49 protein-coding genes, 4 tRNA genes and 1 pseudogene are annotated in these 56863 nt (G+C 65.0%); 29 read left to right on the forward strand and 25 right to left on the reverse strand.

Annotated elements, in window-relative coordinates; all coding sequences use genetic code 11:
- Positions 1-410: 410 nt before the first annotated feature.
- The 3 genes from rng to rlmH all read right to left on the reverse strand — a co-directional run bounded on the left by rng (position 411) and on the right by rlmH (position 3135).
- Entirely contained in the window at positions 411-1865 is a 1455-nt protein-coding gene (gene rng, locus THSYN_RS05625; RefSeq protein WP_100918267.1) for a ribonuclease G, read from the reverse strand.
- Positions 1862-2476: a Maf family protein gene (locus THSYN_RS05630; RefSeq protein ID WP_100918268.1), complete on the reverse strand. Its 615-nt coding sequence runs from the start codon at positions 2474-2476 to the stop codon at positions 1862-1864. The genes rng and THSYN_RS05630 overlap by 4 nt, the downstream gene beginning before the upstream one ends.
- 188 nt (positions 2477-2664) lie before the next feature.
- The gene (gene rlmH, locus THSYN_RS05635) at positions 2665-3135 is read right to left on the reverse strand and encodes a 23S rRNA (pseudouridine(1915)-N(3))-methyltransferase RlmH (protein ID WP_100918269.1); all 471 of its coding nucleotides are present in this window, start codon (positions 3133-3135) and stop codon (positions 2665-2667) included.
- Positions 3136-3604: 469 nt separating this feature from the next.
- Here rlmH and hemC point away from each other — a divergent pair, with 469 nt between their 5' ends.
- Together hemC and THSYN_RS05645 are read left to right on the forward strand one after the other, a co-directional pair.
- Entirely contained in the window at positions 3605-4531 is a 927-nt protein-coding gene (gene hemC / locus THSYN_RS05640; protein WP_100918270.1) for a hydroxymethylbilane synthase, read from the forward strand.
- On the forward strand, positions 4528-5316 hold the full coding sequence (locus THSYN_RS05645) for a uroporphyrinogen-III synthase (protein ID WP_100918271.1): 789 nt from the start codon (positions 4528-4530) through the stop codon (positions 5314-5316). Before hemC ends, THSYN_RS05645 begins: the two co-directional genes overlap by 4 nt.
- A gap of 280 nt (positions 5317-5596) precedes the next feature.
- On the opposite strand, the gene THSYN_RS05650 is transcribed toward THSYN_RS05645, so the two are convergent.
- The 3 genes from THSYN_RS05650 to THSYN_RS05660 form a co-directional block, all read right to left on the reverse strand.
- Positions 5597-6133, reverse strand: a complete 537-nt coding sequence (locus THSYN_RS05650; protein WP_100918272.1) for a hypothetical protein — start codon at positions 6131-6133, stop codon at positions 5597-5599.
- 349 nt (positions 6134-6482) lie between these two features.
- Complete coding sequence (locus THSYN_RS05655; protein WP_100918273.1) at positions 6483-7961, reverse strand: OmpP1/FadL family transporter; 1479 nt, start codon at positions 7959-7961, stop codon at positions 6483-6485.
- Between the two features lie 336 nt (positions 7962-8297).
- Entirely contained in the window at positions 8298-9635 is a 1338-nt protein-coding gene (locus tag THSYN_RS05660; RefSeq protein ID WP_100918274.1) for a UDP-glucose dehydrogenase family protein, read from the reverse strand.
- A gap of 515 nt (positions 9636-10150) precedes the next feature.
- Between THSYN_RS05660 and THSYN_RS05665 the strand changes: the two genes are divergently transcribed.
- From THSYN_RS05665 to rpoC, 13 genes are all read left to right on the forward strand, one after another.
- A tRNA-Tyr gene (locus THSYN_RS05665) sits at positions 10151-10235 on the forward strand.
- A gap of 137 nt (positions 10236-10372) precedes the next feature.
- A tRNA-Gly gene (locus THSYN_RS05670) sits at positions 10373-10446 on the forward strand.
- 13 nt (positions 10447-10459) lie between these two features.
- Positions 10460-10535 (forward strand) — tRNA-Thr (locus THSYN_RS05675).
- A 110-nt stretch (positions 10536-10645) separates the two neighbouring features.
- Positions 10646-11836 carry an elongation factor Tu gene (gene tuf / locus THSYN_RS05680; RefSeq protein WP_100918275.1) on the forward strand — a complete coding sequence of 397 codons (1191 nt, stop codon included), beginning with the start codon at positions 10646-10648 and terminating at the stop codon, positions 11834-11836.
- A gap of 80 nt (positions 11837-11916) precedes the next feature.
- Positions 11917-11992: transfer RNA gene (locus THSYN_RS05685), tRNA-Trp, on the forward strand.
- Between the two features lie 45 nt (positions 11993-12037).
- On the forward strand, positions 12038-12415 hold the full coding sequence (gene secE / locus THSYN_RS05690) for a preprotein translocase subunit SecE (RefSeq protein WP_100918276.1): 378 nt from the start codon (positions 12038-12040) through the stop codon (positions 12413-12415).
- Between the two features lie 2 nt (positions 12416-12417).
- Entirely contained in the window at positions 12418-12951 is a 534-nt protein-coding gene (gene nusG / locus THSYN_RS05695; protein ID WP_100918277.1) for a transcription termination/antitermination protein NusG, read from the forward strand.
- Between the two features lie 264 nt (positions 12952-13215).
- Complete coding sequence (rplK, locus tag THSYN_RS05700; RefSeq protein WP_100918278.1) at positions 13216-13650, forward strand: 50S ribosomal protein L11; 435 nt, start codon at positions 13216-13218, stop codon at positions 13648-13650.
- A 2-nt stretch (positions 13651-13652) separates the two neighbouring features.
- Entirely contained in the window at positions 13653-14345 is a 693-nt protein-coding gene (gene rplA / locus THSYN_RS05705; protein WP_100918279.1) for a 50S ribosomal protein L1, read from the forward strand.
- A gap of 265 nt (positions 14346-14610) precedes the next feature.
- Complete coding sequence (rplJ, locus tag THSYN_RS05710; protein ID WP_100918280.1) at positions 14611-15138, forward strand: 50S ribosomal protein L10; 528 nt, start codon at positions 14611-14613, stop codon at positions 15136-15138.
- A 46-nt stretch (positions 15139-15184) separates the two neighbouring features.
- The gene (gene rplL, locus THSYN_RS05715; protein ID WP_100918281.1) at positions 15185-15562 is read left to right on the forward strand and encodes a 50S ribosomal protein L7/L12; all 378 of its coding nucleotides are present in this window, start codon (positions 15185-15187) and stop codon (positions 15560-15562) included.
- Between the two features lie 243 nt (positions 15563-15805).
- Positions 15806-19978, forward strand: coding sequence for a DNA-directed RNA polymerase subunit beta (gene rpoB / locus THSYN_RS05720; protein ID WP_100918282.1), 4173 nt, complete (start codon positions 15806-15808; stop codon positions 19976-19978).
- Between the two features lie 85 nt (positions 19979-20063).
- Positions 20064-24275 carry a DNA-directed RNA polymerase subunit beta' gene (gene rpoC, locus THSYN_RS05725; RefSeq protein ID WP_100918283.1) on the forward strand — a complete coding sequence of 1404 codons (4212 nt, stop codon included), beginning with the start codon at positions 20064-20066 and terminating at the stop codon, positions 24273-24275.
- Positions 24276-24933: 658 nt separating this feature from the next.
- Here rpoC and THSYN_RS05730 read toward each other — a convergent pair.
- The 3 genes from THSYN_RS05730 to THSYN_RS05740 all read right to left on the reverse strand — a co-directional run bounded on the left by THSYN_RS05730 (position 24934) and on the right by THSYN_RS05740 (position 25858).
- Positions 24934-25164 (reverse strand): hypothetical protein, encoded by a 231-nt coding sequence (locus THSYN_RS05730; RefSeq protein ID WP_100918284.1) that lies wholly within the window; start codon positions 25162-25164, stop codon positions 24934-24936.
- Between the two features lie 12 nt (positions 25165-25176).
- A complete protein-coding gene (locus tag THSYN_RS05735; RefSeq protein ID WP_172965237.1) occupies positions 25177-25404 on the reverse strand; it encodes a DUF433 domain-containing protein in 228 nt (75 codons plus the stop codon).
- A 121-nt stretch (positions 25405-25525) separates the two neighbouring features.
- Complete coding sequence (locus THSYN_RS05740) at positions 25526-25858, reverse strand: helix-turn-helix domain-containing protein (protein ID WP_100918285.1); 333 nt, start codon at positions 25856-25858, stop codon at positions 25526-25528.
- 291 nt (positions 25859-26149) lie between these two features.
- Between THSYN_RS05740 and THSYN_RS05745 the strand changes: the two genes are divergently transcribed.
- From THSYN_RS05745 to THSYN_RS05760, 5 genes are all read left to right on the forward strand, one after another.
- Entirely contained in the window at positions 26150-26389 is a 240-nt protein-coding gene (locus tag THSYN_RS05745) for a hypothetical protein (protein WP_100918286.1), read from the forward strand.
- Positions 26390-26981: 592 nt separating this feature from the next.
- The gene (locus tag THSYN_RS33475) at positions 26982-27386 is read left to right on the forward strand and encodes a hypothetical protein (protein ID WP_157817478.1); all 405 of its coding nucleotides are present in this window, start codon (positions 26982-26984) and stop codon (positions 27384-27386) included.
- Positions 27387-27535: 149 nt separating this feature from the next.
- A complete protein-coding gene (locus THSYN_RS05750; protein ID WP_157817479.1) occupies positions 27536-27868 on the forward strand; it encodes a hypothetical protein in 333 nt (110 codons plus the stop codon).
- 154 nt (positions 27869-28022) lie between these two features.
- Positions 28023-29462, forward strand: coding sequence for a lysozyme inhibitor LprI family protein (locus THSYN_RS05755; RefSeq protein WP_157817480.1), 1440 nt, complete (start codon positions 28023-28025; stop codon positions 29460-29462).
- 327 nt (positions 29463-29789) lie between these two features.
- Complete coding sequence (locus THSYN_RS05760; protein WP_100918289.1) at positions 29790-30161, forward strand: hypothetical protein; 372 nt, start codon at positions 29790-29792, stop codon at positions 30159-30161.
- Between the two features lie 367 nt (positions 30162-30528).
- On the opposite strand, the gene THSYN_RS05765 is transcribed toward THSYN_RS05760, so the two are convergent.
- Positions 30529-31407 carry an RpnC/YadD family protein gene (locus tag THSYN_RS05765; RefSeq protein ID WP_100918290.1) on the reverse strand — a complete coding sequence of 293 codons (879 nt, stop codon included), beginning with the start codon at positions 31405-31407 and terminating at the stop codon, positions 30529-30531.
- A 126-nt stretch (positions 31408-31533) separates the two neighbouring features.
- Here THSYN_RS05765 and THSYN_RS05770 point away from each other — a divergent pair.
- Positions 31534-33036, forward strand: a pseudogene (locus THSYN_RS05770) (DNA-directed RNA polymerase subunit beta'); the annotation flags it as partial.
- Positions 33037-33319: 283 nt separating this feature from the next.
- Positions 33320-33490, forward strand: coding sequence for a hypothetical protein (locus THSYN_RS33480; protein ID WP_157817481.1), 171 nt, complete (start codon positions 33320-33322; stop codon positions 33488-33490).
- Positions 33491-33680: 190 nt separating this feature from the next.
- Here THSYN_RS33480 and THSYN_RS05775 read toward each other — a convergent pair whose 3' ends face one another.
- Positions 33681-33884, reverse strand: a complete 204-nt coding sequence (locus THSYN_RS05775; RefSeq protein ID WP_172965238.1) for a DUF433 domain-containing protein — start codon at positions 33882-33884, stop codon at positions 33681-33683.
- 385 nt (positions 33885-34269) lie between these two features.
- On the opposite strand from THSYN_RS05775, the gene THSYN_RS05780 reads away from it, so the two are divergent.
- A complete protein-coding gene (locus tag THSYN_RS05780; protein WP_100918292.1) occupies positions 34270-34737 on the forward strand; it encodes a hypothetical protein in 468 nt (155 codons plus the stop codon).
- On the opposite strand, the gene THSYN_RS05785 is transcribed toward THSYN_RS05780, so the two are convergent.
- From THSYN_RS05785 to THSYN_RS05820, 8 genes are all read right to left on the reverse strand, one after another.
- Positions 34727-35098, reverse strand: coding sequence for a hypothetical protein (locus THSYN_RS05785; protein ID WP_172965201.1), 372 nt, complete (start codon positions 35096-35098; stop codon positions 34727-34729). The two genes, THSYN_RS05780 and THSYN_RS05785, sit on opposite strands and share 11 nt — an antisense overlap.
- A 36-nt stretch (positions 35099-35134) precedes the next feature.
- Entirely contained in the window at positions 35135-35920 is a 786-nt protein-coding gene (locus tag THSYN_RS05790; RefSeq protein ID WP_157817482.1) for an O-methyltransferase, read from the reverse strand.
- A 524-nt stretch (positions 35921-36444) separates the two neighbouring features.
- Positions 36445-37200 carry a phosphate signaling complex PhoU family protein gene (locus THSYN_RS05795; RefSeq protein WP_100918295.1) on the reverse strand — a complete coding sequence of 252 codons (756 nt, stop codon included), beginning with the start codon at positions 37198-37200 and terminating at the stop codon, positions 36445-36447.
- Positions 37200-38063, reverse strand: coding sequence for a phosphate ABC transporter ATP-binding protein PstB (pstB, locus tag THSYN_RS05800; protein ID WP_100918296.1), 864 nt, complete (start codon positions 38061-38063; stop codon positions 37200-37202). Before pstB ends, THSYN_RS05795 begins: the two co-directional genes overlap by 1 nt.
- Positions 38064-38293: 230 nt before the next feature.
- On the reverse strand, positions 38294-39607 hold the full coding sequence (gene pstA, locus THSYN_RS05805) for a phosphate ABC transporter permease PstA (protein WP_100918297.1): 1314 nt from the start codon (positions 39605-39607) through the stop codon (positions 38294-38296).
- Positions 39608-39772: 165 nt separating this feature from the next.
- A complete protein-coding gene (pstC, locus tag THSYN_RS05810) occupies positions 39773-41164 on the reverse strand; it encodes a phosphate ABC transporter permease subunit PstC (RefSeq protein WP_100918298.1) in 1392 nt (463 codons plus the stop codon).
- Between the two features lie 176 nt (positions 41165-41340).
- Positions 41341-42381 (reverse strand): substrate-binding domain-containing protein, encoded by a 1041-nt coding sequence (locus tag THSYN_RS05815; protein WP_100918299.1) that lies wholly within the window; start codon positions 42379-42381, stop codon positions 41341-41343.
- A gap of 933 nt (positions 42382-43314) precedes the next feature.
- Positions 43315-43743: a hypothetical protein gene (locus tag THSYN_RS05820; protein WP_100918300.1), complete on the reverse strand. Its 429-nt coding sequence runs from the start codon at positions 43741-43743 to the stop codon at positions 43315-43317.
- A gap of 291 nt (positions 43744-44034) precedes the next feature.
- Between THSYN_RS05820 and THSYN_RS05825 the strand changes: the two genes are divergently transcribed.
- Entirely contained in the window at positions 44035-44892 is an 858-nt protein-coding gene (locus THSYN_RS05825) for a metallophosphoesterase (protein WP_157817483.1), read from the forward strand.
- Between the two features lie 27 nt (positions 44893-44919).
- Here the strand turns inward: THSYN_RS05825 and dcd are convergent, their stop codons facing one another.
- Positions 44920-45486 (reverse strand): dCTP deaminase, encoded by a 567-nt coding sequence (gene dcd, locus THSYN_RS05830; RefSeq protein WP_100918302.1) that lies wholly within the window; start codon positions 45484-45486, stop codon positions 44920-44922.
- Positions 45487-46010: 524 nt separating this feature from the next.
- Here dcd and THSYN_RS05840 point away from each other — a divergent pair.
- Entirely contained in the window at positions 46011-46283 is a 273-nt protein-coding gene (locus THSYN_RS05840) for a hypothetical protein (protein ID WP_100918304.1), read from the forward strand.
- A 508-nt stretch (positions 46284-46791) separates the two neighbouring features.
- Complete coding sequence (locus THSYN_RS05845; protein WP_100918305.1) at positions 46792-47205, forward strand: hypothetical protein; 414 nt, start codon at positions 46792-46794, stop codon at positions 47203-47205.
- A gap of 99 nt (positions 47206-47304) precedes the next feature.
- Here the strand turns inward: THSYN_RS05845 and THSYN_RS05850 are convergent, their stop codons facing one another.
- Together THSYN_RS05850 and apbC are read right to left on the reverse strand one after the other, a co-directional pair.
- Positions 47305-48096, reverse strand: coding sequence for a Uma2 family endonuclease (locus tag THSYN_RS05850; RefSeq protein WP_100918306.1), 792 nt, complete (start codon positions 48094-48096; stop codon positions 47305-47307).
- 253 nt (positions 48097-48349) lie between these two features.
- Positions 48350-49441 (reverse strand): iron-sulfur cluster carrier protein ApbC, encoded by a 1092-nt coding sequence (apbC, locus tag THSYN_RS05860; protein ID WP_100918307.1) that lies wholly within the window; start codon positions 49439-49441, stop codon positions 48350-48352.
- A 222-nt stretch (positions 49442-49663) separates the two neighbouring features.
- Here apbC and metG point away from each other — a divergent pair, with 222 nt between their 5' ends.
- Together metG and THSYN_RS05870 are read left to right on the forward strand one after the other, a co-directional pair.
- On the forward strand, positions 49664-51754 hold the full coding sequence (gene metG / locus THSYN_RS05865) for a methionine--tRNA ligase (RefSeq protein ID WP_100918308.1): 2091 nt from the start codon (positions 49664-49666) through the stop codon (positions 51752-51754).
- 431 nt (positions 51755-52185) lie between these two features.
- Positions 52186-54279 (forward strand): TIR domain-containing protein, encoded by a 2094-nt coding sequence (locus THSYN_RS05870; RefSeq protein WP_100918309.1) that lies wholly within the window; start codon positions 52186-52188, stop codon positions 54277-54279.
- Here the strand turns inward: THSYN_RS05870 and THSYN_RS05875 are convergent.
- From THSYN_RS05875 to THSYN_RS05885, 3 genes are all read right to left on the reverse strand, one after another.
- A complete protein-coding gene (locus THSYN_RS05875; RefSeq protein WP_100918310.1) occupies positions 54174-55403 on the reverse strand; it encodes a formylglycine-generating enzyme family protein in 1230 nt (409 codons plus the stop codon). The two genes, THSYN_RS05870 and THSYN_RS05875, sit on opposite strands and share 106 nt — an antisense overlap.
- Positions 55404-55493: 90 nt before the next feature.
- On the reverse strand, positions 55494-55925 hold the full coding sequence (locus tag THSYN_RS05880; RefSeq protein WP_100918311.1) for a type II toxin-antitoxin system HicB family antitoxin: 432 nt from the start codon (positions 55923-55925) through the stop codon (positions 55494-55496).
- A 12-nt stretch (positions 55926-55937) separates the two neighbouring features.
- A complete protein-coding gene (locus THSYN_RS05885; protein ID WP_100918312.1) occupies positions 55938-56150 on the reverse strand; it encodes a type II toxin-antitoxin system HicA family toxin in 213 nt (70 codons plus the stop codon).
- Between the two features lie 259 nt (positions 56151-56409).
- Between THSYN_RS05885 and THSYN_RS05890 the strand changes: the two genes are divergently transcribed.
- The gene (locus THSYN_RS05890) at positions 56410-56838 is read left to right on the forward strand and encodes a hypothetical protein (protein ID WP_100918313.1); all 429 of its coding nucleotides are present in this window, start codon (positions 56410-56412) and stop codon (positions 56836-56838) included.
- Positions 56839-56863 lie beyond the last annotated feature (25 nt).

Below are 56863 nucleotides of genomic sequence, written 5' to 3' on the forward strand. Positions count from 1 at the left end.
GGGCATTCGCCCCGTCCGCAACGTTTTCTCCAGACCTAGGGGTTCGTATCAAGGCTCGGCATCGAATCAAAGGATGGGGACGGGGCGAATGTCCCGTCCCGCCCCGAACGTTAACCCCTTCTGGCTCCCACGCTCCTGCGTGGGAGCAAGTGCGGGCGCTCCGCGTCCAGGGCCAAGACCGGACGCGGAGCGCCCGCACTGCATTCCCACGCTGGAGCGTGGGAACGAGAATGAGTGCATCGCTTCTCCGATGTCGTTGTCGTTGTCGTTGTCGAGGTTGTCGTGGCGCCCGGATTCTCTCGCACCCAACAGGGCATCGCTTCTCCGATTACGATTACGACAACGACAACGACAACGACAACGACAACGACAACGACAACGATTGGGTTGACTTGATCTTGGTTCGTTGATTAGATGAGCACGATGTCGTACTGCTCCTGGGTATAGAGCGACTCCGCCTGCAGCCGGATCGGCCGCCCGATGGACTCCTCCAACTCCGCCAGGTGGGCGGACTCCTCGTCCAGCAGCCGGTCCACCACCGCCTGGGAGGCCAGCACCAGCAGGGTCTCGACGTCGAACTGGCGCGACTCGCGCATGATCTCCCGGAAGATCTCCGAACAGGTCGTCTGCGCGGTCTTCACCGACCCGCGCCCGCCGCAGCAGGGACAGGGCTCGCACAGGACGTGCTCCAGGGATTCGCGCGTGCGCTTGCGGGTCATCTCCACCAGCCCGAGCGAGGAGACCTCCGTAATGTGGGTCTTGGCGTGGTCGCGCGCCAGGGCCTTCTCCAGCGCCCGCATGACCTGCCGCTTGTGCTCCTCCTCGGTCATGTCGATGAAGTCGATGATGATGATGCCGCCCAAGTTGCGCAGGCGCAGTTGTCGGCAGATCGCCTGGGCCGCCTCCAGGTTGGTCTTGAAGATGGTCTCTTCCAGGTTGCGGTGTCCGACGAAGGCCCCGGTGTTGACATCAATGGTGGTCATGGCCTCGGTCTGGTCGATCACCAGGTGCCCGCCGGACTTGAGGCTCACCTTGCGCTGCAGGGCCTTCCTGATCTCCTCCTCTACCCCGTAGAGGTCGAACAGCGGGCGCTCCCCCTGGTAGAACTCGATGCGGTCCTTGATGTCGGGGATGTACTTGGCGGCGAAGGGGACGGCCTTGTCGACCATGGCGCGGGAGTCGATGCGTACCCGCTCCACCTCCGGGGTCACCAGGTCGCGCAGGGCGCGCAGGGCCAGCGGCAGGTCGTCGTGGATCAGGCCGATCGCGGTGGCCTGCAGGCAGCGCTCCCGGACCCCGCGCCACAGCTTGGCGAGGAAGTCCATGTCCTTGAACAGCGACTCCTCCCCCACCCCCTCCGCGGCGGTGCGGGCGATGAAGCCGCCGTGACCCGGGTGGGTCGCCACATAGCGCTCCAGGATGTCGCGCAGGCGGCGGCGCTCGTCTTCCTCGTCGATCTTCTGGGACACCCCGGTGCTTGCGAGTGCCGGCATACACACGAGATAACGCGAGGCGACCGAGACGTTAGTGGTCAGGCGCGCGCCCTTGGTCCCCAGGGGGTCCTTCACCACCTGCACCACCAGCTCGTCACCCTCGCGGACCAGCTCGTGGATGTGGTCGCCGCGCGGCTCGCCGTCGGCGCTGATGATGTCGGAGGCGTGCAGGAAGGCGGCCCGCTCCAGCCCGATATCCACGAAGGCGGCCTGCATCCCGGGCAGGACCCGCACCACCCGGCCCTTGTAGATATTGCCCACCAGACCGCAGCGCTCGGCGCGCTCGATGATGAGCTCGTGGACCACCCCGCCCTCCACCACGGCGACCCGGGTCTCCGGCGGGGTGACATTGATCAGGATCTCTTCACTCACCGGGACACCTCGCGCGTGGGCGGGATCAGCTCGATGCCGGCCTGCCCCAGGAGCCGGGCGGTCTCGAACAGCGGCAGCCCCATGACCCCGGAATAACTGCCGGTGAGACCGGCGATGAAGAGTGCGCCCAGGCCCTGGATGCCATAACCGCCGGCCTTGTCGCGGGGCTCGCCGGTGGCCCAATAGCGCAGGCATTCGTCCTGGGTGAGGGTGCGGAAGGTCACGCGGCTCTCGCTGAGATCGGTGCGCTCCCCGTCCGCCGCGATCAGGGCCACGGCGGTCAGCACCCGGTGGCAGCGCCCGGACAAGAGCCCCAGCATCGCGAGCGAGTCATCGAGGTCCGTCGGCTTGCCGAGGATGCGCTCACCCACCACAACCGCGGTATCCGCCCCCAGGACCGGCCGGGGGTCGTCACCCGGGAGCCGCGCCCGCGCCCGCCGGGTCTTCTCCAGGGCGAGGCGCAATACATAGTCCTCGGGGTGCTCCCCCGGGTGGCGGGTCTCGTCGCAGTCCGCCGCCGCGACCGCGAAGCGCACCCCGATCTGGGACAGCAGCTCGCGGCGCCGCGGTGAGCGCGAGGCGAGATAGATCTGGGGCTCGGCATCGGTCATCTTTAACTCGTTAAGGGAATGCTTGTCGCGTCGTTGTCGTTGTCGTTGTCGTAATCGAGGTTATCGTAGCGCCCAGGATTCTCTCGCACGCCGAATTGCATCGTTTCTCCGATTACGATCACGACAACGACAACGACAACGACAACGACAACGACAACGATTGTGTTTCACTTGTTCTTGACTCGTTACTAAGCCCGGTGATAAGGATGTCCCTTGAGCAGCGTCCAGGCCCGATAAATCTGCTCCGCCAGGATCACCCGCACCAGCGGGTGCGGAAAGGTCAGCCGCGACAGTGACCAACACTGATCGGCACGCGCCAGCGCGGCTGGCGCCAACCCGTCCGGCCCCCCCACCAGCAGGGCCAGGTCCCGCCCGGCGCCCAGCCAGGCCTGAAGCTGCAGGGCCAGGTCCTGCGTGCTCCACCCCTGCCCGCGTCCGTCCAGGGCCACCACCCCCGCCCCCTTGGGGATCAGCTTGCAGAGACGCAGCGCCTCGTCCTCCCGCGCCAGGTCCGGACCGCCCGTCTTGCCCCGGCGCAACGGCTCCACCTCGATCAAGTGCAGCGCGCACTCCGGCGGCAGCCGCCGGGCATAGTCCTGATACCCGGCCTCGACCCAGGCCGGCATCCGGCGCCCGACACAGAGCAGATGGATACGCACCGGCGCCGACCCGTGCCGGGCTCAGTCCAGGCCCGGCCCCAAGACCAGGTCCGCGGGTATGCGCAGCAGCCGACAGCGCCGCGGGTCGGCACTCGGCAACAACATCGGTTGATCGGCCATCTCGTCACCCTCCGAGCGCTGGATTCATGGGCCCGCCCCCCGCGGCGGCCGACATGGCCGTAGCTGGCACGGATCATAGCCGCAGAACGCGGTCCCGGCGAATCGGCCTCCGCCGCGACGACCCGCGGGCCAGGATGCGGCGTGCGCCCGCCGCTGGTCTTGTCTTCCCTCCCGGCGGTGTCGGTGTCCCGCGGGTGCTGCGCGGTCTGCACCCCTAGACCAGCCCCCTGCCCCGCCCACCTCGCACACGTCTCGATCCTGCTCCCGGATTGTGATCTTTGCCGGGAGCGGCCTTTTCGGGCTTCCTGGTAAGATAGCGGGCTAGCCCTAAGAATTGAGTATCGAAACCATGTCCGAGACCTTGCGTATCGCCACCCGCAAATCACCGCTCGCCATGTGGCAGGCCGAGCATGTGACCGCCGTCCTGGTGGCCGCCCACCCGGGGTTGCGGGTGGAGATCATCGGGATGACCACCAAGGGGGACCGCATCCTCGACGCGCCGCTCGCCAAGGTCGGCGGCAAGGGGCTGTTCGTGAAGGAACTGGAGCAGGGGATGTTGGCCGGGGAGGCGGACCTCGCGGTGCATTCCCTGAAGGACGTGCCGGTGGAGTTCCCGGAGGGCCTGCACCTGCCGGTGATCCTGGAGCGCGAAGACCCGCGCGACGCCTTCGTCTCCAACCGCTTCGAGACCCTGGACCAGTTGCCCCAGGGCGCCTGCGTGGGCACCTCGAGCCTGCGCCGCCAGTGTCAGCTCGCCGAGCGTCGCCCGGACCTGCGCATCGAGCCGCTGCGCGGCAACGTCAACACCCGCCTGGCCAAGCTCGACGCGGGCGACTACGACGCCATCATCCTGGCCGCGGCCGGGCTGATCCGGCTGGGCTTCGAGGCGCGCATCAGGAGCTTCATCACCGCCGAACAAAGCCTGCCGGCGATCGGCCAGGGGGCCATCGGCATCGAGTGCCGCGCCGTCGACCCGCGCGTTCATGACCTGATCGCCATGCTCCATCACGAGCCCACGGCCCTGCGGGTGCGCGCCGAGCGGGCCATGAACGCCCGCCTGCACGGTGGCTGTCAGGTGCCGATCGCGGGCTACGCGACCCTGGCCGACGGACAACTGCACCTGCGCGGCCTGGTGGGCGACCCGGACGGCTCGCGCATCCTGCGGGCCGAGGCGCGGGGTCCGCAGGACGACCCTGAGGCGCTGGGCACGGCGGTGGCGGACGCCCTGCTGGCCCAGGGCGCGGGCGAGATCCTGAGCGCCCTGCAAGAGCAATGAGCGGCACCCAGCCGCTGGCGGGGATCGGGGTCTTGGTCACCCGACCCCAGGCGCAGGCGCAGCCGCTGTGCCGCCTGATCGAGTCGGCGGGCGGTCGGCCGCTGCCCTTTCCGACGATTGAGATCTGCCCGGTCGCCGACCCGGAGCCGGCCCGCATCCTGCTTGGCGAGGACTGGGACCTGATGGTCTTCACCAGTCGCAACGCCGTCGAGCTGGCCCTGGCACTCGGGTTCGAGGGCGCCTGGCCGCGGGTGACACGACTGGCGGCGATCGGGCGCGCGACCGCCGCCGCCCTGACCGCGGCCGGGCGCGCGCCCGACCTGGTCCCGCCCGAGCGCTTCGACAGCGAGGCCCTGACGGCCATGCCCGAGTTGGCGGCGATGGCCGGTCGGCGGGTCCTGATCGTGCGCGGGGAGGGCGGACGCGCCCTGCTCGGGGAGGTGCTCGCCGGCCGCGGGGCCCGGGTCCAGTTCGCGGAGATCTACCGGCGGGTGCGCCCGGCGGTCGACGCCCGCGCCCTGGTCGCCGACTGGCCGACGAGGGTCGGGCTCGCCATCGCCACCAGCGACGAGGTCCTGCTCAATCTGGTCGAGATGCTGGGTGCCGATGGGCACGACCTGCTGCTCGCCACCCCGCTCGTGGTGATCAGCGAGCGCACCGCGGCGACCGCACGCGGTCTGGGCTTCCGCCGGGTGCGGGTGGCCGAGCGCGCCGAGGATCAGGCGATCGTCGCGGCGCTCGGTGAGTTGGCGGGGGGCGCCGCGGCGTATTCCGACGAGTCATAAGGGGTTCGCCTACCCGGACGAACCCGAGGGCGATGACCTTGGCCCACCGCGTGGCCAAAGACATCATGCGCCCGCCATCGCAAATCGCTCCTGATGTACCACCGATCAGACCCTTGCCGCGTTCGATGCCTACCTGGCGGAACTGGGCCGCAATCCGAGGTGTCCACGACCAGGATCTATACGCAGGTGCTCGATCGCGGGGGTCAGGGGGTGCAGCGTCCGTCGGATGCGTTGGGCTGGGGAACAGTTCACGGGACTGTGTTCAAGGCCGCCTCCGGGTCTATTGGTGGCCATGCGCGTGCTTCTCGTCGGGGATGACGCGCGCCTGCGGATTGGGGAAGCGCTCGACCACCCAGGCCGGCAGTTTGGCTTGGTTGGCGTGATAGAGGGCGTCGGATTCGGCGATCACGAGGATCAGGACCGTGACCATGACCGGCAGGATGCCGGTGCCGACGACGATGGCGATGGCGGCCTCTTTCATCATGCCGCCATAGGTGTGGGCGCCCCAGCCGAGCGCGATGATTGCGAGCAGCAGGAGCAGCATCAGGATGAAGATGTGGGCGCGGCGGGCGCAGACCTGCCAGTGGCACATCACGTACCAGTGGTCGGTACTCTGGGAGCGCTTGGCCCGCCACAGGATGTAGCCGAGCAGGCTGAATGAGATGAGGGGGATGACGGCCATCACCCAGGGGAAGGAGCCGGCGATGCCGCCGAGCCCGACGGTCATCAGGATGTGATTGCCGATGAGGTTGGTAAGGAAGACCTCATGGGGGACCTTTGCCAGGTTGATCTCGTCGGGGCTGACGGCGAAGCGCATGTGGGGTTATTCCGAGCGGGAAGGGGGCGGCAAGGCGGACGGTGGCCATCAGGGCGGCTCCGAAGGGCGTGCGATCAGTCGATGTGGTGACCGAGATCCCGGGTACGTTGTCGTTGTCGTAATCGAGTAATCCGACCACGATTACGACAACGACAACGACAACGACGCCCGATCCGTGAGAACGTCCGGTAGCTGTAGGGTACGCATCGCGTACCCGGCTGCGGCGGTCGTGGCAGCTGGGCGGGTACGCGATGCGTACCCTACGACATGTGCGTTAACACATCAGTTCTGATCGGTGACGGATTGTCACGCGCACTGCCGAGCGGGTGCCCGGCGCTCCCGGGGCGGATCAGTTGATGAGCCAGCCGAAGTTGAGCCCGACTTCGTATTGGTGCATGGAGAGCGAGGGGGACTGGCCGCCGGTGAAGGCGCCGGGGCCGCTGACCGTCTCGGTCGGGGCGTAGATGCCCCAGAAGATCACTTCATACTGCTTCTGAAAGCGATAGGTGCCGCCGAGGGCCCAGTGCTCGCGGATGACGGCGGGGGCCAGGGTGTTGAAGGCGATCTCCTGGGCACTGATGATCTGGTTGCCGCGGCTGTAGCCGGCCCGCAGGGTCAGGTTGTCGGTCAGCGCGTACTGGACGCCGAGCTTCCAGATGGTCATGTCCTTCCAGCCGAACCCGGCGCCGTTGGCACCGCCTAAGCAGTAGCTCGAGTCATAGCTGGAGCCCTGCGTAGGTCCGAAGGCGGCGTTGAGGTCGCATTTTCGTTCGAGCTGATTGGGGTTGCCCATTGCAGCCACGTCGCTGTACCAGATCTGCTGGACGTCCACGGCCAGGGCGAGACGTTTGGTTGGCTTCCAGGCGAGCCCGACGCAGGCGACCGGGGGGACATCGAGGTCGCCGCCCTCGGCGAAGAGGTCCGAGTACTTGCGGAAGCGGTTCACGTACACCCGCGAGCGCAGGGAGACCCCGAGCGTCAACTGGGGGGAGAGGTCCCACAGGGCACCGAGCTGGACCCCATAGCCCCAGGACGAGTCGGCGCCGCGGTCGGTCAGATTGCTCGGCGAGGCGCCGGAGGCCGTACCGCTGGCGATCATGCTCTGGGTGAAGGTCTGGGTGAAGCCCTGGAAGGCCCCGACGCCCTGCACCTCGATGCTCTGGCGGGCGAGCAGGAAGCTCGCTCCGAGGGTGAGGGAGTCCAGAACCTGGTGCGAATAAGCAAAGACGATGCCGATCTGGGTGAGATTGGTGCCGGTGTCGCCGCCGCCGACCTGGGAGGTCCCGGGGACCTGTCGCCCGAAGCGCGGGTCGCGCGGGTCGCTGTAGTGCGGCGGGTTGGCCATGGCGTTGTTGCCGCCGTAGGTCCCGAGGTTCTGCAGGGTATCAGTGCTGCGGTAGTCGGTGCTCATGCCGCCGTTGCCGAACAGGGCCACGCCGATGGCGCTTTTGGGGTTGAGTAGGTGGATAAAGCCAAAGGTCGGGAGCACGAAGTAGTCGTTGCGGCTCTCGACCGTGCCGGTGCCGGTGGGGCCGCTGCCGATCGGGGCGTAGGCGCCGGTGGCCCCGTTCGGGCTGATTCCCTGGTACTCGCGGTGCGGGCTGAACAGGGCGAGCCCGAAGTCCAGACGCTCACCGACCCGATGCAGCCCCGCCGGGTTGCAGATGACGGTCAGGGCGTCCTGGGGCATGGCGACCTGGCCGGACCCGGCCATGCCCTTGGAACTGGGGGAGAAGGCGGAGGGCATGTAGCCGTTGGTGGCCTCAGCGGTGGTGACGGCTAGGACGGAGGCGAGGCCGAGCAGGGCGGTGGTTCTTGACTGTGACATGTTGTCCTCGTGGTTATAGTGGATTCGGTCCAGGGATGGCGCACTTGTGTGGGTCTTCGTCCACGTAGCAAAATTATCATAAAACTTTCGTAATGTGACCCGCTTGGTCCTGAAAATAACACTGTGCATGTCTGCGTGAGCAAATCGGTCCATGCGCGTACCAGCGAGGAACCGCGGCTGTCGAACGCTTGTCGCCCGCGTGCGACGGCACGCGGCGGGCTGTTGTGGGAAAGGCACGCAGCCCCGCATGGGGCAACCAGCTGCCGCGGGGCGGCAGCGGCCGGCCGCGGTGGTGCGGGCCCGCGCCACCACCGCGGGGGGCGGCGGTGCGCTGCCTCAGGTCGGCCGGGCCGGCGCCCGCCCGATGGACAGGTAGGTGAGCCCGGCGGCGGTGGCCAGGCGGGCGTCCAGGACGTTGCGGCCGTCGAAGATCACCGGGTGCTTGAGCCGGGCCCTGATGTCCGTGAAGTTGGGGCTGCGGAATTGGCTCCACTCGGTGAGGATCGCGAGCCCGTCGGCCCCGTCGAGGGCCTGCAGCGCGTCCTTGGTCAGGGTGAGATCCGGCCGGTCGCCGTAGAGTCGGCGCGTCTCGTCCATGGCAACCGGGTCGAAGGCGCGCACCCGGGCGCCAACCGCCCACAGGGCCTCCATCAGGGTGCGGCTGGAGGCCTCGCGCATGTCGTCCGTGTTGGGCTTGAACGCCAGGCCCCAGAGGGCCACCGTCCGGCCCTTGAGGTCGCCGCCGAAGTAGTCCGAGATCTTGCTGAACAGGACCTCCTTCTGGCGGAAATTGACCGCCTCCACGGCGGCCAGCAGCTCGGCCCGGTAGCCCAGGGCGCGGGCGCTGTGCTCCAGTGCGCGGACATCCTTAGGAAAACAGGAGCCCCCGTAGCCGCACCCCGGATAGATGAACTGGTAGCCGATGCGCGGGTCTGAGCCGATTCCGATGCGGACCTTCTCGATGTCCGCGCCGACCGCCTCGGCGATGTTGGACAGCTCGTTCATGAAGCTGATCTTGGTCGCCAGCATGGCGTTGGCGGCGTATTTGGTCAGTTCAGCCGAGCGGATATCCATCAGCATCACGCGGTCATGACTGCGGTTGAAGGGGGCATAGAGCGCCCGCAGCAACTCGCCGGTGCGGGGGTTGTCGGTGCCGACGATGATCCGGTCCGGGCGCATGAAGTCCTCAATGGCGGCCCCCTCCTTCAGGAACTCCGGATTGGACACGACATCGTATTGCGCCGCGACGCCGCGTGTCGCCAGGGTCTGCGCGATCTGCGCCGCCACCTTGTCCGCGGTACCGACCGGGACGGTCGACTTGTCCACGATGATGCGGTAGGAGTCGATGTGCTCGCCGATGGTCCGGGCCACCGCCAGCACATACTGGAGGTCCGCGGACCCGTCCTCGTCGGGCGGCGTGCCCACCGCGATGAACTGAAAGAGCCCGTGCCGGACCCCGGCCGCGGCATCCGTGGAGAAGTTCAGGCGCCCGGCCGTGCGGTTTTTTTGGACCATATCGTCGAGGCCGGGTTCAAAGATCGGTACCCCGCCGCCGTTGAGCAGCGCGACCTTGTCCGGGTCGACGTCGATGCACAGGACGTTGTTGCCGACCTCCGCGAGGCAGACCCCGGTCACCAGGCCGACATAGCCGCTGCCGAATATCGTGACGTCCATCGTAGACTCCTGTGTTTGTTCAGTAGGTTAACATCTGGCACTCCGGCGTCGCGCGGGCGCCCCGGGGGGCGGCTGCCGGGGTTTGGCCGGGGTCCCGGGGCTGAGCCGTCGTCAGCATCGTTCGCGGCGCGGTGCCTGAGGGTAAATATAGCAGTTCGGCGGGGGCGCCCGGTCGACCAGGGTGCGATCAGAACTGATGTAGTGACCGAGATCCCGGGTACGCTGTCGTTGTCGTTGTCGTTGTCGTAATCGAACAATCCGACCACGACCACGACCACGACCACGACCACGACCACGACCACGACCACGACCACGACAACGACAACGACAACGACGCCCGGACCGTGGGAGCGTCCGGTAGCGGTAGTACCCGGCTCCGGCGGTCGCCGCAGTTTGGCGGGCACGCGATGCATACCCTACGATATATGCGTTAACACATCAGTGCTGATCGCACCCTGTCGATCAGGTCGGGTTGACGAGAGGGTACAGGTGACCTATACTGCGCCGCTCGATTCGGAGGGGTTCCCGAGCGGTCAAAGGGATCAGACTGTAAATCTGACGGCTCAGCCTTCGGAGGTTCGAATCCTCCCCCCTCCACCATCAGCAGGTGAGTCGCAAGCGCGCAGACGGTTGCAGCGCGGCGTTTTCGTGAGGTGGCAGTCCGGATGATCCGCGTCAGGAAATTCCTGCCTGGCCGGGCCGTTAGGGCGCCGAGAGATCAGTCCGGAAGGCGCTACGCGGGTGTAGTTCAATGGTAGAACCTCAGCCTTCCAAGCTGATGGTGTGGGTTCGATCCCCATCACCCGCTCCAAGATATGGTTTTTGCCCATGTAGCTCAGTTGGTAGAGCACACCCTTGGTAAGGGTGAGGTCATCGGTTCGACTCCGATCATGGGCTCCAGTTTCGCGTAGCCGGCGTCGTGCCGGTCGGCTTGTCGTTGCCCGAGCCCGGTGCTTGCCGGACTTAAGGCCCCGGACCTTTGCCCATCAGAACTTGGCGGAGAGCAGTTCATGTCCAAAGAAAAATTTTCGCGCACCAAGCCGCACCTGAACGTGGGCACGATCGGTCACGTCGATCATGGCAAGACCACGCTGACGGCCGCCATCACCATGCACCAGGCGAAGAAATTCGGCGGTGTGGCGCGCGCCTATGACCAGATCGACAACGCCCCGGAAGAGCGCGAACGCGGCATCACGATTGCCACGGCGCACGTCGAATACGAAAGCAAGGCGCGCCACTATGCGCACGTCGACTGCCCCGGACACGCCGACTATGTGAAGAACATGATCACCGGCGCGGCGCAGATGGACGGTGCCATCCTGGTCGTGTCGGCGGCCGACGGTCCCATGCCGCAGACCCGCGAGCATATCCTGCTGGCGCGTCAGGTCGGCGTGCCCTATATTGTCGTCTACATGAACAAGGCCGACATGGTCGACGACGCCGAGTTGCTGGAACTGGTGGAGCTGGAGGTGCGCGAACTGCTCCAGAGCTACGACTTCCCCGGCGACGACACCCCGATCATCATCGGCTCGGCCAAGCTCGCCATGGAAGGGGACGCCTCCGAGTACGGCACCCAATCCATCGACAAGCTGATGGACGCGATCGACAGCTATATCCCGCAGCCGGTGCGCGCCATCGACGGCCCCTTCCTGATGCCGATCGAGGACGTGTTCTCGATCTCCGGGCGCGGCACCGTGGTGACCGGGCGGGTGGAGCGCGGGATCGTCAAGGTGGGTGAGGAGGTCGAGATCGTCGGCATCCATGACACCACCAAGACCATCTGCACCGGTGTGGAGATGTTCCGCAAGCTGCTCGATCAGGGGCAGGCCGGGGACAACATCGGCGTGCTGTTGCGCGGCACCAAGCGGGAGGACGTGGAGCGCGGCCAGGTGTTGGCCAAGCCCAAGAGCATCACCCCGCACACCCACTTCGAGGCTGAAGTGTACATCTTATCCAAGGAAGAAGGCGGGCGTCACACCCCGTTCTTCAACGGTTACCGTCCGCAGTTCTACTTCCGCACCACCGACGTCACGGGTGCCTGCACCCTGCCGGAGGGCATCGAGATGGTGATGCCGGGGGACAACGTGAAGATGGTGATCAAGCTGATCAACCCGATTGCCATGGAAGACGGGCTGCGTTTTGCCATCCGTGAGGGTGGCCGTACCGTCGGCGCCGGCGTGGTTGCGAAGATTCTCGAATAGTCATTAGTCGTCATTCGGCTGTAAGGTCGCGCCGCGAGGATCATCGGTCCTCGCCGCCCGGCCCCCGGCCTCTCTTTCTTAGGCCAGTAGCTCAATTGGCAGAGCAGCGGTCTCCAAAACCGCAGGTTGGGGGTTCGAGTCCCTCCTGGCCTGCCATTCAACCATCGCCCCTTACTCCACCCCGAGGCGACCCGTCACCCCATGACATCAAGCGTTGAGGTCAAAGGCGCCAGCTTGGATACCGCCAAGCTGGCTGGTGCCGCATTGTTGCTGATTCTCGGCATCTTTGCCTTTTATTACTTCGCGGCCTGGTCGGGGCTGCTGCGGGTCGGGGGGCTGCTTATCATCAGCGGCGGGGCGGCGGCGCTCGCGTTGCAGACGCAGCCGGGGCGGGCCCTGTGGCAGTTCATTGCCGACGCCCGCATGGAAGTGCGCAAGGTCGTCTGGCCCACCCGCCAGGAGACAATCCAGACCACTTTGGTGGTGATGGCCATGGTCGTGGTGGTCGCCCTGGTGCTGTGGCTGTTCGATTCCGTATTGATGGGAATCCTGAGGCTCCTCACCGGCCAAGGAGGCTGACAGTGTCCAAACGTTGGTATGTGATTCACGCCTATTCCGGGTTTGAAGGTCAGGTCAAGCGCTCACTCGATGAACGGGTCCGCCGTGCGGGTCTGGAAGACCTGTTCGGGACTGTGTTGGTCCCGACCGAGGAGGTCGTGGAGATGCGCAACGGCCAGCAGCGCAAGAGCGAGCGCAAATTCTTCCCGGGATATGTGTTGGTTCACATGGAGATGACCGACGAGACCTGGCACCTGGTCAAGAGTGTGCCCAAGGTCATGGGTTTCATCGGCGGTACCGGTGACCGGCCGGCCCCGATCCCGGACAAGCAGGCGGACGCGATCCTCAAGCGCATGCAGGACGGCGTCGAGAAGCCGCGTCCCAAGGTCCTCTATGAGCCCGGTGAGGTGGTGCGCGTCGTCGATGGACCCTTCACCGACTTCAACGGGGTCGTGGAAGAGGTCGATTACGACAAGAGCCGGGTGAAGGTTTCGGTCCTGATCTTCGGCCGGTCGACGCCGGTGGACCTGGAATTCTCCCAAGTCGAAAAGGGCTGAGACGGGCCCGCGGTGCCTCGCCGTTGGATGGTCTTGGAAGAAGAATTCAGCCGCAAATGAACGCAAATGGACGCAAATAATCATTTTGGCTGCTGTTGCGGGTCGGTTGCTTCACGGCTTTCGACCCGGTTTCCGTCGATAGCGGAATCATTTGCGTTTTTTGCGTTCATTTGCGGCTAGACAGTATTTCGGCCCCGGCATGGGGCTTAACACGGGGAGCCGGGGTGTGAACCCCCGGCGCTACTACCCAACCGGAGATAAAGCATGGCGAAAAAGATAAACGCCTACATCAAGTTGCAGGTCAAGGCGGGGATTGCCAATCCAAGCCCGCCGGTGGGTCCTGCACTTGGTCAGCACGGCGTCAACATCATGGAGTTCTGCAAGGCATTCAATGCCCGCACGCAGGAACTCGAGCAGGGTATGCCGATTCCGGTGGTCATCACCGTCTATTCGGACCGCAGCTTCACCTTCATCACCAAGACCCCGCCGGCCTCGGTCCTGCTGAAGAAGGCGGCCGGGATCCCGAAGGGCAGCGCGGTGCCCCATGCCACCAAGGTGGGCACGGTGACGCGCGAGCAGCTCGAGGCGATCGCCACGACCAAGATGCCGGACCTGACGGCGGCGGGGCTGGACGCGGCGGTGCGTACCATCGCGGGCAGCGCCCGTTCCATGGGTCTGGACGTCGAGGGGGTGCTGTAATCATGGCCAAGCAGAGCAAGCGGCAGACCGAGATCCGCACGCGCATCGAGCGGGGCAAGGCGTATCCGGCCGAAGATGCCTTTGGCCTCCTGAAGGAGGTCTCCCGCATCAAGTTCGTCGAGAGCGTCGATGTGGCGGTGAACTTGGGCGTCGACCCGCGCAAGTCCGACCAGGTGGTCCGCGGTTCCACCGTCCTGCCTCACGGGATCGGCAAGACCGTGCGGGTCGCGGTCTTCGCTCAAGGCGCCAATGCCGAGGCGGCGACCGCGGCCGGCGCGGATCGCGTCGGCTTCGAGGACCTGGCCGAGGAGATCAAGGGCGGCAAGATGGACTTCGACGTGGTCATCGCCTCCCCGGACGCTATGCGCGTGGTCGGTCAACTCGGCAAGATCCTGGGTCCCCGCGGCCTGATGCCGAACCCCAAGGTCGGTACCGTCACCGCCGACGTGGCCGAGGCGGTACGCAATGCCAAGGCGGGCCAGGTTCGCTACCGTACCGATAAGGGCGGCATCATCCATTGCCCCCTGGGGCGGGTGGACTTCGAGCCGGTCAAGCTGCGTGAGAACCTGGAGGCACTGCTGACCAACCTGATGAAGGCGAAGCCCAGCAGTTCCAAAGGGATCTATATGCGCAAGGTCACGGTCTCGACCACCATGGGGCCGGGCCTCGTGGTGGATCATCTGCCGCTCCTTTAGTTCTTCGGGTCCGGCCGCGGACGGCCGGACACATCTTTGGGGCCCCGACCTGGTCGGGGACCGTCAAAGACCGCAGGTGGCGCGGTGACCGGGAGGAACCCGGACGGTGCGCCTTAATGACGTGAGATGCCTGCGCAGACGGTGCTCCCGAATCACATTGTTGATGACGGCGCACTGCACAGCGTTTCGGTTGGCCGGGAACTGGCTGACCAATGACGCAGCCTGACCTTGCGGTCGGGTGGACCTTTGTGGAGAGGTGACGACAGTGGCGCTGAATCTTGCGCAGAAAGAAGCAATCGTCGCCGAAGTTGCGGAAGTCGCACGGGGCGCCTTCTCGGCCGTCGGGGCCGAGTACCGGGGCCTGACCGTCGGGCAGATCACGAAATTGCGCGTCGAGGCGCGCAAGGTCGGGGTCTATGTCCGGGTGGTCAAGAATACCCTGGCCCGGCGCGCGCTGGAAGGCACGGATTTCGCGTGTATGCAGGAAGGGCTCAAGGGCCCGCTGATCCTGGCATTCGCGAACGAAGATCCGGGTGCCGTGGCGCGGGTCGCGGAGGCCTTTGCCAAGGAGCACGACAAGTTCCAGGTGCGCCTGGTGGCTGTCGGGGGCAAATTGCTCGACCCCTCAAAGCTCGGTGATCTGGCTAAGATGCCGACCCGCAATCAGGCCTTGAGCCTGTTGCTGGCGGTGATGAAGGCCCCGGTCCAGAAGCTTGCAGCGACGATCAACGAGGTACCGGGCAAACTCGTCCGCACCCTCGCCGCAGTTCGCGATGCCAAAGAGGCCGCCTGAAGCGCGCGCCTCGTTCAAATGCAATGTGATTTAAGGAGACAGGCAAATGGCCGTTTCGAAAGAAGAGATCCTTGACGCGATCGGTAACATGACCGTGCTGGAGGTCGTTGACCTCATCAAGATGATGGAAGAGAAGTTCGGTGTCACCGCCGCCGCGGCGATGGTCGCCGGCCCCGCCGCGGCTGCGGCCGAGGTCGTCGAGGTCGAGGAGCAGACCGAATTCAACGTGATCCTCACCTCCTTCGGTGCGAACAAGGTGGGCGTGATCAAGGCGGTGCGGGCGCTCACCGGTCTGGGGCTGAAGGAGGCCAAGGATGCGGTCGAAGGCGTGCCCAACACCATCAAGGAAGCCGTCTCCAAGGCAGATGCCGAAGAGGCCAAGAAGCAGCTCGAGGAGGCCGGCGCCACCGTCGAAGTGAAGTAACGGCGCATTGCGTCGCGACCGTTCTTCACGGACACACTAGGCTGGCGGCGATTTGCCGCCGGCCTTTTGCCGTTTGCTTGAGAACGGCAGTCCACTGCTAGTCCGCGGGCGATCTGTCAGGCGCCGTGGTGACTCTGCCCGCAGGCCCCCGAGGCCATCAGACGGCCCCGAGTCCCGCGTGGTCGACGCTCCGCAATCCGGTCCCCATCCGGGTCCGATCAAAGTTTTTCGAGGGAAGGCATAATGGCTTATTCGTTCACCGAAAAAAAGCGCATCCGTAAAGACTTCGGCAAGCGTCCGACGATCCTGGACGTGCCCTTCCTCCTGGCGACCCAGATCGAGTCCTACCGCGAGTTCCTGCAGGCCGATGCGGCGCCCAAGAAGCGGCTGGACGAGGGGCTGCATGCGGCCTTCAAGACCGTGTTCCCGATCGAGAGCTACTCGGGCTACGCGGTGCTGGAATATGTGAGTTACCGTCTTGGGGAGCCGCCCTTCGACGTGCGCGAATGCCACCTGCGCGGGGCGACCTACGCTGCACCCCTGCGCGTACTGCTGCGCCTCGTGATCTACGACAAGGAGGCGCCGGCCGGCGCCAAGGTGGTGAAGGACATCAAGGAGCAGGAGGTCTACATGGGCGAACTGCCGCTCATGACCGAGACCGGCACCTTCATCATCAACGGCACCGAGCGGGTCATCGTCTCCCAGCTCCACCGCTCCCCGGGCGTCTTCTTCGACCACGACAAGGGCAAGACCCACTCCTCGGGCAAGCTCCTGTTCTCGGCGCGGGTGATCCCCTACCGCGGGTCCTGGCTGGACTTCGAGTTCGACCCCAAGGACAACGTCTTCGTGCGTATCGACCGGCGCCGCAAGCTGCCGGCGACCATCGTCCTGCGTGCCCTGGGGTACGGGGTCGAGGATATCCTCGAGCGCTTCTTCGAGACCGATACCTTCCGTTTCTCGGGCGAGGACGTCTCCCTGGACCTGGTGCCCGAGCGGCTGCGCGGCGAGACCGTCGGTTTCGACGTGAAGATCGGCGAGCAGGTGATCGTGGAGGCCGGCCGGCGCGTCACCGCCCGGCATATCCGCGAGTTGCAGAAGGCCGGTGTGGAGCGCCTCGAGGTGCCCCCGGACTTCATGGTCGGCCGTGTGGTGGCGCGCGCCCAGGTGGATAAGGCGACCGGCGAGGTTATCGCCGAGGCGAACACCGCGCTCACCCGCGAGCTGATGGCGCTTCTGATCGCCAAGGGCATCGATCATGTCGAGACCCTGTTCGTCAACGATCTGGATCAGGGACCCTATATCTCCGAGACCCTGCGCATCGACCCGACCACCACCGAACTGGAGGCCATGGTCGAGATCTACCGGATGATGCGCCCCGGCGAGCCGCCCACCAAGGACGCGGCCCAGAACCTCTTCCACAACCTCTTTTTCACCCCGGACCGCTATGACCTGTCCGCGGTCGGGCGCATGAAGTTCAACCGCCGGCTCGGGCGCCCCTCCGAGGAGGGCCCGGGCGTGCTCTATGACGGGCGCTATTTCAGCGGCCGGACCGACGCCTTCTCGGTCGCCCTGCGCAACGAGAACGGTGACACGTCCGACATCATCGACGCGCTCAAGATCCTGGTGGAACTGCGCAACGGCCGCGGCACCGTGGACGATATCGACCACCTGGGCAACCGGCGCATCCGCTGTGTCGGCGAGATGGCGGAGAACCAGTTCCGGGTCGGTCTGGTGCGGGTCGAGCGCGCGGTCAAGGAGCGCCTGTCGCTCGCCGAGTCCGAGGGTCTGATGCCCCAGGAGCTGATCAACGCCAAGCCGGTGTCGGCCGCAATCAAGGAGTTCTTCGGCTCCAGCCAACTCTCTCAGTTCATGGACCAGAACAACCCGCTCTCGGAGGTCACCCACAAGCGGCGCGTCTCCGCGCTCGGCCCCGGCGGACTCGCGCGTGAGCGCGCCGGCTTCGAGGTGCGTGACGTGCATCCGACCCACTATGGCCGGGTCTGCCCGATCGAGACCCCGGAAGGCCCGAACATCGGCCTGATCAACTCGCTCGCGGTCTATGCCCGCACCAATCGCTACGGCTTCCTGGAGACCCCCTACCGCAAGGTCGAAGGCGGTCGGGCCGGTATGGAGATCGATTATCTCTCCGCCATCGAGGAGGGCAATTTCGTCATCGCCCAGGCCAATGCGACCCTGGACGCGAATGGTCTCCTGACCGACGCCCTGGTGTCCTGCCGACACTTGAACGAGTTCACCATGAAGGCCCCGGACGAGGTCCAGTATATGGACGTCTCCCCGCGCCAGATCGTCTCGGTGGCGGCCTCGCTGATCCCCTTCCTGGAGCACGACGACGCCAACCGCGCCCTCATGGGGTCCAACATGCAGCGCCAGGCGGTGCCGACGCTGCGCGCCGAGAAGCCCCTGGTGGGCACCGGCATGGAGCGGGCAGTGGCCAAGGACTCGGGCGTGGTGGTGCGGGCGCGCCGCGGCGGTGCCATCGAATCGGTCGACGCCGCGCGAATCGTGGTGCGGGTCAACGACGAGGAGGCCGAGCCGGGGGTGCCTGGGGTCGATATCTATACCCTCACCAAGTACACGCGCTCCAACCAGAACACCTGCATCAACCAGCGTCCGCTGGTGAAGCCCGGGGATAGCGTTGCCAAGGACGACGTACTGGCTGACGGCCCCTCCACCGACATGGGCGAGCTGGCCCTGGGCCAGAACCTGCGCGTCGCCTTCATGCCCTGGAATGGCTACAACTTCGAGGACTCGATCCTGATCTCCGAGCGGGTGGTCCAGGAGGACCGTTTCACCAGCATCCATATCGAGGAGCTGACCTGTCTGGCCCGCGACACCAAGCTGGGGCCGGAGGAGATCACGAGTGATATCCCCAACGTCGGCGAGTCGGCCCTGTCGAAGCTCGACGAGTCGGGCATCGTCTATGTGGGTGCCGAGGTCCGCGACGGCGACATCCTGGTCGGCAAGGTGACCCCCAAGGGCGAGACCCAACTCACCCCCGAGGAAAAGCTGCTGCGCGCCATCTTCGGCGAGAAGGCGTCCGACGTGAAGGACACCTCGCTGCGGCTGCCCTCCGGCATGACCGGCACCGTGGTGGACGTGCAGGTCTTCACCCGCGACGGGGTGGAGCGCGACAAGCGCGCCCAGCAGATCCAGGACCAGGAACTCGACCGGGTGCGCAAGGACTTCGCCGACCAGGCGCGCATCATGGAGAACGACACCTTCCAGCGGGTGGAGCGGATGCTGATCGGCAAGGTCGCCGACGGCGGCCCCGGCACCCTCAAGCCCGGCTCCAAGATCACCAAGACCTATCTTGCGGACCTCATCGAGAAGGGGTCGCGTGACCGCTGGTTCGAGATCCGCATGCACAGCGAGGAGGTGGCCGTGCAGCTCGAGGCCGTCGCCAACCAGATCAAGCTGCAGCGTGAGGAGTTCCGCGACCGCTACGAGGTCAAGAAGCGCAAGATCGCGAGCGGCGATGATCTCGCCCCCGGCGTGCTCAAGATGGTCAAGGTCTATGTCGCGGTCAAGCGGCGTATCCAGCCGGGCGACAAGATGGCCGGGCGCCACGGCAACAAGGGTGTCATTTCCAAGGTCGTACCGGTGGAGGACATGCCCTTCTCCGCCGACGGCGAGCCAGTCGACATCGTGCTCAACCCGCTCGGTGTGCCGTCGCGTATGAACGTGGGCCAGATCCTGGAGACGCACCTGGGCTGGGCGGCCAATGGTCTCGGGGTCAAGATCGAGCGCCTGCTGCGCTCGCAAACGGCGGTGGCCGAGTTGCGCGAGTTCCTGGACAAGGTCTACAACACCAGTGGACGCAAGGAGGATCTCGCGAGCTTCACCGACGAGGAAATCCTGGAACTGTCGCGCAACCTGGTCAAGGGCGTGCCGCTCGCGACCCCGGTCTTCGACGGCGCCACGGAGGACGAGATCCGGTACATGCTGGCGCTCGCCGAGCGCGACAACACCGCCCAGGGCATCCCCTGCGGCCAGAGCCTGTTGCGTGACGGCCGCACCGGCGACCCCTTCGAGCGCCCGGTGACCGTCGGCTATATGTACATGCTGAAGTTGAACCACCTGGTCGACGACAAGATGCACGCCCGCTCCACCGGCCCCTACAGCCTGGTGACCCAGCAGCCCTTGGGCGGCAAGGCGCAGTTCGGCGGTCAGCGCTTCGGGGAGATGGAGGTCTGGGCCCTGGAGGCCTATGGCGCGGGCTATACGCTGCAGGAGATGCTCACGGTCAAGTCCGACGATGTGAACGGGCGCACCAAGATGTACAAGAACATCGTCGATGGCGACCACCGCATGGAGGCCGGGATGCCGGAGTCCTTCAACGTGCTGGTGAAGGAGATCCGCTCGCTCGGGATCAACATCGAACTGGAACAGGACTGAACGTAGGAGCGGCCTAACCCGCCGCGACTAACGCGACCCATGGGCCCGCGGGCGGGCCTCCTACGTCAAGCTGGGAGATCGTGAATTGAAAGACCTTCTGAAGATTATCAAGCAGCAGGGCCAGGCCCTCGAATTCGATGCGATCAAGATCGGGCTGGCCTCGCCCGAGATGATCCGTTCCTGGTCCTTCGGTGAGGTGAAGAAGCCCGAGACCATCAACTACCGCACCTTCAAACCGGAGCGCGACGGGCTCTTCTGCGCCAAGATCTTCGGCCCCATCAGCGACTACGAGTGCGTCTGCGGCAAGTACAAGCGCCTGAAGCACCGCGGCGTGGTGTGCGAGAAGTGCGGCGTGGAGGTGACGCTCGCCAAGGTCCGGCGCGAGCGCATGGGTCACATCGATCTGGCGAGCCCGGTGGCCCACATCTGGTTCCTGAAGTCGCTGCCCTCGCGCATCGGGCTCCTGCTCGACATGACGCTGCGCGACATCGAGCGCGTGCTCTATTTCGAGTCCTTCGTGGTCATCGACCCGAACATGGTGCCGAACCTGGAGCGCAACCAGTTGCTGACGGATGAGCAATATCTGGAGGCCCTGGAGGAGAACGGGGACGAATTCGACGCCCGTATGGGCGCCGAGGCGATCTATGAACTCCTGCGCACCATCGACGTCCAGGCCGAGGTCCGGCGGATGCGCGAGGAGATCGAGACCACCAACTCCGAGACCAAGATCAAGAAGCTCGCCAAGCGCCTGAAGCTCATGGAGTCGCTGATCGACTCCGGCAACCGGCCCGAGTGGATGATCCTGACCGTGCTGCCGGTGCTGCCCCCGGAGCTGCGCCCCCTGGTGCCGCTCGACGGCGGGCGCTTCGCCACCTCGGATCTCAACGACCTCTACCGGCGCGTCATCAACCGCAACAACCGCCTGAAGCGGCTGTTGGACCTGGTGGCGCCGGACATCATCGTGCGCAACGAAAAGCGCATGTTGCAGGAGGCGGTCGACGCCCTGCTGGACAACGGCCGCCGCGGCCGTGCCATCACCGGCACCAACAAGCGCCCGCTCAAATCGCTGGCCGACATGATCAAGGGCAAGCAGGGGCGCTTCCGCCAGAACCTGCTCGGCAAGCGCGTCGACTACTCGGGCCGCTCGGTGATCGTGGTCGGCCCGACGCTGCGCCTGCACCAGTGCGGCCTGCCCAAGCGCATGGCCCTGGAACTCTTCAAGCCCTTCATCTTCAGCAAGCTGCAACTGCGCGGCCAGGCGGCCACCATCAAGGCGGCCAAGAAGATGGTGGAGCGGGGCACCCCGGAGGTCTGGGACATCCTGGAAGAGGTGATCCGCGAGCACCCGGTGATGTTGAACCGCGCCCCCACCCTGCACCGCCTGGGCATCCAGGCCTTCGAGCCGGTGCTGATCGAGGGCAAGGCGATCCAACTGCATCCGCTCGTCTGTACCGCCTTCAACGCCGACTTCGACGGCGACCAGATGGCGGTGCATGTGCCCCTGTCGCTGGAGGCGCAGATCGAAGCGCGCGCCCTCATGATGGCGAGCAACAACATCCTCTCGCCCGCCAACGGTGAGCCGATCATCGTGCCCTCGCAGGACGTGGTGCTGGGGCTCTATTACACGACGCGCGAACGGGTCAACGCCAAGGGCGAGGGCAGCGTCTTCTGCGATATCGACGAGGCGCGGCGCGCCTACGAGACCGGCCACGCGGACCTGCAGGCGCGGGTGCGGGTGCGTATCCGCGAGGTCATCAAGGAGGAGGACGACACCCTGCGCGAGGTCGTGAGCATCAAGTCGACGACACTCGGGCGCGCGCTGGTGTTCGCCATCGTCCCCGATGGCCTGCCCTTCGACCTGGTGGACCGGGCGCTCGGCAAGAAGGCGATCTCCAAGCTCATCAATACCTGCTATCGCCGCCTGGGGCTGAAGGCGACCGTGGTCTTCGCCGACCAGATCATGTACATGGGATTCCGCATGGCCACCCGCTCGGGTGTCTCCATCGGCCTGGACGACATGGCGGTCCCGGAGGAGAAGCCCGGCATCCTGGCCGAGGCCGAGAAGCAGGTCAAAGAGATCGAGGAGCAATATGCCTCGGGCCTGGTCACCAACGGCGAGCGCTACAACAAGGTCATCGACATCTGGTCCCACACCAACGACCAGGTGGCCAAGTCCATGATGTCGAAGCTGGGCAAGCAGATGGTCCCGGATCGTGAAGGTACCTTGGTGCAGCAGGACTCCTTCAACTCCATCTACATGATGGCTGACTCCGGCGCCCGCGGCTCGGCCGCCCAGATCCGTCAGCTCGCCGGGATGCGCGGGCTCATGGCCAAGCCCGACGGCTCCATCATCGAGACCCCGATCACGGCCAACTTCCGTGAAGGACTCAACGTCATCCAGTACTTCATCTCCACCCACGGCGCCCGCAAGGGCCTGGCGGATACGGCGCTCAAGACCGCCAACTCCGGTTATCTGACCCGCCGGCTGGTGGACGTGGCCCAGGACATGGTGGTGCTGGAGACCGACTGCGGGACCGAGAAGGGACTCCTGATGTCGCCCATCATCGAGGGCGGCGACGTGGTCGAGCCCCTGCGCGAGCGGGTGCTGGGGCGCGTGGTGTCCACGGATGTCTATGTCCCGGGGACCGACGAGCTGATCTGTGCCGCCGGGTCAATGCTGGATGAGTCGATGGTGGAGCGCTTCGCGGTGGCCGGTATCGACCAGTTGCGGGTGCGCTCACCCATCACCTGTCAGTCGCGCATCGGCGTCTGCGCCCAGTGCTACGGGCGCGATCTGGCGCGCGGACACCGGGTCAACATGGGTGAGGCGGTGGGGGTCATCGCCGCCCAGTCGATCGGCGAGCCCGGCACCCAGCTCACGATGCGGACCTTCCACATCGGCGGCGCCGCCTCCCGGACGGCCGCCGTCAGCAGCATCGAGATGAAGAACGGCGGTTCGATCCGGCTGCACAACATCAAGACGGTGCGCCACCACACCGGCAACCTGGTCGCGGTGTCGCGCTCCGGCGAACTGACGGTGGTCGACGACAAGGGCCTGGAAAAGGAGCGCTACAAGGTCCCCTACGGGGCGACCCTGCGGGTGGCCGACGGCGACATCGTGGTCGGCGGCCAGGTGGTCGCCAACTGGGACCCGCATACCCACCCGGTGGTCACCGAGGTGGCCGGCAAACTGGAGTTCGAGGACTTCATCGAGGGCGTGACCGTGCAGGCCCAGGTCGACGACGTGACCGGGCTGACCTCGCGTGTGGTCATCGACCCCAAGCAGCGCCCGGCCACCGGCAAGGACCTGCGCCCCATGATCAAGCTGTTGGGCGAGGACGGCAAGGCGCTCAACCTGGTCGGCACGGATCTGCCCGCCGTCTACTTCCTGACGGCGAACGCCATCGTCAGCGTCGAGGACCTGGCGCACGTCGGGGTCGGCGACATCCTGGCGCGCATCCCGCTGGAGTCCAGTAAGACGCGCGACATCACCGGCGGTCTGCCGCGGGTCGCGGATCTGTTCGAGGCGCGCAAGCCCAAGGAGCAGGCGCTGCTGGCGGAGGCCAGCGGTACCATCGGCTTCGGCAAGGACACCAAGGGCAAGCAGCGGCTGGTGATTACCAAGGACGACGGCGAGACGGTGGAGGAGTTGATCCCCAAGTGGCGCCACGTCAACGTCTTCGAGGGCGAGCGCGTGGAGCGCGGCGAGGTGATCGCGGACGGCGAACTCGCCTCCCACGACATCCTGCGGCTCAAAGGCGTCACCGCGCTGGCCGAATATCTGGTCAAGGAGATCCAGGACGTCTACCGGCTCCAGGGCGTGAAGATCAACGACAAGCACATCGAGGTGATCGTCCGCCAGATGCTGCGCAAGGTCGAGATCATCTCCCCCGGCGACACCCGTCTGCTGCGCGGCGAGCAGGTCGAATACAGCCACATGATGGACGAGAACGCGCGGGTCATCGCCGAGGGCAAGGAGCCGGCCCTCTATGAGCCCCTGCTGCTGGGCATCACCAAGGCCTCGCTCGCCACCGAGTCATTCATCTCGGCCGCCTCGTTCCAGGAGACGACCCGGGTCCTGACCGAGGCCGCGGTGCGCGGCTCCAACGACCGCCTGACCGGCCTCAAGGAAAACGTCATCGTCGGCCGCCTGATCCCCGCCGGCACCGGGCTCGCCTACCACAACGAGCGCAAGCGCCTGCGCCGCGAGCAGGACCGCGCCTCCGGCAAGATCGAGATGGACACCGAGGAGTTGGAAGAGGCGCTCAAGAAGGCGCTCAATACCTCCGAGGGCTAAGGAGAGGAGCGGGGGCGTCCCGCCCCCGCGCAATTCCGGCAGGATGTCGGCAGCGAGCCGCCAGGGACGGCCTTTGCATCATTCCGTGACACCGCGCAAGAGACTGTGCAAGAATCCCCGTGCGACTTCGGCGCTGCCGTCCGGCTGAAGCCTCGACCTCCGGTTCGGGCGTGATGACACAGGAGGTCGAGGCTTTAGCCGGTCGCGTGCCCACTTGCGGGCGCAGTCTCGGCGATTACTTTCACAATCTCGGCATTGCCGAAGTTCCTGCCTATAAAGCCCTCTGGCCTGCAACGCCAAAGTAATCACTTCCTCCAAGAAGCCTGGTACCCGGTTTTAGCTTCTCTTGCGTATCGACCCCAACGGGGTCGAACATACCAGCCCAGGGCAACGCCCTGGGTATGGGTTATCGCAGCGCTTAGCCCTGAAAGGGCGTGACATAACGGCGTGGCTCCTTATGTTACGCCCTTTCAGGGCTAGGCCGAATAAACAACGCTATCCCAGGGCGTTGCCCTGGGCTGGTATATCGCGCCCCTTCGGGGCTTGAACAGGCGCAAGAATAGGTCTGTAGGCTGGGTAGAGCGCAGCGAAACTCAGCAATCAATGTCTTATACGTACGCCTGCGCTACAGAGCACGACATTCGTACCGAGAAAGATCTTAGCGCTCATGGGTCTCCTCGCGCGTCATCCGTTCGCCGGCGCTAAAGCCTTGGGCGCGATCCAGCGCGGCGAAGAGCGCTGCCGCAGGATTGGGCTCACCCTCGCCAGGGTGCGCAAAGGTGCGCAGACAGTCGCCTACCAAGGCGCTCACGGTCGTGTTGCGCTCGGCGGCGGCGATGCGCGCCCGCTGGTAGGTCTCCTCATCGACAGAAAGCGTTATGTTCTTCAACGCTCCAGGTCCTCAAGCCGCGTCGGCCGTCACGGGATAGATGACATCCTCACGCAGGGCTTGGGTCGCAAACGCCAGTGCAGCACGGATATCCTCGGGTCCCAGTCGCGGTTTGGCCTCGATGATCTGCTCCTGAGATTCCCCCGCGGCAAGCCGCTCCAGGATGGACTCGACCGTGATCCGGGTACCGGCGATAGTCGGTTTACCCATCATCACGTTCGGATTTGACACGATAGCCATCAGAATGCACCTCCAAGGAAAGTCGGTCTGGAGCCGGACTGTCTGCCGGGCGGTGCCGCGAATTGTAGGCCAACGACTTCGGCGGTGGGAGACTGGTCCGCTACCGGCGCAACACTCCCGGCTAGATCCCCCCGCGCTGCCGGTCCAACCAGGCGGCCAGTTCAACCCGCTGCGCCGGGGTCAGCACCGTCAGCCTCAGCACCAAGTCGGCCAGCCAGTCGTCTTCGCAGTAGAAGTAGGTCACCGAGACCCCGAGGACCTGGGCGAGCTTACGGGCCGTCTCGAAGGGCGGCTCGTGTACGCCCGTTTCGTAGCGGCTGATCCGCGCGCTACTGCACCCCTCATCCAGCCCGATCAGAACGCCCAACTTGTCTTGGGCCAGTCCCGCGCGCTCGCGGGCCTGACGCAAGCGCGCACCAAAGCAACAAGGCGTCTGTAAGGATTTCTTGACCATCCGGGGATGGTCGCGACATCCCCTTGCACCGACTCTACGAAGAACGTAGACTCTCGTCCAAATTTGGGTGTTGGGGGAAAAAAGCGTCCGTGCCGGTAGGTTCGGCATTGCGAGGCCCCGCATGACCGAGAAGCCTGGTGCACAACCGGAACTAAATTGAGCCTAGCCCCTTTATCCCCCCTTTTTTGCCAACCTAAAACAATAACGTCCTAGGGAAGGCTATGAAATAGGCGTTCTAGTTTATGCTAGAACATATTAGGCACGTGAGAAATTTGAGAAGAGGATTATCGCATGACCGTCAAGACGGTGTGGGGCATCATCATCATCGTACTTTCAGTTGCCGCTGGACTGTACGGCTTGTATAACCTAGTGCCGGCAGTTCGTGGATATTTTATATTAGCAACCGATAAGGCCCCCCAATTCCTAATAGCGCCCTATGAGCAGGCCATCGCGGTATCCGCTTTTATCGTTATCGTTGCCGTCGCTGGCGCAATCGGTGGCACCATAATGTTGAAAAAGAAGGAAGTATAGAAAACAGGGTTTCCGGGTGCTTAAGGATTTGCCAGGGGATAAAGATGTCAGTTGAATGGCCTTGATAATAAGTCCGACCAAAACCAGCATGCCGGAAGGCCGGACGGCGCGTACGCCTTCGTTCCGTCGAGCCTTGCGCGACGTGCGGCTGAAGGCGTGGTCGCTCTTAGGGTCACGCTCAGCTGACGTTTCCTGGTTCTGAAAGAGATTCAGGTTCCCCTTAGGGGTATCGATAATGTCTGCGGACTATTTTACTCGCGTACTGGTTACCTTTCTTGCCTGCAGCGTAGGTGGGTGCGCTCACGTTGCCGAACAATACCAATTAGCCGAAATAAAGGTCCGCCAGGCCGAGGCACATCCTCCTCGTCTCACGACTTGGACTGAAGACGATATCTCTCCGAGCATGTATGGCCCACTAAACCCGGACTTCATTCTCTTGGACTGCAACGAGGTACTCGATGTCAGGGGCGACACTTGTCCGATATCCGCTGTGTTAATGCCGACGGTGAGGAAGGCCCTAGAAAACGTCGTGAGCGGATCCGCGGGTCCAACGATCGAGTCCCAGGGGATTGTCGACGATAAGCTGCTTGAGATGCAACTTCAGCAGCATTTTCCAGCCGCCCGGGGCTACACTGGCCCAGCTGTTCGGGTCATTCGCAGCAATAGTAATGAAATTGTGTTCTGGTTCTATCCGGGGCACGCTACCCTGGAGCAGGCGCAGTCCGCTGCAAACGATTGGTGCGGCAAGAAGGGGCGCCGCGCATCGTTTGTCGGCGGATCTCTGGGATGCACGCAGATCGCTGCCAATGAACGCGAGTACAAACTAGTCCACGCGAACAATCCATCAGCGATGAGTAACCAGGACAGCCCGCTCGTCAGTCGGTCTGGCAATACGATTTCTCTTCAAGTTTCTGTTTCCACGCTTGCCGATGCGGCCCGGGCTGGACAGGAGGTTCGCGATACCCGTGCAGTTGCCGCCTATTCCTGTGTGGAATAGGAAAAAGAAAAAGGAGGGAAAAGGGGTGGTGAATAGGCGCCAGTGCGGCTCGGCAAGACCAAAAGGGGCAAGGCTCAATTAAGCTGGCACATTAGGCTCGGTGAGTCGAGTCGCCGAACCGCAATCGATATCAACAGGAGAATCCAGTAATGATGTATCGCTATGCAACAGCACTCTTTGTGGGAGCAACCTTTCTCATTTCCGGTTGTGGGGATGGCGCGCCAACAAACGCAGATATCCGAAATGCGATTGAGAAGAAGATGGAAGATGCAACCAAAGTGGCTGGCAACGATCCCACGGTTATTGCGATGATGAAAGCGTTAATGCCGGACATGTCCAAGTACGAGATCAAGGAAACAAAATGCACTGAGTCAGGGAGGGACTCTTACGATTGCATTGTCACTGCGGTCTATATGAATCAGACCGAGTCCAAGCAAATGAAATTCGTGAGGCTCAGAGACGGCTGGAGCATCGTAGACTGATGGTTAAAAGAAGGCAAAAGGGGCTAGAATTAACTCTTATACGGCCCCTCATCCTATGGCTCCTTATCCTGGGCCTTTTTTTGGGCGGGGTCAAGTCTGGCGCCGCAGGATCGTAGCGAGCGTTATCGCGCGTTTCCATGAATCGGAGTCAACCATGAATCGCTTGCTAAGTCTCATCGCCGGATCATTACTTGTTTGCATAACTGGCGAGCTTCATGCCGCTACACCAAGCTTTGACTGTGCCAAGGCCACGCAAACGGTTGAGCGACTTATCTGTAGAGACGCCGACCTTGCGAAACTCGACCGAAGAATGGCCGACTTGTATGTCTCGTTGCGGAAGAGTGTCGCAAAGGATCGTCGTCAGACCCTCAAGTCCGAGCAAATCGCCTGGCTCGCAAGCCGCAACGACTGCGGCTCAAGCCGTGACACGCGCCGGTGCGTGGCAGATGCAATCACAGACCGGATAAGCGAACTCACTCCGACCATGAAAGAGAGCAGTTCAGGTCCCAAGTCAAGGGTGAGGCGGTCAGGACCAATTGCCGGGGCAGAAGCTCTTGCGGCTGCGAACCCACTCCCGCGCGGCAGGGGCGATTCGTCCTCTCCGGACTACGGTGCTGTTTATCGTGCATCTATCGGCAGCGACAGCGACGTGCTGATTTTCTTAAGTGCTCCCCTTGACGGCGAGGTCATCGGCACAATACTCTATGGGAAGGACGGCGGCGACTTAACGATTAAAGGCAGAGCGAGTGCTACAAGCAGCTTCCGATGGGAAATCGAAGGCGCCAGCCTAGCCGGAACCCTCGCCGGAACCCTGTCCGCGAACGGTAAGACCGGCGAAGGCACTTGGACCAAAGCTGGCGGCACCTTGCAATTGCCCTTGACTCTAAGCCGCGTCGCAGAAACCGTGATAGATCTGAACGATAGCAGGTTTGCGGCGAGCGTATCCTATCCTCGACTCGACGACCCGCATTATACGCAGGTTAATGGCCGAATCGCCGCGGAGGCTAGAGATACTCAAAAGTCTCAAGTCGCTATGCTCAAGGATTTGGTAGGCCATGCAGAGGAAAAATACTCTCAGTCCCAGACGCAATGCGAGCTGGTTGGGTTAACCTCCGAGATCGCAAGCATTCTCTGCGAGAATTCCACAAGCACCGGCGGTCCTGCCTATGCCGATGTCTCGACGTATAATTACGGGGTTGCCAAGGATGGTTCTGTGCGCGACCTGAAACTCTGGGACTTGCTGCAGAGATCCCCGGAAAGCGCAAAAGTCCTCTCGGGTTTGATCTTGAAGCACTTGCAGCGTCAGGGCGCAAGCTATTCGACGGACCGGGAATTGGGCGAGCAATTGTCCGTCTATGTCGAAAAAACACAGGGGTCAAAAAATCGCAAACAGCCCACCTTCACGGAGCTTCTGGAGAAAGGCCGGATAGACGCCTTCGTAGTAACCTCAGCCGGGCTTGCGTTCTATTTCGAACAATACTATGTTCTACCAGGGTGTTATGACTGTCCGGTCATACTGCCGTACGACCAGCTCGCCCCGCTTATACGGAGAGATAGCCCCTTGTGGGGGAGCCGGGGGCAGGTCTCACATTGAACATCGGGAAAAGTGGTCAGTACCTGAGGTATCATGGGCAAGTTTCCAGGGTAAAGGGGTCAAAGGGTAAAGGAGTCAATACCCTTTACGGTGAAACCCAATGAGGGCGCCTGTGCGGTTCGACAATGCCGGGCGCTTCGGGGACAGTTTATTCGACCCGTTCGGTTATAAAACAAGCCTGATCTTCGGCTGAAAAGCGAGCGCGCCCCAGGATCGTCGTGCTAATTCGCTGGGGCATCAGATGCGCGCGCCGCTATAAGCAAAGAGCTATTGGGAGCGGAAAGATCGATCAGCGCCATTCTCCATGAGAGGCAAGAAAGAACAAGCATGGCGAATAAGCTTCTCATCGCACTGATAGGCTTGGTCGGCATCTTAGTCATGCTTGCCGGACTCGACCGACATATCTTCAGTAAGAGAATCTCCGCTGTTGATCCCAAGGCGCTTTATTACAATGTGAAGTCTGTGATCGCGCAAGCCCAGATGCAGTCAGTGGAGACCGCCCTGTCCGGCAACGCCGATGCGGCCGAGTTTGGGTCTTACCGGGTTGTTCTGGCAACTGATCGTCTCGTGATTCTCTATACGGCCAGCCTCACATCAAGTGCTTACCTGGCATTTAATCGCATCGGCAACAGTAACGCTTGGGCAGTGGGCTGGCTACGGGGCGCGCGATTCTCGCAGATCGGCACTTTCAGGTTTTGACGTGGTACGGCCGCGACTGGTCGATGCCGGACATCGGCGTCAGTCATAATTGCGGACACCCGGCGCCGCGCGCGACGGGGGATTCGCCCCGTCCTGAATGCTTATTCCGTTGCCGGCCGCTGGCGCGAGTCGATGGGTCCGGAAAAAACGTTGCCGACTTGGTGAATGCCCCATCCGGCATTTGGCCTTGATCATCGTTTCGGCCGCTGCCCCGAGGTCTCACGCCGGAAGTCGAGGCTTTAGCCGGACCCGGGGCGCGCTGACGCGCCGTCGACCGGCTATAAACCCTCGACCTCCTGTCCCCTGCGGCCGGAACGACGATCAAGGCCCGGCATTTGAGCGTGCCCGCCCCGCCAGGTGCGAGCGCTCAATGCAGAACCTCATCGACGTCAGTGGCGGTGAAGGTGCGATCCAACCAGTCCAGCAGCGTATCGGCGTCGGCGGCCAGGATGCGGCGGCGCTGCTGATCCGACACGGTGCCGAATTTGCCCTCCAAGAGTCGCAGGAGCATAGTGGCTTCACCAATCTGCTTGCCCCGCTGCTCGCCGATCTGCTCAAACCGCGTCTGGAATGAAACCATGGCTTTCGTCTCCTCGGGATAGTCACGTTGATAGTGTTCGCGCTCAGCATCGCTCAAGGCGGCATAGATATCGACGAACTGAACGTATTTCAGTCGCTTTTCGGGGTCCGGTTCGAGGGCCAGGAGACCGCGTAATGCCCATGCATACACGGCGACCCGGTCCTCGCCCCGATAGCGCATGTTGGGCAGGTTTAGCCGTGCAACCAGGTTGTCGCTGTCTCGGTAGTTCTGCCAGTCGAGGTCGAACAGTCCACAGGACAGGTAGCGAAACGCGAGATAGTGCTGGCGGTCGCCGCCGAGCAGCAACTCGGCCGGTCTTTCTCCTTTGCGCAGGAAGATCGCGACCGGCACGACGCGCTCGGTGCCGAACAGTTCGGCCAGATCGAGACAATAATGGGCGAGGCGATGGATCGAGAACCGGCGTGATTCGGTTTCTTCCTCGAGCACGAACAGCAGGGCCTCGCGGCGACCGTCCGGCCACTCGACCAACAGCGGTACGTCCAGTTCACGAAAGCGCTCGCCCAGCCGCTCCTTCAGTTGCTCCTCGCGGATCGGAATGATCCGGGCCCGTGCGTCAACGCCCGCGGCCTCGTCCGCGGCGAAGAACTGCAACGACTCCCGCGGATAATCAACGATCAGGTTCTTGAAGTTCTGGTCGTGGTCCATGGTGGTCCCCAAGCGTTTGCGGCCGAGTTGTCCTCCGGCTTTGTCAGGGGAGGATTCTGCGGACAAGTGGGCGTGGCTGCAAGGGGCTTCGCCCGGTCCTTCGGCAAGGAGGAGGACGACACCCTGCGCGAGGTCGTGAGCATCAACTCCATCTACATGATGGCCGACTCCGGCGCCCGCGGCTCGGCCGCCCAGATCCGTCAGCTCGCGGGGATGCGCGGGCTCATGGCCAAGCCCGACGGCTCCATCATCGAGACCCCGATCACGGCCAACTTCCGTGAAGGGCTCAACGTCATCCAGTACTTCATCAAGACGGTGCGCCACCACACCGGCAACCTGGTCGCGGTGTCGCGCTCCGGCGAACTGACGGTGGTCGACGACAAGGGCCTGGAAAAGGAGCGCTACAAGGTCCCCTACGGGGCGACCCTGCGGGTGGCCGACGGCGACATCGTGGTCGGCGGCCAGGTGGTCGCCAACTGGGACCCGCATACCCACCCGGTGGTCACCGAGGTGGCCGGCAAACTGGAGTTCGAGGACTTCATCGAGGGCGTGACCGTGCAGGCCCAGGTCGACGACGTGACCGGGCTGACCTCGCGTGTGGTCATCGACCCCAAGCAGCGCCCGGCCACCGGCAAGGACCTGCGCCCCATGATCAAGCTGTTGGGCGAGGACGGCAAGGCGCTCAACCTGGTCGGCACGGATCTGCCCGCCGTCTACTTCCTGACGGCGAACGCCATCGTCAGCGTCGAGGACCTGGCGCACGTCGGGGTCGGCGACATCCTGGCGCGCATCCCGCTGGAGTCCAGTAAGACGCGCGACATCACCGGCGGTCTGCCGCGGGTCGCGGATCTGTTCGAGGCGCGCAAGCCCAAGGAGCAGGCGCTGCTGGCGGAGGCCAGCGGTACCATCGGCTTCGGCAAGGACACCAAGGGCAAGCAGCGGCTGGTGATTACCAAGGACGACGGCGAGACGGTGGAGGAGTTGATCCCCAAGTGGCGCCACGTCAACGTCTTCGAGGGCGAGCGCGTGGAGCGCGGCGAGGTGATCGCGGACGGCGAACTCGCCTCCCACGACATCCTGCGGCTCAAAGGCGTCACCGCGCTGGCCGAATATCTGGTCAAGGAGATCCAGGACGTCTACCGGCTCCAGGGCGTGAAGATCAACGACAAGCACATCGAGGTGATCGTCCGCCAGATGCTGCGCAAGGTCGAGATCATCTCCCCCGGCGACACCCGTCTGCTGCGCGGCGAGCAGGTCGAATACAGCCACATGATGGACGAGAACGCACGGGTCATCGCCGAGGGCAAGGAGCCGGCCCTCTATGAGCCCCTGCTGCTGGGCATCACCAAGGCCTCGCTCGCCACCGAGTCATTCATCTCGGCCGCCTCGTTCCAGGAGACGACCCGGGTCCTGACCGAGGCCGCGGTACGCGGCTCCAACGACCGCCTGACCGGCCTCAAGGAAAACGTCATCGTCGGCCGCCTGATCCCTGCCGGCACCGGCCTCGCCTACCACAACGAGCGCAAGCGCCTGCGCCGCGAGCAGGACCGTGCCTCCGGCAAGATCGAGATGGACACCGAGGAGCTGGAAGAGGCGCTCAAGAAGGCGCTCAATACCTCCGAGGGCTAGAGAGGAGCGGGGGCGTTCCGCCCCCGCGCAATTCCGGCCGGATCGCCGACAGCGAGCCGCCAGGGACGGCCTTACTTCTCGTAACACCGCTCCAGCGGTGTTACGCCTGTGCTGGGCGCTGTGCGCCCCGCGGCCCCGCGGCCCCGCGGCCGTATCTGCGCTTTCTCGCCCGCAGAGTCGGTCCGCCCCCGGCGGTCGCATTGCCGAAGCCCCTGCCTTGACACTCCACGACCAACTCGCATAGACTCGTACGCTATCCAATCAATCACTTGGATATCCCGCCATGACCCGCAAAGAAGCAGCAGAAAATATCCGGAGCATGCGCGAATACCGGCGCAAGGTCACTTCTTCCAAAGAAGCGGCTATCGCTGCGCTGAAAAGGGCAGGAATTTTTACCAGCACCGGCAAAGTTGCTGATCCCTACAAAGCCCTCTGGCCTGCAACGCCAAAGTAATCACTTCCTCCAAGAAGCCTGGTACCCGGTTTTAGCTTCTCTTGCGTATCGACCCCAACGGGGTCGAACATACCAGCCCAGGGCAACGCCCTGGGTATGGGTTATCGCAGCGCTTAGCCCTGAAAGGGCGTGACATAACGGCGTGGCTCCTTCTGTTACGCCCTTTCAGGGCTAGGCCGAATAAACAACGCTATCCCAGGGCTCGCAGGGCTTGGGCCGCAAACGCCAGTGCAGCACGGATATCATCCTCGGGTCCCAGTCGCGGGTTCGCCTTGATGATCTGCTCCTGAGATTCCCCCGCGGCAAGCCGTTCCAGAATGGACTCGACCGTGATCCGCGTACCGGCGATGGTCGGTTTACCCGTCATCACGTTCGGATTTGACACGATAGCCATCAGAATGCACCTCCAAGGAAAGTCGGTCTGGAGCCGGGCTGTCTGCCGGGCGGTGCCGCGAATTGTAGGCCAACAACTTCGGCGGTGGGAGACTGGTCTGCTACCGGCGCAACACTCCCGGCTAGATCACCCCGCGCTGCTGGTCCAACCAGGCGGCCAGTTCAACCCGCTGCGCCGGGGTCAGCACCGCCAGCCTCAGTACCAGGTCGGCCAGTCAGTCGTCTTTGCAGTGGCGATAAGGGCTCCGATAAGGGGTCAGGCTCAATTAGACTACGGGGCAAGGTTCAATTCCTGACGTGTCCGCATTATTGCTTCGGCCCCTTTTTCTCTTTAACGAAACGAATGAGCCATGCAAGCAGAGCGAGTCGCGACTTAATCCTTGTTGATGGACAAGCCCGGCGGGTTGGCACGGAGGCAAGGAAATGGAGTCAATACCCTTGTCCAGAGACGCAAGATTGAAGACCCGTTCCAGATGAAGAGAATAGCAAATTGGCTTCTCGTCGGACTGATTAGCATAGTCGGCATCTTAATCATGCTCGGCGGACTCGACCGATATATCTTCAGTAAGAGAATCTCCGCTGTTGATCCCAAGGCGTTTTATTACAATGTGAAGTCTGTGATCGCGCAAGCCCAGATGCAGTCAGTGGGGACGGCCCTGTCCGGCAACGCTGATGCGGCCGAATTTGGGTCTTACCGGGTTGTTCTGGCAACTGATCATCTCGTGATTCTCTATACCGCCAGCCTCACATCAAGCGCTTACCTGGCATTTAATCGCATCGGCAACAGCAACGCTTGGGCGGTGGGCTGGCTACGGGGCGCGCGATTCTCTCAGATCGGCACTTTCAGGTTTTAATACCTATGAAATACGAAGCAAGAGTGACGCTAACAAGAGTGGAGTACCACGGGGACAACTTAGGGAGCAATATCCGCATCAGGGTCACTGTATCAGGAAGATCGTCGTCGTTGCGAATCCGTATCTCCACGAGTCGCAGGAGCATGGCGGCTTCACCAATCTGCTTTCCGCGCTGCTCGCCGATCTGCTCAAACTGCGTCTGGCATGAAGCCATGGCCTTCGTCGCCTCGGGACAGTCACGTTGATATTGTTCGCCTTCAGCATCGCTCAAGGCGACATAGATATCGACGAACTGAATGCGACAATAGTGGGCGAGCCGATGGATCGAGAACCGGCGTGACTCGGTCTCCTCTTCGAGCACGACGGTGACCCCCTGCCGGCTTGATCTCCCGTCCACTCAGTCAACAACGAAGATGCCGGTGCCTGACCAATGACCCAATCCGGTAACGTCGAGCTTGTTGAAGGGCAGCGAGCCCCAGATGTGAACCATAGTGCTCAGGCGGATGTCATCGACAACAAACAGCTTGCCAGCGAAGATGTCACGTTCCTTGGCAATTAGGTCAAACAGTTTCGCTTCAAATACGCCGTCCTTTGGCCCGTCGATGAAAAACATGTCGCAAGCCGACAACCTCTCCCGATTAGCCTCGAACTGCTCAGGGGCGCTCAGGTCCGCGAGCACTTGGCGTAATCGGCCGCCGATGAAATCCTCAGTCCGGAGGAAGGTCGCCTCGAGTCTGTCCCATTCGACGATGTCGTAGGTCAACACGGTGGCGTCAGTATTGTCCAGTAGGCATCTTGCGGACGCGCCCATGAAGGTGCCAATCTCGCAAATCCGGCGGTGGCCGAACGCCCGCGCAATGGCCGGGAGTAGTCGATAGTGCTCGCCGATGTAGAAGTTGTTATATTTGTCCCAAGGCGTGCCGGTGGTTGCAGAGAAACGATAATCGTCACGCAGGTATTCTGCGATGATATCCTTGAGTTTCTCCACCAACGTCCGCTCGTTGAACGCCGACGATCCGTATTCTCTGAAGTATGTGAGCTCCATTGATGTTTCAGTATGGGTATGTAGGGCAAGCCGTTGCTTGCTGATGATTGGAATCATTCGGCGAGTAAATGCTTCGCGGAGGGACCTGCGTAGCTTTCCCCGTAGTTCATAAACGTTGTGCTTGAGTTCAGTGAGCATCTCGTTTTTCCTTCGGTAATTCATCAGCCCCCAGACTTGGGCATACTTTGTTCTTATCCGGGCCGGTCCGTGCTGGCCGCGCCCTTGGAATCGCCCTTCACCGGGTCGGTCATGGCCTTCAGCACCGGCACCTTCCAAAGGACTCAGCAAGTTGCGGCAAGAGCCTGGATGCCGCGGCGCCCATCCGGTCGGCGGCAAGCGCCAGCGTCGGATACTAGCCTGGTTTCATGGTGGCGTCACCAAGCGCAAGGGCGATGAGACTTGACCCATCTCGGCGGGACCAGGGCCGTTTCGGCAAAATGTCGGCCGCGTCCGGCGGCCGGGTTGCCGTCTCCTGAACGGCCTGTCGGGGTCCGTGGACCGGTGGAGGTGTCGGCCGAACTAAGCCACTCGGGGCGCTCCGGCTTGGGCAGAGAGGCTGCGCTCGAGCGCTGCGGTCAGGGTCTCGGGCGGCGCCATGGTGCGCGCGGCGCACCCTACGGCAGCGGCGCGGTCAAGGGTCCGGGCACTAGCATCACGCGCTACTAGCCGCCGCGATGCCGCAGGGTCTCGATCAGGATCTCGCGATTGCGAAAGCGCACGTCCTTGCCCTCGGCGACATAGATCACCTGCTCGGCGATGGCGCCGGCGTGACGGCCGATGTACTCCAGGGCGTGGGCGATGATGAAGAGCGGGCCCAGTTTGGCCGGCGGCAGGGGCGGGTCCAGCGGTGCCAGGAGGGCCTGGTGCATGGTCCGGGTAGCGTTGATCAGCGCCGGCTCGTCCTCGAAGATGCCGACGGCCAGGTCGCAATCGAACTGGGACACCGCGGCGATACTGCGCTCGAAGGCGCAGCACACCAGTTCATCCTGGGCGCGCAGGGCGTGCGCGATCCCGGCCGGCAGGGCGCTGTCGCTGTCGTCGGCGCGGAACTCCAGGGCACTGCGCGCGATGCGGGCGGCCTTGTCGGCACCGCGCTCGGCCTCGCCGGCGATGCGTGCCAGGGCCAGCACGATGCGCAGATCGACCGCGGTCGGCTGGCGGCGGGCGATGACCCGGAACACCTCCTCGTCGGCGTCCAGGGCCAGAAAGTCGATCTGGGGCTCCCGGTCCAGCACCCGGTAGGCCGGGCTCAGGTCGGCGTCTAACAGGGCGGAGACGGCCGCCTGGGTCTGCTCGACCACGCGCTCGCCCATGTCGAGGATGAGACCGCGCAGGCAGGACAGCTCGCGATCATAGGCACGCACCGTATGGGCGTTGGCCAGGTGGTTGCGCACGCTCGGGGTCGCTGGCTGGTCCATCAGCCGAAACGCCCGGTGATATAGTCTTCGGTCAACTGGTGCCGGGGATTGGTGAAGACCTGGTTGGTCTCGCCGACCTCCACCAGATCGCCCAGGTGGAAATAGGCCGTCCGTTGCGAGACCCGGGCGGCCTGCTGCATGGAGTGGGTGACGATGGCGATGGCATAGTGCTCACGCAGTTCGTCGATCAGTTCCTCGATGATCGCGGTGGCGATGGGGTCGAGCGCGGAGCAGGGCTCGTCCATCAGGATCACCTCCGGTGACACGGCGATGGTGCGGGCGATGCACAGGCGCTGCTGCTGGCCGCCGGAGAGCCCGGTACCGGGTTGGTCCAGCCGCTCCTTGACCTCGTTCCACAGGCCCGCCTTCTTCAGGCTGGTCTCGACCAACTCATCGAGTTCCGCCTTGCTGTTGGTGAGTCCATGGATGCGCGGCCCGTAGGCGACGTTCTCATAGATGGACTTGGGGAAGGGATTGGGCTTCTGGAACACCATCCCGACCTGGGCGCGCAGCGGCACCGGGTCCACGCGTTTGTCGTAGATCTCCTGACCGTCGAGCCGGATGGAGCCCCCCACCCGACAGCCGTCGATGGTGTCGTTCATCCGGTTCAGGCAGCGCAGGAAGGTCGACTTGCCGCAGCCGGAGGGCCCGATCATCGCCACCACCTGGTTCTTGCCGATGTCGAGGCTCACGTCCCTGATCGCCTGTTTGGCGCCGTACCAGACATTGACCCCCCGACACACCATGCGCGGGTCGGGGGCGGTGATATCGCCGATGGTGCCGCTCACCTGGCCGCCGCGCGCCAGGTCCGCGGCGCTGATGGCGCCGGTGTCGCGTACGATCTCGCTCGCTAACGCACTCATAATGAACCTCGTGGGTCCCGGTCCGCGCAGTGAGTGAGCGCGAGCCGGGGGTTACCTAAGAAGAGCAGTCATCCACAGATGAACACAGATGAACACAGATGAACAGAGACAATTCATTGTCTTGCGCTTGGCCGGGGACTCACCTTGCCGATGACTGCGACAATTGCGATAAACGCATGATGACTCCAAGAAAATCTGTGTTCATCTGTGTTCATCTGTGGATTATGGAATTACCACCGCCGCTCGAAGCGCCGCCGCAGGAGCACCGCGGCCAGGTTCATCAGGACCAGGAACCCGAGCAGGACCAGGATGGCGGCGGAGGTGCGTTCCACGAAGCCGCGCTCCGGGCTGTCCGCCCACAGATAGATCTGGACCGGCAAGACCGTCGCCGCGTCCGTGAAGCCCTGGGGCACGTCCACGATGAAGGCGATCATGCCGATCATCAGCAGCGGGGCGGACTCGCCCAGGGCGCGTGCCATGCCGATGATGGCCCCGGTCATGATACCGGGCATGGCCAGCGGCAGCACATGGTGGAACTGGGTCTGCAAGGGCGAGGCCCCGACGCCCAGGGCCGCCTCCCGGATCGAGGGCGGAACCGACTGGAGCGCCGCCCGGCTGGCGATGATGATCACCGGCAGTGTCATCAGCCCCAGCACCAGGGCCGCCACCAGGGGCGTGGAGCGCGGGACGCCGAAGAAGTTGATGAAGACGGCGAGCCCCAGGAGCCCGAAGACGATGGACGGCACCGCGGCGAGGTTGTTGATGTTGACCTCGATCAGGTCCGTCCAGCGGTTCTTGGGGGCGAACTCCTGCAGATAGAGTGCCGCACCGACTCCGAGCGGGAACGAGAAGAGCAGCGTCAGGACCAGGGTGTAGAAGGTCCCCGCCAGGGCCCCGGCGATACCGGCCAATTCCGGCTCCCGGGAGGTGCCGTTGGTAAAGAAGCCGGTGTTGAAACGCTTCTCGATGCGCCCATCCGCCGCCAGCCGGTCGATCAGGGCAATGGAACTGTCCTTGATATGGCGATCCGCCTCGGGCATGGCGCGGTCCAGGTGGCCCTTCATCAGCATGTCCACATCGGCACCGGCGATCAGCCACAGGTCGCGGGTGGTCCCGATCACGCTCGGGTGCGCGCTGACCATGGACGCAAGTTGCCGCGGCGCCCCCGCGCTGATCAGGGCATAGGCCTCACGCAGTTGGCGACGCTCGGTCAGTTCCGGAAACAACTGACGGACCGATGCCTTGACCAGTGCCTGGTAGTCCGCGCCCGCCAGGGTCTGCGGGTCGGGGGTGCCCGTCGGTTCCAGGATCGCGGGATCGAAATACACCGGGACCTGGATGTAGGTCTGCTGGAAGGCGCTATAGCCCTTGCTTGCAATGTCCGCGAACAGGACGGCCACGAACAGCAGGCCGAGCGTGACCGCCGCGGCGCCCATGAAGCGGAAGCGCGCCTCGCGCGCATAGCGCCGCTTGAGGCTTGCATTGACGATGTCGATGGTGCGCCGCGGGGCGCCGGGTGCTGAAGGCGGGGCTTCTATCTGCATGAGTCAAATCCAATTCATTAGCGAACGCTTTTTGCGTCGTTGTCGTTGTCGTTGTCGAGGTTATCGTAGTACCCCGGATTCCCTGGCATCCCAAATTGCATCGCTTCTCCGATTACGACAACGACAACGACAACGATTGTGGATTATTCGCAGAGCGCAACCGGGCTACTCATACTGCTCGCGATACTTGCGCACGATGTGCAGGGCAATGACATTGAGTGCCAGGGTGACCAGGAAGAGCGTGAGGCCAAGCGCGAAGGCGGCCAGGGTCTTGGCGCTGTCGAACTCCTGATCGCCGGTCAGCAGGGTCACGATCTGCACCGTGACGGTGGTGACGCTGGCGAGTGGGTTGGCGGTCAGATTGGCCGCGAGCCCGGCGGCCATCACCACGATCATGGTCTCACCGATGGCGCGCGAGACGGCGAGCAGGATACCGCCGACGATCCCCGGCAGGGCCGCCGGGATGACCACCCGGCGGATCGTCTCGGACTTGGTGGCGCCCAGGGCATAGGAACCGTCGCGCATCGCCTGGGGCACGGCGTTGATCACGTCGTCGGAGAGTGAGGAGACGAAGGGGATGATCATGATGCCCATCACCAGGCCCGCGGCCAGCGCGCTCTCGGAGGCGACCGCGAGCCCCAGTGACTCGCCCACCGCACGAATCATGGGGGCCAGGGTCAGGGCGGCGAAGAAGCCGTAGACCACGGTCGGGATGCCGGCCAGGATCTCCAGCAGCGGCTTCGCGGTGGAGCGCACCCCGCGCGGGGCGTATTCGGACAGATAGATCGCGGCCATCAGCCCGATGGGCACCGCGACCGCCATCGCGATGAAGGATACCAGGAGGGTCCCGGTGAACAGCGGCACGGCCCCGAAGGCGCCGGCCGCGGCCACCTGGTCGGTGCGCATGGCCGTCTGGGGGCTCCACAGGGTGCCGAGGAAGAACTCCGCTGGGTTGACCTTGGTAAAGAACTGGTACGACTCGAAGGCGACCGAGAGGATGATCCCGAGCGTGGTCAGGATGGCGATCGAGGAGCACAGGATCATCACCGCCAGCACGATCGACTCGACCCGATTGCGCGCGCGCAGGCCCGGCCTGGTCTGGCCCAAGGCCAGGGCCAGGCCGCCGAGCGCGACCGCCAGGACCAGGAGCCACTGGGCCCAGCGGGCCAGTCCCTGGAGACGGCCGTACTGATCCGCCGCCGCCTGGATCGCCGGGGTGACCTCGCCGGAGACGATGCTGCCGGCGGCCAGGTTTTTCACATCATTGAGCATCAGCCCCAGTTCGCCCGGGCTAAGCCCCGCCGCGACGGCCGGCGGCAGGTCGGCGCTCACCAACTGGGTAATGACCTGATCCTGGACGCCGGTCCACAGCGCCAGCAGGAGCAGGGCCGGAATGCCGGCCCAGAGGGCGGCGTAAAATCCATAGTACGCGGGCAGGGAGTGCAGGGTGTTGATGCGGCCCGCGCCGCCGGCGCTCGTGATCGCGCGCTTGCGCCCGGCCTGATAGGCCAGCGCCATCACGGCGAGCAGGACGAGTAATAGGGTCCAGGTGTGCATGGGGTCGGCTCTTCGCCAAGGATTCGGAGATGGGTCCGCGCAGAACGCGAGAGGTGCGCCGATCCGCACCGCGGACCCGACGTAGGGTCCGCGGTGCGGACCGGCCGCCCCACCCACCGTTAGTTATTCGCGTCGTGCCCGGACCGTGTCGCCTTGGCGAAGGGCTCGATCGTTGCTCAATGCGCCGGCTTCGCCATCGGTGTCAGGGCCTTGGCACTCGCCGCCATCGCCTTGCGGTCCGCATCCGGGAGCGCGATCAGGCCCTTGTCCGCCAGGTAACCATCGGGACCCCAGGCCTTGTCGCTGGTAAACTCGGCCACGTACTGCTTGATCCCGGGGATGGCGTCCACATGCCCGTTCTTCACATAGAAATACAGCGAGCGCGAGATGGGATAGGCGGCGCTGGAGATGCTGTCGTAGGTCGGCGCCACACCGCCGACCTTGCTGCCCCGGACCTTATCCTCGTTCTGCTCCAGGAAGCTGTAACCGAAGACACCGACGGCCTTGGGGTTGGCGACCAGCTTCTGGACGATCAGGTTGTCGTTCTCGCCGGCCTCGATATAGGCCCCGTCTTCACGGATGGCCTGGCACACCGCTTGGTGCTTCTTCTCGTCGGACTTCTTGAGGGCCTTGAGCGCCGGGAAGCTGTTACAGCCGCCGTCCATCGCCAGTTCGGCGAAGGCGTCACGGGTACCGGAGGTCGGCGGCGGGCCCAGCACCTCGATCTTGGTGTCCGGCAGGGCCGGGTTCACGTCCTTCCAGGTCTTGTTGGGGTTGGGGACCAGGTCACCCTTGTCGTTCGGGACGTCCTTGGCCAGGGCGAGGAAGATGTCCTTGAGGCTCAGGTCCAACCCTTGACCGGCCTTGGACTCCGCGAGCACGATGCCGTCGAAGCCGATCCGCACCTCGGTGATCTCCTTGACCCCGTTGCCCACGCATACCTCGAACTCGGACGCCTTCATCGCGCGCGAGGCGTTGGCGATGTCCGGGGTATCGACCCCAGAGCCGGCGCAGAACAGCTTGATGCCGCCGCCGGTCCCGGTGGACTCGACCTTGGGCGTCTTGAAGCCGCCGCGCCCGAAGTTCTCCGCCACCGCGGTGGAGAAGGGAAACACCGTCGAGGAGCCGACGATGTTGATGCTGTCCCGGGCCAGGGCCTGGGCGGACAGGGACGCGGCCGTCAGGGCCAGGACCGCGGCGAGTGCTTGCTTGGACATAGGGTGTCGCTCGTTGGGGGGTAAGAGACCAAAGGCGCCCATGTTAGGCGCCCCGTCTTACCCCCGGGTGAAGATCGTGTGACGTTATGGCGAACATCCTAGGTCGCGAAGATGACGGCCGTGTGACAGGAAGCGGAAAATTCACCGGTACCGGGGTCGGCAGGGGCGGCGGCGCGGTCTCATGAAGATGTTGAGCCCCGCCGCGGCTTGGCCTTGGCAGCGGCTCGACCTGGGCGGGATTGGGCCCAACATCCTCGCCAAGCGACGCGCGACACACCTGGGGCCCCGGTCAGCCGCCTTGCTCAACCCCCGAAACGAGACCCCTGGATGCGGCGGCGCCGGTGACCGGACTGCGCAGCAACTTCGCCCAACTCGAAGCACAGGACGTGCAACTCCTCTTTAGTCGGGCTGATGCTCCAGCGCAAGCGGCGGCATCTGAGCGAGGCCGCCGCCCGCGACTTCGAGACCTGCGCCGGTCTGACCCCCGGCCGCCACCCAGGCGTCCAGCACCGGAGGTCGAGGCTTTAGCCGGATCAGGGCCGTGCAGACGCGATGTCGACCGGCTAACGGTCATGGCACCCGCGCCACCCCGGAACATGAAAGTCCTCTCGACCGCTCGCTCGATGGCCAGCGTGCGGGGCAGCGTAGTCAGGGCTTCCAGCCCTGACTGTTCCAGCCCCGACACCGTCAGGCCAGGATGGCCTGACTACGCACTTTCACGGTAAAGCCTCGACCTCCGGTCTCCTTGCGGCCGCAATGACGATCAAGGTGCGGTTTAAGCCAGAAGGGCCTTGCATACCAGTCCAGGGCAATGCCCTGGGATCGCGCAATCGCGTCTATCAGCCGTCAACACGGTGAACTGCGGCGGCGTGATGAGGGTATTGCTCTGCAATTCAAGAAGCGAGCGCCTGACTCGCGCCAGACGCGGCCCACTCACTCGGTCTTGCCCTTGGCGCCCTTCCCCGCCGCGCCCTTCGCCTTGGTCCGCCCGAGTGAGCGGATCAGGCTCATGGTGGCGGTGAAGAAGTCGTCGCCGGGGCGGGCCTGGCAACGGGCGTGGATGCTGGTGAGCGCGGCGTCCAGTTCGGCACCGGCCAGGACATCGGCGGCCGTGGCCAGGTTCAGACCGGTGACGAACCCGGCCAACCACTCGCGATAGCGCAGATACTCGGCCCCGCTGACCGCCGCGGGCGCCGCATCGCCCGGGGCGGCGGCCAGGAACTCGCGGCAGGGCTTGACGCCGTAGCCCCAGAGGGCCGGACCGGCGCCGGCCGCGACACTGCACAGGCCCAGACCGAGCGCCAGGGCGGCGAGGCAGGGCGCACGTGGGGGGGTGCCGCGGGGAGTTTGCAAAGGGGCCATGTCATGCTTCCTGTGAGACGGGGGTGGGGCGAGACGTTACCATGGGGGGATTTTACCGGCGATTCGGGGCGTCCCTCCATGCGCGCGTCGATCGAGCGCCGGACCGCAAGTCCCGCGGGTCAAGGCGCAGGGCTGTTATCGGACTGGTAGCGCCTTCATCTTCGTTCTTGCGCTTGCTCGATCGCCGCACCGGCGTCGGCAACTGCGCTTCGCGGCACTCGCCTTGACCCCTGGGTTCGGTCTACTTTGGCCCTGGCCCGATCCGTCCGCAACCTGGCGCCATTGATATCCGTGTCGACTGTCGAACAGATTGATCTGAGTTCTCATCCGGGCCGCGTCTTCGTGCTCGGCGACCTCCACGGCATGGCCCACGCGCTGGAGCGGCTCCTGGACCTGGCCGGCTTCGACCGGGCCTGTGACCTGGTCTGGTCCCTGGGCGACCTGATCGACCGCGGACCCTACTCACAGCGCTGTCTTGAGCTGCTGGACGAGCCCTGGTTTCGGGCCATCCGCGGCAACCATGAGCAACTCCTGCTCGATGCCGCCGACGACCGTGACGCCTGGCTCCAATGGACGGTCAACGGGGGGGATTGGTCCTTAGGCTATGCCTGGGACGACCCGGCGCTGCGCGCCCGGCTCGCGGCCCTGCCGTGGGCCTGCGAGTTGACGACCCAGGTGGGGCGGATCGGCCTGGTCCACGCGGACGTGGATCGCACCTGCGATTGGCCGCAACTGCTGGCGGCGCTGGCGGCGGATCGGGGACTGACCCGTCAAACGGCCCTGTGGTCGCGCAGCAGCGCCAATCAGGCGATGCGCGGGCTGCCCGGCCGGCAGGTGCCCGGGGTCGATCTGGTCCTGGTCGGCCACACCATTATGACCCGGTCTTTCCAGTGGGGAAATCTGTGGTTCATGGACTCGGGCGCGGTGGTCACCGATGACCCGAGCGCTGCCTTGTCCATGCTGGAGGTCCATCCGACCCTCAAGCTGTGGTCGCTGCCCACCGCCCACGACCCCATAACCTCCCAGTGGTGGTCCGGGCAAATGGACCGGGTCGCCGCCGCCCAGGCGCGGCGATCGTCAGGGAGCGGCGCGCGCGCCCCCGGATCGGTTCCCGGTGACCAGGAAGGCGATCAGGCCCGCCCGCCGTAGGGTCCGCTGTGCGGACCAACAACCGCGCTAAGACTTCGGCAGCGTCACCCCGCGCTGACCCTGATACTTGCCGGCGCGATCCCGATACGAGGTCTCGCATACCTCATCGGACTCGAAGAACAGGATCTGCGCCACCCCTTCATTGGCATAGATCTTGGCCGGCAGGGTGGTGGTATTGGAGAACTCCAGGGTTACATGGCCTTCCCATTCGGGTTCCAAGGGCGTTACGTTTACTATTATACCGCAACGCGCATACGTTGATTTTCCAAGACAAATTACCAGAACGTTACGTGGTATACGGAAATATTCGACGGTCCGCGCCAGGGCGAATGAGTTGGGCGGAATGATGCAGACATCCGACTTCAAATCCACGAAGCTGTTGGAATCGAAGTTCTTGGGGTCGACGATCGCCGAATTGATGTTGGTGAAGATCTTGAATTCATCGGCGCAGCGCACGTCGTAGCCGTAGCTGGAGGTGCCATAGGAGATCAGGCGCCCGGTCTCGCCCTCGCGCACCTGTCCGGGCTCGAAGGGCTCGATCATGCCGTGTGCGGCGGCCATGCGGCGGATCCAACGGTCGGACTTGATGGTCATCAGGGCTGCTCATGCGTGCGAAACAACGTCAAGGTTACAACGACTCGCGCCACGCGGCAAAATCCGGCCCATGGAGCCTGAGTTCATCGCGTCCGGCAGGCGCACGGCGGCGAGCGGAGCACGTTGCCAGGTTCGTAGCGATCACCCTCGCGCAACTGATCGGCACGGAAGTGCCCGGTTCGGACCTGAAGGCGGGCAGTATTTTAACGCCTGGTGTCGGCTCGGGTGGTGCCCTGGGTTCCTTCGCGCTAACCTTAAGGCCCGCAAGCGATCGCGTCCAACCTGGAGGCGCGGCGCCACGCGCGACCCGCAGCCCCGCGTCGCCGGGTAAGCACTTCAATGCGACCGATAACCGTGGAGGGTCCCCATGACCGCCCCGATCAAGGAAAAACACCTGGACCTGCTCCAGGGCATCGTCAACCGTATGGCCGGCAACTCCTTTCTACTCAGGGGCTGGTCGGTGACCCTGGTGTCGGCCCTGCTGACGTTGGGCGCAAACCACGCCCAACCGCTGGTGGTGGCCATTGCATTGCTCCCGGTCTTCACCTTTTGGGGCCTCGACGGCTATATTCCTGGCCCAGGAGCGACTCTTCCGCGACCTCTACGCCAAGGTCATCGACCCGCACCAGCCGGTGCCGGACTACTCCCTGAGGATCGCCCCCTGCACCTTTCCCCTCTGGTTCAGCACGGTGCGCCGCCCGCTCCTGTTGGTCCTTCACGGCGCCGTGCTCACGGTTACCGTCTGCGTACTGGCGTATCTGTGGAGCGGCGGGGCGATGGCGCCGGCCCTTCACTGACCGCCTGCGGCGCCACACGAGTGGATCGACGCGGAGATTCCGAGACGGTCTCGCGTAGGGTGCGCCGTGCGCACCGGACGCCGCGCTGGCCCCGCCTGGAAGGTGCGCACGGCGCACCCTACAAAGTGCGGTTTGACGGTCCGAGGACTTCCGCTGGCCGGCACCAGGGTTCACCTCACGGACCGGCACGGGCTGGCTAACTGTGCGGCGGCTCCTGTCCGGACGCGAGGGCCCAATCGCGCGGGAGTTGCGGACGATGAGGCGTTCTGCCGGTCGGCGAGGGCATCCGCCGCTTCACGGACCGCCTCGTCGGCGATATGCTGGAGCAGGTCAACACCAGGCTGATCCCCCGTGACCGCCCTACCCGGACGGCGGATAACGTCGCCGTGGTCCATCGCCTGAGCGTCGGAACAGCGTCCGCAGGCCAGCTACTTCCACCCTTCGGACGATCCTCGCCGCCATGTAATCGCTGATCCCCCTGGCCATCATCGCGCTTGCCCTGGTGCCCATGTTTCTGCTGGTTGGCGCCGTTTGGGCCTGGAATGTGACATGGACCGAGCGCTCCGAGGTCCTCGCCATCTACCCGAAGGCCTGCGGCTTCATGCTCAAACCCCTCCCTGGTGATTCGCCACTCGCCACCGACACCATCCGGCGTATCGCCTATCAGGTCGAACAACTCTGCCGCCTGCCGGACCCGAATCAGGCCACCGGTAAGCAGCCCCGTAGCCCGGATGGAGCGCAGCGAAATCCGGGGGCGGCCTCGCGGATACTCAATAAATCAGTAGGTTGCCGCGAGAACCTGGATTGCGCTGCGCTCCATCCAGGCTACGACCTGACGCGATTCTTCTCTGCGTCGCTGCGCCTCTGCGTGAGATTCTTTAAAGAGGTCTCAGGCAGAGGCGCAGAAACGCAGAGGCGGTGACCCGCGCGCGACGCTTGGTTAACCCGCGAGGGCTCGTCGCGGCTGAAGCCGCTCCCACGGCGTCGCTGCGCGATCTGTTGGGTCGGCGTCCGGGATGCCTCAGTCGAACAGGCGGGCCGGGTCGGTGATCCGCGCGGCGGCCAGCAGCCAGGTCTTGAGCTGGGCCAGGTCGCGGCAGGCGGCGATGCGCTCCCGGGCGGCGGCCGGGACCTCCAGTTGGCGGTCCGCGAGCAGGGCCAGGATGGACTCGGCGATGCCCTTGCGCAGCCCCTCTCTGCGCGCCTCGCTGCGTCCCTCGGCGCGTACCGCGTCCAGCCCGTCGTATCCCGCTCGTTGGAGCAGGTTACGCATCACGGTACGGTCGGCCGCCGCCCGGTCGAACAGCGCATCCACGGGGATCGGGTTGCGCAGGATACCGGGGGTACTGAGGTCGTCGCCGCTGCCGTAGACCTGCACCGGTTGGCCGGGGCGGTGGACCTCGACCCGGCGCGGACCCGTGAGTCGGGCCACCCAGGCGTAGCTGGTCCCGCCCGCGAGCAGTTCGCCGATCTTCACCCGCAAGTCGGCCTCGTCCCGGCCGACGCCCGCGTATTCCACCGCGAGCGATGGGGCGCCCTCGCGCCAGCCGCGAGCGTCGGTCGGGGCCGCGACCGCAACGTCGGGGGCGCGCAGGGTTCGCGGGGTCAGCGCAAACCCGGCATCGATACCGGCCCATGCCACCTCCGGATCGCTCGCGATGACCGCTGCCCCCGTCAGGGTGCGGCTGGCGTCTTCGGGGTCCGCGGGTGGGCAATAGATCGGGTGACCGTTGGACAGTTCGTAGCGGTCGCCGTCCTGCAACTGATCGGCCCGGAAGGGGCCAGGGGTCGGTTTGGGGTCGGGACTGCCCATGGCGTTGGCCTTGTGGATGACTCGAAGAAAGCGGATCTCTAAGGACCAGTCCTCGGGATCAGGCTTACGGCATCTTGACCAACGCCGCCAGGGCGCCGACCTGGGCGAACATGAGGGGGATGAGCCACATCAGCAGGCTGAAGCCTTGGACTCCAGGGGGCGCGGGCTGTCCTGGTGATGCCGCTCCAGCGGTGTCACGGGAATGGAGCGGGGGCGTCCCGCCCCCGCGCGGGGCGGGACGCCCCGCCTCCGATCAGTTGTTCTGGATCACGATCCGCGGGAACTTGGCCGCATAGTCCTTGGTCTGGAGCGACAGCTTGGCCGCGGTGCGGCGCGCGATCTCGCGATAGATGGCGGTGATGCGCGAGTCGGGCTGGGCGACGACCGTGGGGCGGCCGTTGTCGGTCTCCTCGCGGATGTGGATGTCGAGCGGCAGTGAGCCCAGGAGGTCGATGCCGTACTGATCGGCCATGCTCTGACCGCCGCCGGAGCCGAAGATGAACTCCTCGTGACCGCACTTGGAGCAGATATGGGTGGACATGTTCTCCACGATGCCGAGCACCGGGACCTCCACCTTCTGGAACATCTTGAGCCCCTTGCGGGCGTCGAGCAGCGCGATGTCCTGGGGCGTGGTGACGATCACGGCGCCGGACACGGGCACCTTCTGGGCCAGAGTCAACTGGGTGTCGCCGGTGCCCGGGGGCAGGTCGATGATGAGATAGTCCAGATCGCTCCAGTTGGTGTCGTTCAGGAGTTGCTCCAGGGCCTGGGTGACCATGGGGCCGCGCCAGATCATCGGGGTCTCCTCGTCGATGAGGAAGCCGATGGACATGGCCTGGAGTTCGTAGGCGACCATCGGCTGCAGGCTGTTGTCGCCCGTGAGCTCGGGCTTGCCGGTGATGCCCAGCATGCGCGGCTGGGAGGGGCCGTAGATGTCGGCGTCCAGGAGACCGACCCGCGCCCCCTCGGCGACCAGTGCGAGTGCCAGGTTGACCGCCGTGGTGGACTTGCCGACGCCGCCCTTGCCGGAGGCCACGGCGATGATGTTCTTCACATTGTCGATGGGCTTGAGCGACTTCTGGACCGAGTGGGCCTGGACCTTCCAGCCGACGTCGACCTGGGCCTGCGCGACCCCGGGGACGGTCAGCACCCGCGCCTTGACGGCCTCGGCCAGGGACTCCTGAATGCCGCGGGCGGGGAAGCCCAAGACCACCGTGACCTTGACCTGGCCGCCCTCGATGACGATCCCCTTGACGCTCCCGGCGGTGACCAGGTCACGCTGGAGGTGGGGCTCGACGTAGCCCTTGATGGCCGCCTCGACCAGTTCTTTCGTTACTTCAGCCACATTCTGCTCCTGGTACGACTGGGCACCGGCAGGGCCGGCGCTGGACATGGGTGGGCTTGGCGCGCCTGACAAGCGTTGCACCGGCCGCCGCCCGCAAGGCCCGGAAGTTTGTCCCGAAGCGCGCCAAATCAAGGGCGCCGCCGTTGGTCGGCCCGCGCTCGCTCGTGAGATACTTGAAAACTTTGCCCTGCCCGCCCCAGCACGCCCTTAGAGAGCCCGCCCATGAGCGACCCCCGCGAGATCCTGATCACCAGTGCGCTGCCCTACGCCAACGGCCCCATCCACATCGGCCACCTGGTGGAGTACATCCAGACCGACATCTGGGCGCGCTTCCAGCGCATGCGCGGGCACCGGTGCTGGTATGTGTGCGCGGACGACGCCCACGGCACCCCCATCATGCTCAAGGCGCGCCAGGAGGGCATCAGCCCGGAGGCCCTGATCGCGCGGGTCAGCGCCGAGCACCAGGCGGACTTCGCCGCCTTCCGGGTCGCCTTCGACAACTATCACTCCACCCACAGCGATGAGAACCGCCACTACGCGAGCCTCATCTACGAGCGCAACCGCGACGCCGGCCACATCGCCCGGCGCACCATCACCCAGGCCTATGACCCGGTCGAGCAGATGTTCCTGCCGGACCGCTTCATCAAGGGCGAGTGCCCCAAGTGCGGTGCGCCGGACCAGTACGGCGACAACTGCGAGGTGTGCGGGGCGAGCTACTCGCCCAACGAGTTGAAGAACCCGCGCTCGGCGGTCTCCGGGGCGGTGCCGGAGCAGCGCGAGTCCGACCACTACTTCTTCAAGCTCGCCGACTTCGACGAAATGCTGAAGGCCTGGACGGGCGGCGGCAGCCTCCAGAAGGAGGTCGCCAACAAGCTCGGTGAGTGGTTCGCGTCCGGGCTCCAGGAGTGGGACATCTCGCGCGACGCGCCCTATTTCGGCTTCGAGATCCCGGACCACCCGGGCAAGTTCTTCTATGTCTGGCTCGACGCCCCGATCGGCTACATGGCGAGCTTCCAGAACCTCTGCGACAGCCCCAAGGGGCAGGCGGCCGGGCTCGACTTCGACCGCTTCTGGTCCCGGGACTCCAAGGCCGAGCTGTACCACTTCATCGGCAAGGACATCATCTATTTCCACGCCCTGTTCTGGCCGGCGATGCTCCACGGGGCGGGCTTTCGGGTCCCCAGTGCCATCTTCGCCCACGGCTTTCTCACCGTGGACGGCAGCAAGATGTCGAAGTCCCGCGGCACCTTCATCAAGGCGCGGACCTACCTGGACCATCTCAACCCCGAGTACCTGCGCTATTATTTCGCCGCCAAGCTCGGCAGCGGGGTGGACGACATCGATCTGAGCCTGGAGGACTTCGCGTTCCGGGTGAACGCGGACCTGGTGGGCAAGGTGGTCAATATCGCAAGCCGCAGCGCCGGCTTCATCACCAAGCGTTTCGCCGGGCGCCTGTCCGCGGCCCTGCCCGCCCCCGCCCTGTTCGCCGAGTTCGTCGCCGCCGGCGGCTCCATCGCCGAGGCCTACGAGCGGCGCGAGTACAGCCGCGCCGTGCGCGAGATCATGGCCCTGGCCGACCGGGCCAACCAGTACATCGACGAGCAGGCCCCCTGGGTGGCGGCCAAACAGCCGGGGCGCGAGACCGAACTCCAGGACATCTGCACCCAGGGGCTCAATCTCTTCCGCCTCCTGATCGGCTGGCTCAAGCCCATCCTGCCCGGGACCGCGGCCGACTCCGAGGCCTTCCTGCAAGTTCCGCCGCTGACCTGGGCGGACCTGGACCGGCCGCTCCTGGACCATCAGATCGCCCCCTTCAAACCGCTGATGACCCGGGTGGAGCCGGCCCAGGTCGCGGCGCTCCTGGAGGCCTCCAAGGAAGACCTGACGGGCGACGGGGCGTCGCGCCCCGGCGCCAGCGCGGACCAGAGCGTACCCGCCATCGACACGGCCACTCCCGCCACCCACCTGGCCCGCGACCCCCTGGCCCCGACCATCGACTTCGACACCTTCGCCAAGGTCGACCTGCGGGTGGCGCGCATCGTCGCCGCGGAGCGGGTGGAGGGGGCGGACAAGCTCCTGGCGCTCACGCTCGACCTGGGCGGGGAGACCCGCCAGGTCTTCGCCGGCATCCGGGCCGCCTATGACCCGGCTGCCCTCGTGGGGCGCCTCACCGTCATGGTCGCCAACCTGGCCCCGCGCAAGATGCGCTTCGGCGTCTCCGAGGGCATGGTCCTGGCGGCCGGACCGGGCGGGGCGGATATCTTTATCCTGACGCCCGATGACGGGGCCGAACCGGGGATGAAGGTCAAATAGCGCGGCGAAACCCATCGCTCGCGCCGTGCGCCGCGAGGTGGCTGAACCGCCGTGGCCGCGGTTATGATCAAGGCCAGTCCTATAGGGTTGGATAAGGCGCGCGGCACGGCACCTGGGACGGGCACGACGTCGGACCGCGCCGCATCCATCGACCCCGGGCCGGGGGTCACTGCCGTTAAGTTAAGCCGCGACGGCTACTGGGAGCGCCGCACCCCAGTGCGGCGCGGTCTCTGCTCAAGCCGCACCGCCGCGGTTATCTGCGAGATCGCGCCGCACTGGGGTGCGGCGCTCCCAGGCCGGGCCGGACTGGAAGTGAGGCTTAACTTAACGGCAGTGAGGGCCGGGGGTGGATGCGCTACGCTTACCCACCCTACGCACTTAAAATCCCGGGATCGGGATAAATCCCCATACGCCTTAAGGACCGGACCGCCATGCCCCAGGTCTTTCTCTCCCACAGCAGCGCGGACGATGCCCTGGTCCGCCGGCTGCAACAGGCGCTCGCCGACCTGGGCGAGGACCTCTGGATCGACTCGCGTGAACTGCGCGGCGGCGACCCGTTGTGGCCCGCCATCCAACAGGCGATCGAGTCCGCCGCCGCCTTCGCCGTGCTGGTGAGCCCGGACGCGCTCCAGTCGCGCTGGGTCGGCAAGGAATTGCGCCATGCCCTGGACGTCCAGTCGCGACGCGGCCGCGCGGGCTATCCGGTCATCCCCCTCACGATCGATGACACGCGGCTCGGGGTCCTCGAAGGCTATTTCGAGGACGAGCCCGCCTACATCCCCATCAGCAGCGCACCCGACGGCCTCGACGCGGCACTCGACGCCATCCTGACCGCGCTCGGCCGGCGCCTGCCGTCCGACCGGGCACCGACCGCGCAGCCGGCACCCGAGCCGGTCGGAGAACTGGTCCTGGAACTCACCGATCTGCGCTTCGATGACATCGGCGCGGGGGTGCGCCGCCCCTCGGCCCGCGCCCGGCTGGTCCACGAACCGGGACCCGGTCCACAGGGGGCCGGGCGGCGCGAGGTCGCGAGCGCGCGCAGTTGGCGTCTCACCGCGCCCATCGGACCCATCGAGGCCGATGACATCCGCTGGTACCTGGAGAAATATGCCGTCTGGCCCGGCACCCAGTTCCGCGACCGCGCCCGGCGGATGGAGGAGGGCCTCATACGCTGGGGCCAGGACCTCCACCGCGCCGCCCTGCCCCCGGAGCACACCGCCAACGTCATGCAGTCCTGGTCACGCATCGCCGACGGGGCCGGCCGGCGCTGCTCGATCCTGGTGGACGCGGAGGCCACGCTCGAGGCCGGGGCCGCGGAGGACCAGGTCCGCACCGCCCGCGAGGCCGCCACCGCGCTGCTGGGGCTCCCCTGGGAACTGCTGCACGACGGCACCGGCTTCCTCTTCCAGGGCGGCAAGCCGGTGCGGGTGCGCCGGCGCCTGCCCAACACCCGGGTGCTGGACCTGCCGCTCCTCAGCCCCCCGATCCGCTGCCTGCTGGTCAGCCCCCGGCCCGAGGACGACGCCTGCGGCTACATCGACCACCGGGTGAGCGCGCTCGCACTGGTCGAGGCGATGGAGGGGTTGGGGGGACTGGTGGAATTGACGATCCTGAGTCCGGCGACCTTGCCGGCACTGAGCGAGGTACTGACTCGCGCGCAAGATGCGCGCGCCCCTTTTCACATCGTCCACTTCGACGGGCACGGGGTCTACGACCGCCAGGCCGGGCTCGGCGGGCTCTGCTTCGAGGACCCGGCCGATAGCGACCGGTTGGACGGCCGTCGCCACCAGACCGTCTACACCGACACCCTCGGGCCGCTGCTGCGCGACCACCGCATCCCGCTGGTCTTCCTCGAGGCCTGCCAGAGCGCCCAGGCCGAGCAGGCGTCGGAGTCGGTCGCCTCGGAACTGCTGAAGGTCGGAGTCGCCTCGGTGGTGGCGATGAGCCACTCGGTCCTGGTCGAGACCGCCCGGCGCTTCGTCGCCGCCTTCTATGAGTCCCTGGCCGCCGGCCGGCGCATCGGTCAGGCGATGCTCTCCGGCCAGCGCGCCTTGGGCGACGACGACTTCCGCGGCCGGGTCTTCGGTGCCGGCGAACTGCGGCTCAAGGACTGGTTCGTCCCCGTCCTCTACCAGGAGCGCGAGGACCCCGCGCTCTTCACCCGCACCCCGGCCCCGAGCACCCGGGAGGGCCTTCAGGAGCGGCTCCAGCGCCGGCTCGGCGACCTCCCCGCGGAGCCGCCGACCGGCTTCATCGGGCGCAGCCGCGAACTCCTGGCCCTGGAGCGGCAGCCGCGCCCGGCCCACCGCGGCCTGCCGCGCGAGCGGCGTTGGGCGCTGATGACTTCGCCACCAGTGTCCGTACCTCACCGCATCCTACGGCCCAATCGCACCCCAGGCCCTATGGACGAAGAGAAGAATCAGGGGGAAAGCGTCCTGGCCACGCGGAAGCCGAGAAAGGGCCAATCGTCGTCGTTCGGCCTACGAGCACGGCTGGCCGAGCGCAGATCATGTGAATCGTTGTGAAAGGCCCCGCCGCGCATCACGTTGGGACGGTGATGTTTTTCAACCCATGCACTACCGTCCGTAGGAGCTCCCCTGTAGTCCGCATTCCAATCGTCCTCGCAATATTCCCAAATATTGCCGTGCATCTCATGCAGACCCCAGGGGTTCGCTGGCAGGCTGCCCACTGGCACCGTAAGCTGGCCCCCCCCAACAACCTCGTGCCATCTACCGTAGTTGGCTTGGGCGGTGGAGATCGTCGATCCGAAATGGAAGGCAGTGGCGGTCCCCGCACGGCAGGCGTATTCCCACTCCGCCTCGCTCGGCAGGCGATAGGTCTGACCGGTCTGCCCCGACAGCCACTGACAATAGGCCACTGCGCCCTCTATCAAAACGTTGGCAAATGGTTGACGCCCTCGCTCCCGACAAAAAACGTTCGCCTTGCCCCAACCCATCGCCGCACAGCGGGCGTCGTAGTCATCGAAGGTCACGGCATAGCGCCCCAGGGCGAAAGGCCGAGCGATGGTGACGCGGTGCTGTGGTCCCTCGTTGTAGTGCCGACCCTCCTCGCCCTCGGGCGAACCCATGAGGTAGCTACCTGCGGGGACGACGACCATCTCCGGCCCGTGGCTGATGATCTCTCCCTTGCCCAGCAGGCCGGGCAATCCGCCCGCCTTGACTTTAACCGGGGTCTGCAATGGATCGCGAAAGACCACCGCCAACCCAAGCGACCGGGCGGCATCCCGCTGGAGTGCCTGCACCCGGTCCGCCGACCAGCCGTGGATGTCGGGAACCTCCGGGGCGGTGGCCGGGCTCTCGCGTCGGGTCGCGGGCGAAAGGCCATCGTCCACCCCCAGCACCAGCGCCCAGGTCTCCACGGCCCAGCGCGCAGGCTCCGGGGCCAGGCCGAGGTCGTCTTCCAGCCGCCGGGTCAGCCGGTCGATCTGGAGCGACGGGGGCGCCTGGCGCGCGCTCAGTAAGTCCTTCGCCACGCCCTGCCGCAGGGCGCCGATTAGGACGTTGATCTCGCGCTTGTGCGCAGCGCATTGGTCGTTCAGCAGCGCTTCGCATCGCGCAGGATCCTCGGTCAGACTACAGCCGTAGCGGCGGATCAGATCACGCAGGTCGTCGCGGACTTTGGCGTCCATGGGGGCTCTCCCGTGGGGGTGTCGGTCTCAGGTTCCACCCATTGTAACCAGACGCGATAGCGGAACCGCCGCACGCTCCGCCCCACCGCGCTATGCCGCCGCTTGGACCTCGACGGCCAAGCGCCGACCCACGGCAGCCAAGGCCCGCTCCAACGCCGTAGCCTTGCTCCCGTGGCGGGGGTCGAGCAGCCGTCGTGCCTCCTTCTCATGGACGCCTAAGCGCCGTGCCAGCTCGCTGGTACCGATGCCCGCTTCTCGCACTGCCAAGTACAGCGCCGCTTTGAGCGCGGTGGCGATGGGCACCGCCACCGTCTCCTCACCGGCCCGTGGCGAGGATGGCAACGCAATCTCCGCACGGTCATCAATGCGTGCGGCAACGGCCTCTTCCAGACAATCGGCCGCCTCTTCCAGCGCTTGGTCGCGGGTCTCGCCCTGGGTGATGGCTTCCGGCCAATCGGGAAAGGTCACCACAAACCCGCCATCGGGGTCCGGGGTCAAGGTTACTGGATAAACGAAATTCATCGGGGCGTCTCTCTAGAGATCGGTCAGCGTCAGGCCAAGCTGCTTGAGCATCGCATGGAGGGTGCCGGTCTTCAGCTCGTCCTTCGGATTGCGCACGATGGTGAGGGTCGTCCCCAGGTACAGGGTGACATGACTGCCCTTGCCACGTTTGTGGTCCACGCGGCAGGCCAAGTCGTGCGCCTTGGCGTAGCGTTGCATGCGATGGATAAACTCGGAACCGGTCATGCACCGCAGTATCGGACAATTCTGTCCGGGCGCCAAGCCTCTCGGAACTTTAGGTGCCGACTCAGAGGCTCTTGGTCACGATCCCGGGCAGGTCACTCGCGCCCCGGGTCTTCGAGCCAGCCGATGCGTTCCGCGCTGCCGGCCGCGACCGGCGCGACGGCGACTGCGAGCCGGACGGTGCATTCGCCCCTTCCGTAACCGTTTGAATCTAATCGCGGCTCCACCATGCACGCTGGTCCCAAAAACCTTCGGGACGGGGTTGCAAACCCCGTCCCGCCCATTTGGCGTTAAGCTATCCCCGCGCCCAGGGACGACTTGGTCCATCCTCGCCAACATCGAGAGCGCCGCCGCCAACCCCGCCGCCGCCGCGGCCCGGACCCGGGCGCGCGCGGCCTTCATCGACTACCGGCGCGACGGCGGCGAGAACCACTCCCCGGCCGGCCGGCTCGCGCTCGCCGTGACCGAAGGCTTAAGCGCCAGCGACCCGGCCGCCGCCCGGTCGCTGCTGCGACAGGTCGCCGCCGCCCCCAACTGGCAGACCGACGAGGCCCGCCCCTTCATCCAGTCCCTGGACGCCATCGCCGCCGGCAGCCGCGACCCCGCGCTCGCCGACACCCCCGGCCTGACCTACGACCTGGCCGCCGAGGTCCTGCTCCTGCTCGGGACCCTGGCCGCCGCCGACACTTGAGCCCACCCCGGCCCCCGACGCTTCA

The organism is Candidatus Thiodictyon syntrophicum (assembly GCF_002813775.1).
GTDB classification, from domain to species: Bacteria; Pseudomonadota; Gammaproteobacteria; order Chromatiales; family Chromatiaceae; genus Thiodictyon; species Thiodictyon syntrophicum.

What these genes read in the sequence shown, in the direction of transcription:
- THSYN_RS05630 (WP_100918268.1), bottom strand. Translation starts at nt 2,476, where the DNA reads ATGACCGATGCCGAGCCCCAGATCTATCTCGCCTCGCGCTCACCGCGG.
- hemC (WP_100918270.1), top strand. Translation starts at nt 3,605, where the DNA reads ATGTCCGAGACCTTGCGTATCGCCACCCGCAAATCACCGCTCGCCATG.
- THSYN_RS05645 (WP_100918271.1), top strand. Translation starts at nt 4,528, where the DNA reads ATGAGCGGCACCCAGCCGCTGGCGGGGATCGGGGTCTTGGTCACCCGA.
- THSYN_RS05650 (WP_100918272.1), bottom strand. Translation starts at nt 6,133, where the DNA reads ATGCGCTTCGCCGTCAGCCCCGACGAGATCAACCTGGCAAAGGTCCCC.
- THSYN_RS05655 (WP_100918273.1), bottom strand. Translation starts at nt 7,961, where the DNA reads ATGTCACAGTCAAGAACCACCGCCCTGCTCGGCCTCGCCTCCGTCCTA.
- THSYN_RS05660 (WP_100918274.1), bottom strand. Translation starts at nt 9,635, where the DNA reads ATGGACGTCACGATATTCGGCAGCGGCTATGTCGGCCTGGTGACCGGG.
- tuf (WP_100918275.1), top strand. Translation starts at nt 10,646, where the DNA reads ATGTCCAAAGAAAAATTTTCGCGCACCAAGCCGCACCTGAACGTGGGC.
- secE (WP_100918276.1), top strand. Translation starts at nt 12,038, where the DNA reads ATGACATCAAGCGTTGAGGTCAAAGGCGCCAGCTTGGATACCGCCAAG.
- rplK (WP_100918278.1), top strand. Translation starts at nt 13,216, where the DNA reads ATGGCGAAAAAGATAAACGCCTACATCAAGTTGCAGGTCAAGGCGGGG.
- rplA (WP_100918279.1), top strand. Translation starts at nt 13,653, where the DNA reads ATGGCCAAGCAGAGCAAGCGGCAGACCGAGATCCGCACGCGCATCGAG.
- rplL (WP_100918281.1), top strand. Translation starts at nt 15,185, where the DNA reads ATGGCCGTTTCGAAAGAAGAGATCCTTGACGCGATCGGTAACATGACC.
- rpoB (WP_100918282.1), top strand. Translation starts at nt 15,806, where the DNA reads ATGGCTTATTCGTTCACCGAAAAAAAGCGCATCCGTAAAGACTTCGGC.
- THSYN_RS05735 (WP_172965237.1), bottom strand. Translation starts at nt 25,404, where the DNA reads ATGGCTATCGTGTCAAATCCGAACGTGATGATGGGTAAACCGACTATC.
- THSYN_RS05740 (WP_100918285.1), bottom strand. Translation starts at nt 25,858, where the DNA reads ATGGTCAAGAAATCCTTACAGACGCCTTGTTGCTTTGGTGCGCGCTTG.
- THSYN_RS05745 (WP_100918286.1), top strand. Translation starts at nt 26,150, where the DNA reads ATGACCGTCAAGACGGTGTGGGGCATCATCATCATCGTACTTTCAGTT.
- THSYN_RS33475 (WP_157817478.1), top strand. Translation starts at nt 26,982, where the DNA reads ATGCAACTTCAGCAGCATTTTCCAGCCGCCCGGGGCTACACTGGCCCA.
- THSYN_RS05750 (WP_157817479.1), top strand. Translation starts at nt 27,536, where the DNA reads ATGATGTATCGCTATGCAACAGCACTCTTTGTGGGAGCAACCTTTCTC.
- THSYN_RS05755 (WP_157817480.1), top strand. Translation starts at nt 28,023, where the DNA reads ATGAATCGCTTGCTAAGTCTCATCGCCGGATCATTACTTGTTTGCATA.
- THSYN_RS05760 (WP_100918289.1), top strand. Translation starts at nt 29,790, where the DNA reads ATGGCGAATAAGCTTCTCATCGCACTGATAGGCTTGGTCGGCATCTTA.
- THSYN_RS05765 (WP_100918290.1), bottom strand. Translation starts at nt 31,407, where the DNA reads ATGGACCACGACCAGAACTTCAAGAACCTGATCGTTGATTATCCGCGG.
- THSYN_RS33480 (WP_157817481.1), top strand. Translation starts at nt 33,320, where the DNA reads ATGACCCGCAAAGAAGCAGCAGAAAATATCCGGAGCATGCGCGAATAC.
- THSYN_RS05775 (WP_172965238.1), bottom strand. Translation starts at nt 33,884, where the DNA reads ATGGCTATCGTGTCAAATCCGAACGTGATGACGGGTAAACCGACCATC.
- THSYN_RS05780 (WP_100918292.1), top strand. Translation starts at nt 34,270, where the DNA reads ATGGACAAGCCCGGCGGGTTGGCACGGAGGCAAGGAAATGGAGTCAAT.
- THSYN_RS05790 (WP_157817482.1), bottom strand. Translation starts at nt 35,920, where the DNA reads ATGCTCACTGAACTCAAGCACAACGTTTATGAACTACGGGGAAAGCTA.
- THSYN_RS05795 (WP_100918295.1), bottom strand. Translation starts at nt 37,200, where the DNA reads ATGGACCAGCCAGCGACCCCGAGCGTGCGCAACCACCTGGCCAACGCC.
- pstB (WP_100918296.1), bottom strand. Translation starts at nt 38,063, where the DNA reads ATGAGTGCGTTAGCGAGCGAGATCGTACGCGACACCGGCGCCATCAGC.
- pstA (WP_100918297.1), bottom strand. Translation starts at nt 39,607, where the DNA reads ATGCAGATAGAAGCCCCGCCTTCAGCACCCGGCGCCCCGCGGCGCACC.
- pstC (WP_100918298.1), bottom strand. Translation starts at nt 41,164, where the DNA reads ATGCACACCTGGACCCTATTACTCGTCCTGCTCGCCGTGATGGCGCTG.
- THSYN_RS05815 (WP_100918299.1), bottom strand. Translation starts at nt 42,381, where the DNA reads ATGTCCAAGCAAGCACTCGCCGCGGTCCTGGCCCTGACGGCCGCGTCC.
- THSYN_RS05820 (WP_100918300.1), bottom strand. Translation starts at nt 43,743, where the DNA reads ATGGCCCCTTTGCAAACTCCCCGCGGCACCCCCCCACGTGCGCCCTGC.
- dcd (WP_100918302.1), bottom strand. Translation starts at nt 45,486, where the DNA reads ATGACCATCAAGTCCGACCGTTGGATCCGCCGCATGGCCGCCGCACAC.
- THSYN_RS05845 (WP_100918305.1), top strand. Translation starts at nt 46,792, where the DNA reads ATGTTTCTGCTGGTTGGCGCCGTTTGGGCCTGGAATGTGACATGGACC.
- THSYN_RS05850 (WP_100918306.1), bottom strand. Translation starts at nt 48,096, where the DNA reads ATGGGCAGTCCCGACCCCAAACCGACCCCTGGCCCCTTCCGGGCCGAT.
- metG (WP_100918308.1), top strand. Translation starts at nt 49,664, where the DNA reads ATGAGCGACCCCCGCGAGATCCTGATCACCAGTGCGCTGCCCTACGCC.
- THSYN_RS05870 (WP_100918309.1), top strand. Translation starts at nt 52,186, where the DNA reads ATGCCCCAGGTCTTTCTCTCCCACAGCAGCGCGGACGATGCCCTGGTC.
- THSYN_RS05875 (WP_100918310.1), bottom strand. Translation starts at nt 55,403, where the DNA reads ATGGACGCCAAAGTCCGCGACGACCTGCGTGATCTGATCCGCCGCTAC.
- THSYN_RS05880 (WP_100918311.1), bottom strand. Translation starts at nt 55,925, where the DNA reads ATGAATTTCGTTTATCCAGTAACCTTGACCCCGGACCCCGATGGCGGG.
- THSYN_RS05885 (WP_100918312.1), bottom strand. Translation starts at nt 56,150, where the DNA reads ATGACCGGTTCCGAGTTTATCCATCGCATGCAACGCTACGCCAAGGCG.